Annotated in this window: 61 protein-coding genes and 1 pseudogene (2 of these 62 cut by a window edge); 39 read left to right on the forward strand and 23 right to left on the reverse strand. The window is 40.4% G+C overall.

All coding sequences use genetic code 11. The features are described from left to right. On the reverse strand, window positions 1-459 hold the 5' portion of the coding sequence (gene argF / locus MKI79_RS05700; protein ID WP_241571086.1) for an ornithine carbamoyltransferase. 459 nt of this gene lie to the left of the window's left edge; the window shows 459 of its 918 coding nt (coding positions 1-459); it begins with the start codon at window positions 457-459; its stop codon lies off the left edge, out of view. 188 nt (window positions 460-647) lie between these two features. Beyond that, on the reverse strand, window positions 648-1,268 hold the full coding sequence (locus MKI79_RS05705) for a TetR/AcrR family transcriptional regulator (protein ID WP_241571087.1): 621 nt from the start codon (window positions 1,266-1,268) through the stop codon (window positions 648-650). Window positions 1,269-1,543: 275 nt separating this feature from the next. Between MKI79_RS05705 and prpB the strand changes: the two genes are divergently transcribed. The 10 genes from prpB to MKI79_RS05755 all read left to right on the forward strand — a co-directional run bounded on the left by prpB (window position 1,544) and on the right by MKI79_RS05755 (window position 11,200). Further along, window positions 1,544-2,425: a methylisocitrate lyase gene (prpB, locus tag MKI79_RS05710; RefSeq protein ID WP_241571088.1), complete on the forward strand. Its 882-nt coding sequence runs from the start codon at window positions 1,544-1,546 to the stop codon at window positions 2,423-2,425. 79 nt (window positions 2,426-2,504) lie between these two features. Further along, entirely contained in the window at window positions 2,505-3,632 is a 1,128-nt protein-coding gene (prpC, locus tag MKI79_RS05715) for a bifunctional 2-methylcitrate synthase/citrate synthase (RefSeq protein ID WP_241571089.1), read from the forward strand. Between the two features lie 65 nt (window positions 3,633-3,697). Then, window positions 3,698-4,237: a hypothetical protein gene (locus MKI79_RS05720; RefSeq protein ID WP_241571090.1), complete on the forward strand. Its 540-nt coding sequence runs from the start codon at window positions 3,698-3,700 to the stop codon at window positions 4,235-4,237. 150 nt (window positions 4,238-4,387) lie between these two features. Beyond that, complete coding sequence (serS, locus tag MKI79_RS05725; protein ID WP_241571091.1) at window positions 4,388-5,659, forward strand: serine--tRNA ligase; 1,272 nt, start codon at window positions 4,388-4,390, stop codon at window positions 5,657-5,659. 232 nt (window positions 5,660-5,891) lie between these two features. After that, a complete protein-coding gene (gene cysG, locus MKI79_RS05730; RefSeq protein ID WP_241571092.1) occupies window positions 5,892-7,265 on the forward strand; it encodes a siroheme synthase CysG in 1,374 nt (457 codons plus the stop codon). Between the two features lie 406 nt (window positions 7,266-7,671). Further along, complete coding sequence (locus MKI79_RS05735; protein ID WP_241571093.1) at window positions 7,672-8,151, forward strand: tRNA (cytidine(34)-2'-O)-methyltransferase; 480 nt, start codon at window positions 7,672-7,674, stop codon at window positions 8,149-8,151. Window positions 8,152-8,177: 26 nt separating this feature from the next. Next, window positions 8,178-8,945: a HesA/MoeB/ThiF family protein gene (locus tag MKI79_RS05740; RefSeq protein WP_241571094.1), complete on the forward strand. Its 768-nt coding sequence runs from the start codon at window positions 8,178-8,180 to the stop codon at window positions 8,943-8,945. A gap of 122 nt (window positions 8,946-9,067) precedes the next feature. Next, window positions 9,068-10,372, forward strand: a complete 1,305-nt coding sequence (locus tag MKI79_RS05745; protein WP_241571095.1) for an ABC1 kinase family protein — start codon at window positions 9,068-9,070, stop codon at window positions 10,370-10,372. Between the two features lie 38 nt (window positions 10,373-10,410). Next, on the forward strand, window positions 10,411-10,794 hold the full coding sequence (gene folB / locus MKI79_RS05750) for a dihydroneopterin aldolase (RefSeq protein WP_241571096.1): 384 nt from the start codon (window positions 10,411-10,413) through the stop codon (window positions 10,792-10,794). Then, window positions 10,763-11,200 (forward strand): 2-amino-4-hydroxy-6-hydroxymethyldihydropteridine diphosphokinase, encoded by a 438-nt coding sequence (locus tag MKI79_RS05755; RefSeq protein ID WP_241571097.1) that lies wholly within the window; start codon window positions 10,763-10,765, stop codon window positions 11,198-11,200. The genes folB and MKI79_RS05755 overlap by 32 nt, the downstream gene beginning before the upstream one ends. On the opposite strand, the gene MKI79_RS05760 is transcribed toward MKI79_RS05755, so the two are convergent. The 3 genes from MKI79_RS05760 to map all read right to left on the reverse strand — a co-directional run bounded on the left by MKI79_RS05760 (window position 11,197) and on the right by map (window position 13,959). Continuing rightward, window positions 11,197-11,601 carry an NUDIX hydrolase gene (locus tag MKI79_RS05760; protein ID WP_241571098.1) on the reverse strand — a complete coding sequence of 135 codons (405 nt, stop codon included), beginning with the start codon at window positions 11,599-11,601 and terminating at the stop codon, window positions 11,197-11,199. The genes MKI79_RS05755 and MKI79_RS05760 overlap by 4 nt on opposite strands. A 106-nt stretch (window positions 11,602-11,707) precedes the next feature. Then, window positions 11,708-12,787, reverse strand: a complete 1,080-nt coding sequence (locus tag MKI79_RS05765) for an OmpW/AlkL family protein (protein WP_241571099.1) — start codon at window positions 12,785-12,787, stop codon at window positions 11,708-11,710. Window positions 12,788-13,131: 344 nt separating this feature from the next. Further along, the gene (map, locus tag MKI79_RS05770) at window positions 13,132-13,959 is read right to left on the reverse strand and encodes a type I methionyl aminopeptidase (protein WP_241571100.1); all 828 of its coding nucleotides are present in this window, start codon (window positions 13,957-13,959) and stop codon (window positions 13,132-13,134) included. Window positions 13,960-14,259: 300 nt separating this feature from the next. On the opposite strand from map, the gene rpsB reads away from it, so the two are divergent. From rpsB to ppk1, 6 genes are all read left to right on the forward strand, one after another. Then, complete coding sequence (rpsB, locus tag MKI79_RS05775) at window positions 14,260-15,015, forward strand: 30S ribosomal protein S2 (protein ID WP_241571101.1); 756 nt, start codon at window positions 14,260-14,262, stop codon at window positions 15,013-15,015. A gap of 199 nt (window positions 15,016-15,214) precedes the next feature. Then, window positions 15,215-16,090 (forward strand): translation elongation factor Ts, encoded by an 876-nt coding sequence (tsf, locus tag MKI79_RS05780; RefSeq protein WP_241571102.1) that lies wholly within the window; start codon window positions 15,215-15,217, stop codon window positions 16,088-16,090. A 175-nt stretch (window positions 16,091-16,265) separates the two neighbouring features. Next, on the forward strand, window positions 16,266-16,439 hold the full coding sequence (locus tag MKI79_RS05785; protein WP_241571103.1) for a hypothetical protein: 174 nt from the start codon (window positions 16,266-16,268) through the stop codon (window positions 16,437-16,439). 48 nt (window positions 16,440-16,487) lie between these two features. Then, complete coding sequence (locus MKI79_RS05790; RefSeq protein WP_407651567.1) at window positions 16,488-16,877, forward strand: Mpo1-like protein; 390 nt, start codon at window positions 16,488-16,490, stop codon at window positions 16,875-16,877. Between the two features lie 223 nt (window positions 16,878-17,100). After that, a complete protein-coding gene (gene mtgA, locus MKI79_RS05795) occupies window positions 17,101-17,778 on the forward strand; it encodes a monofunctional biosynthetic peptidoglycan transglycosylase (protein WP_241571104.1) in 678 nt (225 codons plus the stop codon). Window positions 17,779-18,345: 567 nt separating this feature from the next. Further along, a complete protein-coding gene (ppk1, locus tag MKI79_RS05800; RefSeq protein WP_241571105.1) occupies window positions 18,346-20,433 on the forward strand; it encodes a polyphosphate kinase 1 in 2,088 nt (695 codons plus the stop codon). A 90-nt stretch (window positions 20,434-20,523) separates the two neighbouring features. On the opposite strand, the gene MKI79_RS05805 is transcribed toward ppk1, so the two are convergent. Beyond that, window positions 20,524-21,759, reverse strand: a complete 1,236-nt coding sequence (locus tag MKI79_RS05805; protein WP_241571106.1) for a pyridoxal phosphate-dependent aminotransferase — start codon at window positions 21,757-21,759, stop codon at window positions 20,524-20,526. 165 nt (window positions 21,760-21,924) lie between these two features. Here MKI79_RS05805 and msrB point away from each other — a divergent pair, with 165 nt between their 5' ends. After that, on the forward strand, window positions 21,925-22,344 hold the full coding sequence (gene msrB, locus MKI79_RS05810; RefSeq protein WP_241571107.1) for a peptide-methionine (R)-S-oxide reductase MsrB: 420 nt from the start codon (window positions 21,925-21,927) through the stop codon (window positions 22,342-22,344). Then, on the forward strand, window positions 22,341-22,820 hold the full coding sequence (locus tag MKI79_RS05815) for a glutathione peroxidase (RefSeq protein WP_241571108.1): 480 nt from the start codon (window positions 22,341-22,343) through the stop codon (window positions 22,818-22,820). Before msrB ends, MKI79_RS05815 begins: the two co-directional genes overlap by 4 nt. 69 nt (window positions 22,821-22,889) lie before the next feature. On the opposite strand, the gene MKI79_RS05820 is transcribed toward MKI79_RS05815, so the two are convergent. Further along, window positions 22,890-23,894: a hypothetical protein gene (locus MKI79_RS05820; RefSeq protein WP_241571109.1), complete on the reverse strand. Its 1,005-nt coding sequence runs from the start codon at window positions 23,892-23,894 to the stop codon at window positions 22,890-22,892. Window positions 23,895-23,997: 103 nt separating this feature from the next. Beyond that, the gene (locus tag MKI79_RS05825; RefSeq protein WP_241571110.1) at window positions 23,998-24,978 is read right to left on the reverse strand and encodes an alpha/beta fold hydrolase; all 981 of its coding nucleotides are present in this window, start codon (window positions 24,976-24,978) and stop codon (window positions 23,998-24,000) included. Between the two features lie 410 nt (window positions 24,979-25,388). Here MKI79_RS05825 and MKI79_RS05830 point away from each other — a divergent pair, with 410 nt between their 5' ends. From MKI79_RS05830 to MKI79_RS05840, 3 genes are all read left to right on the forward strand, one after another. Further along, on the forward strand, window positions 25,389-26,000 hold the full coding sequence (locus MKI79_RS05830; protein ID WP_241571111.1) for a carbonic anhydrase: 612 nt from the start codon (window positions 25,389-25,391) through the stop codon (window positions 25,998-26,000). A gap of 229 nt (window positions 26,001-26,229) precedes the next feature. Next, window positions 26,230-26,616, forward strand: coding sequence for an SCP2 sterol-binding domain-containing protein (locus MKI79_RS05835; protein ID WP_241571112.1), 387 nt, complete (start codon window positions 26,230-26,232; stop codon window positions 26,614-26,616). A 436-nt stretch (window positions 26,617-27,052) separates the two neighbouring features. After that, window positions 27,053-28,795 carry a hypothetical protein gene (locus MKI79_RS05840; protein WP_241571113.1) on the forward strand — a complete coding sequence of 581 codons (1,743 nt, stop codon included), beginning with the start codon at window positions 27,053-27,055 and terminating at the stop codon, window positions 28,793-28,795. 98 nt (window positions 28,796-28,893) lie between these two features. Here the strand turns inward: MKI79_RS05840 and MKI79_RS05845 are convergent, their stop codons facing one another. From MKI79_RS05845 to MKI79_RS05855, 3 genes are read right to left on the reverse strand one after another with little or no spacing between them, the layout of a single operon-like run. Continuing rightward, window positions 28,894-29,706 carry a thiazole synthase gene (locus MKI79_RS05845; protein ID WP_241571114.1) on the reverse strand — a complete coding sequence of 271 codons (813 nt, stop codon included), beginning with the start codon at window positions 29,704-29,706 and terminating at the stop codon, window positions 28,894-28,896. A 10-nt stretch (window positions 29,707-29,716) separates the two neighbouring features. Beyond that, a complete protein-coding gene (gene thiS, locus MKI79_RS05850; RefSeq protein WP_241571115.1) occupies window positions 29,717-29,914 on the reverse strand; it encodes a sulfur carrier protein ThiS in 198 nt (65 codons plus the stop codon). Window positions 29,915-29,954: 40 nt separating this feature from the next. Continuing rightward, complete coding sequence (locus tag MKI79_RS05855; protein WP_241571116.1) at window positions 29,955-30,317, reverse strand: DUF423 domain-containing protein; 363 nt, start codon at window positions 30,315-30,317, stop codon at window positions 29,955-29,957. 166 nt (window positions 30,318-30,483) lie between these two features. On the opposite strand from MKI79_RS05855, the gene MKI79_RS05860 reads away from it, so the two are divergent. After that, window positions 30,484-30,996 carry a hypothetical protein gene (locus MKI79_RS05860; protein ID WP_241571117.1) on the forward strand — a complete coding sequence of 171 codons (513 nt, stop codon included), beginning with the start codon at window positions 30,484-30,486 and terminating at the stop codon, window positions 30,994-30,996. A 46-nt stretch (window positions 30,997-31,042) separates the two neighbouring features. On the opposite strand, the gene rpoH is transcribed toward MKI79_RS05860, so the two are convergent. The 4 genes from rpoH to MKI79_RS05880 all read right to left on the reverse strand — a co-directional run bounded on the left by rpoH (window position 31,043) and on the right by MKI79_RS05880 (window position 33,724). Beyond that, window positions 31,043-31,912 carry an RNA polymerase sigma factor RpoH gene (gene rpoH / locus MKI79_RS05865; protein WP_241571118.1) on the reverse strand — a complete coding sequence of 290 codons (870 nt, stop codon included), beginning with the start codon at window positions 31,910-31,912 and terminating at the stop codon, window positions 31,043-31,045. Between the two features lie 131 nt (window positions 31,913-32,043). Then, window positions 32,044-32,337: a sulfurtransferase TusA family protein gene (locus MKI79_RS05870; RefSeq protein WP_241571119.1), complete on the reverse strand. Its 294-nt coding sequence runs from the start codon at window positions 32,335-32,337 to the stop codon at window positions 32,044-32,046. After that, a complete protein-coding gene (locus MKI79_RS05875) occupies window positions 32,334-33,056 on the reverse strand; it encodes a UDP-2,3-diacylglucosamine diphosphatase (protein ID WP_241571120.1) in 723 nt (240 codons plus the stop codon). Before MKI79_RS05875 ends, MKI79_RS05870 begins: the two co-directional genes overlap by 4 nt. A gap of 158 nt (window positions 33,057-33,214) precedes the next feature. After that, window positions 33,215-33,724, reverse strand: coding sequence for a peptidylprolyl isomerase (locus tag MKI79_RS05880; RefSeq protein WP_241571121.1), 510 nt, complete (start codon window positions 33,722-33,724; stop codon window positions 33,215-33,217). 191 nt (window positions 33,725-33,915) lie between these two features. Here MKI79_RS05880 and MKI79_RS05885 point away from each other — a divergent pair, with 191 nt between their 5' ends. Further along, complete coding sequence (locus MKI79_RS05885) at window positions 33,916-35,640, forward strand: glutamine--tRNA ligase/YqeY domain fusion protein (RefSeq protein WP_241571122.1); 1,725 nt, start codon at window positions 33,916-33,918, stop codon at window positions 35,638-35,640. 112 nt (window positions 35,641-35,752) lie between these two features. Here MKI79_RS05885 and MKI79_RS05890 read toward each other — a convergent pair whose 3' ends face one another. Together MKI79_RS05890 and MKI79_RS05895 are read right to left on the reverse strand one after the other, a co-directional pair. Then, the gene (locus MKI79_RS05890) at window positions 35,753-36,568 is read right to left on the reverse strand and encodes an RES family NAD+ phosphorylase (RefSeq protein ID WP_241571123.1); all 816 of its coding nucleotides are present in this window, start codon (window positions 36,566-36,568) and stop codon (window positions 35,753-35,755) included. After that, complete coding sequence (locus MKI79_RS05895; RefSeq protein WP_241571124.1) at window positions 36,565-36,936, reverse strand: XRE family transcriptional regulator; 372 nt, start codon at window positions 36,934-36,936, stop codon at window positions 36,565-36,567. The genes MKI79_RS05890 and MKI79_RS05895 overlap by 4 nt, the downstream gene beginning before the upstream one ends. A gap of 220 nt (window positions 36,937-37,156) precedes the next feature. On the opposite strand from MKI79_RS05895, the gene MKI79_RS05900 reads away from it, so the two are divergent. Together MKI79_RS05900 and MKI79_RS05905 are read left to right on the forward strand one after the other, a co-directional pair. Then, window positions 37,157-37,774 carry a DUF4112 domain-containing protein gene (locus tag MKI79_RS05900; RefSeq protein ID WP_241571125.1) on the forward strand — a complete coding sequence of 206 codons (618 nt, stop codon included), beginning with the start codon at window positions 37,157-37,159 and terminating at the stop codon, window positions 37,772-37,774. A gap of 83 nt (window positions 37,775-37,857) precedes the next feature. Next, window positions 37,858-38,238 (forward strand): VOC family protein, encoded by a 381-nt coding sequence (locus MKI79_RS05905; protein ID WP_241571126.1) that lies wholly within the window; start codon window positions 37,858-37,860, stop codon window positions 38,236-38,238. Window positions 38,239-38,310: 72 nt separating this feature from the next. Here MKI79_RS05905 and htpX read toward each other — a convergent pair whose 3' ends face one another. Both htpX and MKI79_RS05915 read right to left on the reverse strand, forming a co-directional pair. Next, window positions 38,311-39,210: a protease HtpX gene (gene htpX, locus MKI79_RS05910; RefSeq protein WP_241571127.1), complete on the reverse strand. Its 900-nt coding sequence runs from the start codon at window positions 39,208-39,210 to the stop codon at window positions 38,311-38,313. A gap of 206 nt (window positions 39,211-39,416) precedes the next feature. After that, window positions 39,417-40,256, reverse strand: coding sequence for a lytic transglycosylase domain-containing protein (locus tag MKI79_RS05915; RefSeq protein WP_241571128.1), 840 nt, complete (start codon window positions 40,254-40,256; stop codon window positions 39,417-39,419). A gap of 779 nt (window positions 40,257-41,035) precedes the next feature. On the opposite strand from MKI79_RS05915, the gene ttcA reads away from it, so the two are divergent. The 3 genes from ttcA (at window position 41,036) to proB (ending at window position 44,725) form a co-directional block, all read left to right on the forward strand. Further along, entirely contained in the window at window positions 41,036-42,058 is a 1,023-nt protein-coding gene (ttcA, locus tag MKI79_RS05920) for a tRNA 2-thiocytidine(32) synthetase TtcA (protein ID WP_407651578.1), read from the forward strand. Between the two features lie 185 nt (window positions 42,059-42,243). Beyond that, a complete protein-coding gene (gene cgtA / locus MKI79_RS05925) occupies window positions 42,244-43,455 on the forward strand; it encodes an Obg family GTPase CgtA (RefSeq protein ID WP_241571129.1) in 1,212 nt (403 codons plus the stop codon). Between the two features lie 136 nt (window positions 43,456-43,591). Continuing rightward, entirely contained in the window at window positions 43,592-44,725 is a 1,134-nt protein-coding gene (gene proB, locus MKI79_RS05930; protein WP_241571130.1) for a glutamate 5-kinase, read from the forward strand. Between the two features lie 81 nt (window positions 44,726-44,806). Here the strand turns inward: proB and MKI79_RS05935 are convergent. The 3 genes and pseudogenes from MKI79_RS05935 to MKI79_RS05945 form a co-directional block, all read right to left on the reverse strand. Beyond that, window positions 44,807-45,677, reverse strand: a pseudogene (locus MKI79_RS05935) (alpha/beta hydrolase family protein). A 203-nt stretch (window positions 45,678-45,880) separates the two neighbouring features. Then, window positions 45,881-46,429, reverse strand: a complete 549-nt coding sequence (locus tag MKI79_RS05940) for a DUF2058 domain-containing protein (RefSeq protein WP_241571131.1) — start codon at window positions 46,427-46,429, stop codon at window positions 45,881-45,883. Window positions 46,430-46,478: 49 nt separating this feature from the next. Next, a complete protein-coding gene (locus MKI79_RS05945) occupies window positions 46,479-47,147 on the reverse strand; it encodes a YoaK family protein (protein ID WP_241571171.1) in 669 nt (222 codons plus the stop codon). Between the two features lie 201 nt (window positions 47,148-47,348). Between MKI79_RS05945 and MKI79_RS05950 the strand changes: the two genes are divergently transcribed. After that, a complete protein-coding gene (locus MKI79_RS05950) occupies window positions 47,349-48,098 on the forward strand; it encodes a hypothetical protein (RefSeq protein ID WP_241571132.1) in 750 nt (249 codons plus the stop codon). Between the two features lie 47 nt (window positions 48,099-48,145). Continuing rightward, window positions 48,146-49,168: a 2-hydroxyacid dehydrogenase gene (locus MKI79_RS05955; protein WP_241571133.1), complete on the forward strand. Its 1,023-nt coding sequence runs from the start codon at window positions 48,146-48,148 to the stop codon at window positions 49,166-49,168. A 72-nt stretch (window positions 49,169-49,240) separates the two neighbouring features. Here MKI79_RS05955 and MKI79_RS05960 read toward each other — a convergent pair whose 3' ends face one another. Then, window positions 49,241-50,083 carry a DUF2797 domain-containing protein gene (locus tag MKI79_RS05960; protein WP_241571172.1) on the reverse strand — a complete coding sequence of 281 codons (843 nt, stop codon included), beginning with the start codon at window positions 50,081-50,083 and terminating at the stop codon, window positions 49,241-49,243. A 28-nt stretch (window positions 50,084-50,111) separates the two neighbouring features. Here MKI79_RS05960 and MKI79_RS05965 point away from each other — a divergent pair, with 28 nt between their 5' ends. The 9 genes from MKI79_RS05965 to MKI79_RS06005 form a co-directional block, all read left to right on the forward strand. Then, window positions 50,112-50,594 carry a DUF6231 family protein gene (locus tag MKI79_RS05965; protein WP_241571134.1) on the forward strand — a complete coding sequence of 161 codons (483 nt, stop codon included), beginning with the start codon at window positions 50,112-50,114 and terminating at the stop codon, window positions 50,592-50,594. Window positions 50,595-51,001: 407 nt separating this feature from the next. Further along, the gene (locus MKI79_RS05970; RefSeq protein WP_241571135.1) at window positions 51,002-51,574 is read left to right on the forward strand and encodes a TMEM165/GDT1 family protein; all 573 of its coding nucleotides are present in this window, start codon (window positions 51,002-51,004) and stop codon (window positions 51,572-51,574) included. A gap of 250 nt (window positions 51,575-51,824) precedes the next feature. After that, window positions 51,825-53,078, forward strand: a complete 1,254-nt coding sequence (gene glyA / locus MKI79_RS05975) for a serine hydroxymethyltransferase (RefSeq protein ID WP_092614261.1) — start codon at window positions 51,825-51,827, stop codon at window positions 53,076-53,078. Window positions 53,079-53,312: 234 nt separating this feature from the next. After that, window positions 53,313-53,924, forward strand: a complete 612-nt coding sequence (locus MKI79_RS05980; RefSeq protein WP_241571136.1) for a nitroreductase family protein — start codon at window positions 53,313-53,315, stop codon at window positions 53,922-53,924. Between the two features lie 197 nt (window positions 53,925-54,121). Further along, entirely contained in the window at window positions 54,122-55,225 is a 1,104-nt protein-coding gene (locus MKI79_RS05985) for an NAD(P)H-dependent glycerol-3-phosphate dehydrogenase (RefSeq protein WP_241571137.1), read from the forward strand. A 112-nt stretch (window positions 55,226-55,337) separates the two neighbouring features. After that, window positions 55,338-55,796 (forward strand): phosphohistidine phosphatase SixA, encoded by a 459-nt coding sequence (sixA, locus tag MKI79_RS05990; protein ID WP_241571138.1) that lies wholly within the window; start codon window positions 55,338-55,340, stop codon window positions 55,794-55,796. Window positions 55,797-55,857: 61 nt separating this feature from the next. After that, window positions 55,858-57,024, forward strand: a complete 1,167-nt coding sequence (gspL, locus tag MKI79_RS05995; protein WP_241571139.1) for a type II secretion system protein GspL — start codon at window positions 55,858-55,860, stop codon at window positions 57,022-57,024. Window positions 57,025-57,041: 17 nt separating this feature from the next. Next, window positions 57,042-57,527, forward strand: coding sequence for a type II secretion system protein GspM (gene gspM / locus MKI79_RS06000; RefSeq protein WP_241571140.1), 486 nt, complete (start codon window positions 57,042-57,044; stop codon window positions 57,525-57,527). Window positions 57,528-57,663: 136 nt separating this feature from the next. After that, on the forward strand, window positions 57,664-57,671 hold the beginning of the coding sequence (locus MKI79_RS06005; RefSeq protein ID WP_241571141.1) for a 6-pyruvoyl trahydropterin synthase family protein. The gene runs 589 nt beyond the window's last position; 8 of the gene's 597 nt are visible here — the first part of the coding sequence; its start codon is at window positions 57,664-57,666; its stop codon lies beyond the right edge, outside the window.

A 57,671-nucleotide genomic window follows, 5' to 3' on the forward strand; every position in this document is an offset into this window, starting at 1 on the left:
CGTTTTACCTTCGATATCGCCACGATGTTCAAAATACGTCTGCATATCGGCAAGTAGCTGACAAGGGTGGTGATCATCGGTTAGACCATTGATGATCGGAACAGATGAATATTCTGCAAACTTTTCTACAATGTCATGTCCAAAAGTACGAATCATGATGATGTCGAGCATACGTGAAATCACACGTGCTGAATCTTCAATCGGCTCACCACGACCAAGTTGTGTATCTCTCGGCGACAAGAAGATTGCATCTCCACCAAACTGACACATTCCTGCTTCAAATGAAATGCGAGTACGTGTACTCGACTTCTCAAAAATCATACCTAAAACTTTGCCGACAAAGGGTTGATAAGCTTCTGATTTTCGGTGAAGTTGTTTGAGTTCAGTTGCCCGAGCGAGCAGTTGTTTGAATTCAAAAGGAGTGAGGTCACGCAGGGTGAGAAAATGCCGTAGCGCCATAGGTTGGTCCACAAAATAACTGTAACAAACCAGTGAGTTGGTGAGTTATGAATGAAAAAAATAATCTTCTAGTGTACAGCTGTTTATTTTGTCAATGCAAACAAAAAATTAATAAATATATTTCAACAAATGTATTACAAAAAAGAATACTAAACGATTGAGCTTGGCTAATTAATTTCTAAAGCTGATTAAATCGCATGACCACGAATAAATCGCTCAACGAAGTAGTCGATCCGCTCATTATCCATAATGTCTATCGGTAAACCTACCATTGCTCGCCAATGCAAATCTTGAAAAAATCCAAAAAAATAAATTGATGATTCAGTTGGGCGTTTGCAGTCAATGAAGCCAAGTTGATCCATTTTTTCTAAATATTTGGCGAGTGTCGAATATGCACGCTTTGGACCTTGATCATAAAGTTCAACCTCAAGCTCTTGGTTTTCCGAAGAAATATTCATCAATAATCGATCAAATGCCATGCTTTTTTTATCAGTAAAAATCGCATAAAGATCGTGTAATAATTTCGTGAGGTTTACACGAATATCATCACTTTCATGTTGGCAAGCCAGTTCGATCTGGTGAATAAATTGATCGCTACGATCACGACAAATTGCCAAAAATAAACCTTGTTTACTGCCAAAATACTTATAAATTGTTGCCTTAGAACCACCAGCTTGTTCAACGATTTGGTCAAGGCTGACTTGGTCATAGCCATATTGAATAAAAAGCTCAGTTGCCACGTCGAACAAAACAGTACAACGATCGACTGCACGCTGGGTATTCGGCGGATTGACAAGTTTTGTTTTCATACAGGCGTTACTAGGCGAAAAAAGGGCGTCATATAAATTGCGACTATATTATAGCATGATTTCTCTTTTGCTTAGTATGACGCTTGAACGGATGGAATGAATTGAGGGAGCTTAAAAGTGATAGAAGTTTTGAGCTTATGTATGGGTTCGATGCAAATTGGCATAAAAATTAACACTTTGGTCTAAAATTAGAATAATTACTCGAAAATGCCATAGCTTTATTTGATTTTATTTCTATACTGCTAGGGCAAAATGATTTTAGTGGAAAGGAATTTATGTCACAGAATTCAGCTGGAGCACGTTTTCGTGCGGCATTGTTAGAAGAAAAGCCTTTACAAATCATGGGTACAGTCAATGCCTATGCTGCCATGATGGCAACTCAAGTGGGCTATCGTGCCATCTATCTCTCAGGCGCAGGTGTTGCCAATTATTCATACGGTATGCCTGATCTCGGTATGACCAGTCTTGATAATGTTCTTGAAGATGTCCGTCGTATTACCAGTCGAGTGGATACACCGCTTCTAGTGGATATTGATACAGGTTGGGGTGGTGCATTTAATATCTCTCGTACCATCAAACAGATGATTTCAGCAGGTGCTGCAGCGGTACACTTGGAAGATCAAGCGGCTCAAAAACGTTGTGGTCATCGTCCGAATAAGGAAATCGTGAGCCTTGAGGAAATGGTTGATCGTGTCAAAGCTGCCGCTGATGCCAAAACTGATCCTGATTTTGTTTTGATGGCACGTACAGATGCCTTGCAAAAAGAAGGGCTACAAGGTGTCATTGATCGTGCTTGTGCATATGTAGAAGCAGGAGCAGATGCGATCTTTGCCGAAGCGATGACTGACATTACCATGTATAAAACTGTTTGCGATGCTGTAGGTGTCCCTGTACTTGCCAATATTACCGAGTTTGGTTCAACGCCATATTACACTGTAGAAGAATTGGGTGAGCAGGGTATTTCGATGGTGCTCTATCCACTCTCTGCGACACGTGCAATGCAAAAAGCAGCGTTACAGGTGATGCGTTCGGTACGTGAGCACGGTACGCAAGTAAATGTTTTGGACATCATGCAAGAGCGTAAGGAGTTGTATGAATTTTTGAATTATCATGAGTTTGAACAGACTCTGGATAAACTGTTTCAAGAGAGTAAGTAAACAGTCATCTCGTTTAAATCAAGGGCGATGAGTAAAAGCCCTTAAAATCATCAATAGAAAAATTGAATTGGAGTAAAACATGGCAGAAGGAAAGGTCTTATCAGGCGCAGGACTACGTGGTCAAGTTGCAGGAAAAACTGCGCTTTCAACTGTAGGTAAAAGTGGTGCGGGACTGACCTATCGTGGTTATGATGTGCAAGACTTGGCAGAACATTGTCAGTTTGAAGAAGTGGCATATTTGATTCTATACGGTGAGCTACCGACGCAAGCACAGCTTGATGCTTATAAAGCAAAACTAAAAGGTTTACGCAGTCTGCCACAAGCGCTGAAAGAAGTGTTAGAACGCATTCCTGCCGATGCACACCCAATGGATGTGATGCGTACTGGTTGTTCGATGCTTGGCAATCTTGAAACGGAAACCTCGTTTGATCAGCAACACGATGCGACCGACCGTTTACTGGCTGTATTTCCGTCGATCATTACTTATTGGTATCGCTTTAGCCATGATGGTGTGCGTATTGATGAAAATACCGATGATGATTCTATCGGTGCGCATTTTTTACATTTGCTTCATGGTAAAAAACCGAATGAACTACATGAGCAAGTGATGAATGTATCGTTGATTCTCTATGCAGAGCATGAGTTTAATGCCTCGACATTTACTGCACGTGTTTGTGCATCGACTTTATCAGACATGCACTCGTGTATTACTGGTGCGATTGGTTCACTTCGTGGTCCACTACATGGTGGCGCCAATGAAGCAGCGATGGACATGATTGAAAACTGGAAATCTGCCGACGAAGCTGAACGTGAAATGATGGGCATGCTTGAGCGCAAAGAAAAGATCATGGGCTTTGGTCATGCGATCTACAAAGATAGCGACCCACGTAATGCGATCATCAAGATTTGGTCGGAAAAGCTTGCCAATGATGTCGGCGATACCGTGCTCTATCCTGTATCTGTACGCTGTGAAGAAGTCATGTGGCGTGAGAAGAAACTGTTCTGTAATGCAGACTTCTTCCATGCGTCGGCGTATCACTTTATGGGTATTGCGACCAAACTGTTTACGCCAATCTTTATGATGAGCCGACTTACAGGTTGGGCTGCACATGTGATGGAGCAACGTGCAGACAATCGTATCATTCGGCCAAGTGCGGAATATACTGGCTATGATTTGCGCAAAGTGGTGCCGATTGCTGAGCGATAACAAATATATTATATTGAAAAGGAAATGTTACATCATTTCCTTTTTTAATTTGATTGATTATAAAAATGGACAGAGATTTAGATTATATAAAGCTTTTACTTAACGATTTCTTTAATGACAAGCTAATGGTTGAAAAGTTTGAACTTATTCAAAAAAATCATGTTACTGGGTGGGAGATTTGGCTTCAAATAGAATTTGCCCACTTTTTAGCAAAACATTCCAGTTCTCCTGAATGGTATAGAGAGGAAAGTTACGAATACGATAAAAGGAAGGAAAAAATAAAATTGAAATTAAGACCAGATTTTTTGGTCAGGAAAAAAGGTTGGAGAATCAATGAATATATGGCTTTAGAGTTTAAACAAAATGTTCAACCACGAGCATGTTTAAACAATATGATTACTGATTTGAATAAATACTCGAAAATTCGTGGTTCAAATAATGATTTGCGAAGCGTGTGGACAGTTGGTGTTTTTAAAACAGATGATATTGATTCAACTCAAGATCACTTTGAGAAGTATTTTTCGGAAAAGGATTCAGAATTTAATATTAGTGATTTAACGATTTCAAAAATAGCTAATACAGAATATTGGTTTGCACTTCTTTAAGTGAAAGAAACATTAACGATACCCACTCAAATCTGATTTGGTGGGTTAGATTTGAGTTAAATTACAGCCCTAGATATCCTCACCACTGTATTTTTTACCTCACAGCGCTTACACTATGCGCATTCAATTTTTTATCTACTTTAGCACCTCATGATTGATCCAAAACTTTTAAGAAATGATATCGATGCTGTAAACACAGCATTGGCAAAACGTGGCGTACAGCTTGACGCAGCCGAGTGGGCGGCACTGGAAACTCGTCGTAAAGACATCCAATCCAAGGCAGAAAGTCTACAAGCTGAGCGTAATGCAGGTGCCAAACAAGTTGGTCAAATCAAACGTGAAGGTGGCGATGCTTCGGAAATCATGGCTCGTATGCAAGCCATTGGTGATGAGATCAAAGCAGCAGAAACCGCTTTGGCGGAGCTACAAGATGAGATTGCACAAAAGTCTTTAAATATTCCAAACTTACCTGATGAATCTGTACCTGTAGGTAAAGACGAAAATGACAATGTGGAAATTCTAAAATGGGGTACGCCACGTACATTTGACTTTGAGATCAAAGACCATACCGATCTTGGTGAATGGATGGGTGGTTTGGAGTTTGAAACGGCGACCAAATTGTCAGGTTCACGCTTTAGCGTACTCAAAGGCCCTTTGGCTCGCCTACAACGTGCCTTGACGCAATTTATGCTCGATACGCATACCTTGAATAATGGCTACACGGAAGCCTATGTGCCGTATTTGGTAAATGCCGATAGCTTGCGTGGTACAGGTCAGTTACCGAAGTTTGAAGAAGATTTATTCAAACTACAAGGTGAAAAAGAATATTATCTGATTCCAACCGCTGAAGTGCCAGTGACCAATTTCGTGCGTGATGAGATCATTGATGCCGATCGCTTACCACTGAAATATGCAGCGCATACGCCATGTTTCCGTAGTGAAGCAGGTTCATACGGTCGTGATACTCGTGGTCTGATTCGTCAACATCAGTTCGACAAAGTGGAAATGGTTCAAATCGTCAAGCCTGAAACTTCAATGCAGGCTTTAGAAGAGCTCACTGCACATGCCGAAGGGATTTTACAGGCGTTAGAATTGCCATATCGCAAGATTCTGTTGTGTGGTGGCGATATGGGCTTTGGTGCGACCAAGACTTATGACTTGGAAGTGTGGGTACCTAGCCAAGATACATATCGTGAAATTTCTTCATGCTCAAATATGGGCGATTTCCAAGCTCGTCGTATGATGGCTCGCTATCGTGTCGATCAAAAGAAAACTGAATTGGTACATACTTTAAATGGTTCAGGACTTGCAGTGGGTCGTACCTTGCTTGCGGTGATGGAAAATTATCAACGTGCCGATGGTTCGATTGAGATTCCAAAAGTGTTACAACCTTATATGGGCGGTTTAACCTTTATTGACTAATGACTTGAAGATTTTTTGACACTGCTTCGTTAAGAAAAAATCATTTAGTTCGACTAAACCTCATTTTTCTTGCCTCGCATTGCCTAAAAAATCTTGTAGTCATCATCGTTGAGCAAGTATTGATTTTAAAATGCTGAATTGATTTAAAATTATTCAATAAAATGGCTGTGCATCGAAAGTGTGCACAGTTTTTGCATTAGTCCGATCAGATTAATATTTATTGAGGCGAATTGTGGATATTTTTCCAATTTCTCTAAGGTTGCAACAGCAACGCTGTCTGATCGTTGGCGGTGGACAGATTGCCCTGCGTAAAGCGACACTTTTGCACAAAGCAGGAGCGATTATTGATGTAGTTGCGCCTGAAATTGATTCGCAACTGCTTGAAGTGGTGCAAAACAGTGCAGGGCAACATCTGCAAGCACTATTTGATGCACAACATTTGGACACAACCTATCGTTTAGTGATTGCAGCAACTGATGATGCTGAGGTCAATCGTACCGTATTTGAGCAATGCGAAGCACGTAATATCCTTGTCAATAGCGTGGATGATATTCCAAACTGTCGATTCATGGTGCCTGCAATTATTGACCGCTCACCGCTGCTCATTTCTGTTGCATCGAATGGTGCATCGCCAGTGCTTTCTCGTCAAATTCGTACCCAACTGGAAACCTCAATCCCACACGGTATGGGAAAATTGGCAGCATTCTCAGGGGATTGGCGTCAGCGAGTTAAAGCCAAAATTCAAAATCCTGATGAACGCCGAATCTTTTGGGAAAATCTCTACGCAAGCCCTTTAAAAGAACAAGTCTTTAATGACAATCTCGATGTCGCACATGATTTAATTCAACAAGCCTTATCAGAATGGACTGCACCAAAAGGGGAAGTGTATTTGGTTGGTGCAGGACCAGGTGATCCTGAACTTTTAACTTTAAAAGCATTGCGATTGATGCAACAAGCCGATGTGGTGGTCTATGACCGTTTGGTGTCGAAGCCAATTTTAGAATTATGCCGTCGTGATGCGAGCAAGATTTATGTGGGGAAAGCACGTTCAGATCATAGCGTTCCGCAAGATGGCATTAATGCCTTATTGGTGGAACTTGCTCAACAAGGCAAACGTGTCTGCCGTCTAAAAGGTGGTGATCCGTTTATCTTTGGGCGTGGTGGTGAGGAGATTCAAGAGCTTTTTGCTGCCAATGTCACTTTCCAAGTTGTGCCAGGGATTACTGCTGCCTCGGGTTGTTCGGCTTATGCAGGGATTCCGCTAACGCATCGTGACTATGCGCAAAGCGTGCGTTTCTTGACTGGGCATCTTAAAGAAGGTGCTCCTGAACTACCATGGAATGAGCTGATTTATGAAAATCAAACGCTTGTTTTATATATGGGTTTGGTTGGATTAGAACGGATTTGTCAGGAGCTGATCGCACATGGTCAGCGTGACAGTATGCCAGTGGCATTGGTGTCCAAAGGGACGACACCAGAGCAGAAAGTCGTGGTCGGCACACTTGCAGATATTGCTTCGAAAGTGGCTGAGCATGAAATTGTTGCACCGACTTTGACGATTATTGGTGAAGTAGTCAATCTGCGGGAACAATTGCAGTGGCAATGATTTAAATTGCAAGGTTAAGCTGAATTGCATTTTTGGCAAGTTCTTGCAGTGTATGTGTATATTTCTGGATTAACCTTCGGTTCGACCTACTTTTCTTTCGGGAAAAGTAGGCAAAACCATTTGTCAGTCGCAAACTCGGTCACATACTAATATTTATCAAATTCCATGAAGAACGTTATTTTACTAATATTGTCCTATCCTCGAACAATGCGACTGACGCTTCCACGAATCAGATAGATTTTTAACCCATCTCATGTCTAATTGGGTTATATTTAACTCAATTAGAGATTCAAATAATTCCTGTTTGGCTTGGAATGTTTTCCTTTGCGTTAATACTGTGCAAAGTTGAACCTAAAAATCATGTACAATAGCCCTCGTTTTTAGTCTGACAACGTTGAGTGTTTGCGTGATTCACGTTATTTTATTTGAGCCTGAAATTCCTGCCAATACAGGCAATATCATTCGACTGTGTGCCAATACAGGTGCGCAGTTGCATTTAATCAAACCGCTTGGTTTTGAGCTGGATGATAAAAAACTCAAGCGAGCAGGTTTGGATTATCACGAATGGGCGAGAATGAAAATTTGGGATGATTTTCAAAGTTGTCTTGCTGAATTAAAAACACTGGATATTGATGAGAGTGTAATATTTCCGCTCACCACCAAAGGTTTTTCCACACCGCATATCGTGAATTTGAATCGTCCTGTGGCGCTACTGATGGGACCTGAAACACGTGGATTACCTGAAAGTGTTCGATTGTTATTTCCGCAAGAAAACTGGATTCGTTTACCGATGGCAGAGAATTCTCGTAGTTTAAATTTATCCAACGCCACTGCGGTGATTGTCTATGAGGCATGGCGTCAACAAGGCTTTGCCAATTTAGCTTAAATTTTTTCAGATTTTCAAAATTTTTTATGAATGAATCAGCTCAAGCGCAACTCAAAGATGAGGAGTTACATCTCTATAGTCGGCATATTTTGCTCGATAACTGGGATATCGACGCGCAACAAAATTTAAAAAATAGTCATGTGTTGATTATCGGTGCAGGTGGTCTTGGCTGTACATCCAGCGAAATGCTTGTTCGTGCGGGCGTAGGCAAAATTACCATTATTGATTTTGATAAGATTGAGTTGAGTAATATTCAGCGTCAGATTGCTTTTGATCCGTATCAGATCGGTCAACAGAAAGTGGAAGTATTAACTCAACATTTAAAAAGTATCAATCCACTGGTCGAAGTGACAGCGATAAATGAAAAGTTTGATCTTGATCTAGCGTCTAAACTTATAGATCATTTTGATTTGGTTTTAGATGGTTGTGATAATTTTGCAACTCGATATGCGGTCAATCAATTTTGCGTCGCAAGAAAAATTCCACTCTTGACTGCGGCTGCTCTTGGTTTGGAAGGGCAGTTGATGATGTTAAAATCAGAGCCATGCTACCACTGTGTATTTCCTCAGTCATCGAATGAAAATTCTGATGAGCGACGTTGTGCCAATTCAGGGGTATTAACGACGACTCCTGCGGTCATGGCGAGTTTACAAGCACATCAAGCCTTATTGTATTTGGGCTTAGGACGTGCTCCACTTTTGAATAAATTATTGTTGTGGGATGGCACTAATATGCAACAGCGCATCGTGAAATTCAGTGCTGATGCTAGCTGTGTAGTTTGCGGAAAAGTCTAAGAACAATAATCAACAATTTTGCGCATATTGTCTGACTTTTTAGTAATATTTAAATCGCCAAATTTGCTACAATCGCCACAATACAGTTGTATATTCCATTTTAAAGCGTTTTGAGATCAGTGATGAGTCAAAGAAAAAAACAATTATTATCAGGGTTGCGTTCTGTTGCGAGAATGGGCGAAACCGCTATTGTTGCAGCGAAAGCAGGTATTAAGTTTGCTACTGAGCAACCGAATCAAGCGCAATTGATGCGTGAAACTTTTGAAGAGCTTGGCTCAACTTACGTCAAGCTTGGTCAGTTTATTGCCAGTACGCCATCATTATTCCCTCGTGAATATGTGGAAGAATTTCAAAAATGTCTAGATCAAACACCTGCTTTGCCATTTAGCTATATTCAGCAAGTCCTTGCTGAGGAGTTTGCAGGGCAAGATTTAAACGATATTTTCCAAAGTATTGAAGAAAAACCTCTCGCATCTGCATCTATCGCTCAAGTCCACGCTGCCGTGCTGAAAACTGGCGAAGATGTGGTGATCAAAGTACAAAAGCCGAATGTGGAAACCATTCTTTATACCGATCTAGGTGTGGTGCATTTCGCAGCAAAAATGTTTGAACGTGTCGTTCCGAAAGTCAAATTTGCGTCCTTATCCGACATCGTTAATGAAATCCGTGTACGCATGGTGCGTGAAGTGGATTTCATTGAAGAGGCGCAAAATCTTGAAGATTTTAAGCAATATCTACAAGTGAGCCAAAATACCATTGCCACTGCACCGAAAGTCTATCATCAACATTCGACTCGTCGTGTTTTGACGATGGAGCGTCTATATGGCGTGCCGCTTACCGATCTTGACGTGGTGAAGAAATACGCCAAAGACCCAAGCCAAGTATTAATTGGTGCGATGAATACGTGGTTTGGTAGTCTGATGATGTGTCCAAGTTTCCATGCCGATCTGCATGCGGGCAATCTGATGTTGCTCCGTGATGGGCGAATTGGTTTTATTGATTTTGGAATTGTGGGGCAGTTGCAACCTGAAGTGTGGTCGGCGTGTATGAAGTTTATGGATGCACTGCAACAGACTGACTATGACAACATGGCGAAGTACATGTTGCAAATGGGCATGACCGATCAAAACATTGATACCAAAGTTTTGTCTGAGGATTTACAGCGGCTATTTAGTGGCGTGTTATTGTCTGATCCGCAAGAATTGCTCAGTACCAAACCTGCCGATCTCAACGATATTATGCTCGACATCGTTGGCGTCGGTGAGCGTCACGGCATTCGATTCCCACGTGATTTTGCCTTATTATTCAAGCAAATGCTGTATTTCGATCGCTTTATGCGAGTGCTTACGCCATATACCGATATTTATGCAGACAACCGCTTGCAGATGTTGCACGACATTGAACCTGAATCAAAATTGATGCATTAAGCATTTGATGCAATAAATTAATGAAAGAGGGGTAAAGCATGACCGATCTCATTGTTATTGAAGGGTTAAAAGTCGATACGGTGATCGGTTGCTTTACATGGGAGAGGCAAATCCTGCAACCACTATTATTGGATTTGAAAATCTCATGTGATCTTGATCGAGCGTGTCGAAGCGATGCGCTTGAAGATACTCTGAACTATGCGCAAATTTGTGAAATCTGCGAGCAAGTTATTGTGGATGCCAAACCGAAATTGATCGAGCACGTTGCGGATTTAGTGATCGTGGCATTGATGCAACAGTTTGAAGCCATTGAAAAAATTAACATTACCGTGCGCAAGCCTGCTATCATTCCCACTGCACAATCCGTCGGAATCCAAATCGAGCGTCAACGTGACTATTTACGCCATCGCCATAGCGACTAATCTAGAAAAAGCTAAACATTTACAACTTTGCCTAGACACGCTCAAAACGTGGGGCAGTTGGAAAGTGTCTTCGATTTATGAAATTCCATGTCGTGATCAGGTTGGGGCAGATTATTGGAATGCAGCCTGTTTACTTGAATCTAGTATGACGGTTGAACAAGTTGTAACTTCATTAAAACAGCTTGAACAAGATGCAGGTCGGAAGCGTCCATCGCATAGCATCTCACTAGATGTCGATTTGATTGCGTGGGGAGATACTTTTCAGAGTATGCATTTTAATCCCAAAAAATTGCCACTTGCTGATGATGTGGTGATTCCGTTAGCTGATATTTGGCAGGATGAACGATTGAAGCAAATCACGCATGATTTTATGCGCATTAATCTCGCACAAATGAACTCAAATTAAAACGCTCTGCTGATTACCGTACCATCAAATTTTAAGCAATCGAGCACACGGATTCGTTGTACTTCACTTAATTCATCTAAATCAAACCACGCATATTCACTATGTTCTTCGCTAAGTTGAATGGTTTGTTTGTCTTTGATTTGACAACGAAAAATGCAGGCATGCGAATTGACCACATGATGAAAATACACACCGCTTAGATATAGCATTTCCACCTCACAACCGAGTTCTTCTAAGCATTCCCGATAGAGTGCATCATGAATGGTTTCATTAGGGTCAAGACCGCCACCTGGTAATCCCCAGGCTTTTTCGCCATAAGTTGCCTTGAGGAGTAAGACTTGCTGTTGATCGTTGAGGATAACGGCATGTGAACCCATTCGGTATAGATCGTGATAGCCCATTTTCTGTTATTAGGTCGAATATCTCAGAAAGAGAATTTTACCTTAGATTTTGCAAATTATAGAAAAAAAGCACTCTGAAGAATGCTTTGATTAACGATGCAGAAAGTTAGAATCGCATACCAATACCTGCATAGGCGAGTAGAGGATTAATTTCAATGTCGCTGGTCGATTTGATCAGTTGTCCATATTCCTCATCAGATACGGTGATCGTAGACTCTGTAGTCAGATGTGCATAGCTGACAGAACCAACCGCAAACCACTTGTCATTAAAGTCATAAGTAAAGCCGATCGTGGCTACAGGAGCGATGGCATCTTCAGATTCAAGTGATACTTTTGGATTGGCAGTACTTTCTTTTTTATCCAATGACGCACCTGCTTGACCTGCCTTAATGTTGGCGATCATATGACCTGCGTCAATCAAGTCTTTTTCAGTTTGGTCATTTAGCTCAAGTTCATTGAAATACGCATACATCAAACCTAAGCCAACATATGGGCGAAATTTATTGACGCCAGTTTTGCCAAAGTGATATTGAAACTCAAATGCAGGTGTCCATGCACGTGCAGAGGCAACAGGACCATATGCTTCAAGATCAGTGATGAGAATATCGTTCTTCATGTCGATAGACTCAAGTGGCAAACCAAGTAGCTCTGGTGTTGCTTTGGCAGAAAATGGTGCGTAAATTTTACCTTTACCGTTGATGTCAACTTTCGGTGGTACGCCCGCTTTCATTTCGAAAGAGATATTATCGGTAAAGAAGTAGTTACTCATAATACCGAGTGTTGTGACATCTTCTGCTTCTAAGCCTGTATTTGGATTATCCCATTGCTCAAGCCCATAGATTTCAGCAGAGCCACTTAATGCAGCGGGTAATGTATCGATGTTTAGACCATCTAAGAGGTCAATAATTGCGGTTGTTGAATTCGAATCCATGTTTGGATCTAAATTGTTTTTTACTGCTTCAATGGAAATATCACCAACCTTAGCAGCTTCACCATCTTTGACAGCAGTGTTAACTCGGATAGGCTGTGCTTTGCCCTGAGGCATAACATGAAGCGCACCAACAGATACGGAGAAGCGTTTAAAGCCATCACCATCATGCATACTAAATAAAGGAGAATCCGCCTGTGCAATCACTGGGAGGCACATCAAACTGCTCGTGGCGATAGTTAATAAGGTCTTTTGCATTCAAAACTCCGTTTTTGCAAGTTGTTATTCATTTTGTAGGGCATATTATTTGTTCAAACTTGCAATTACACTGTCATCAAATCGCAAAGAATGTTAAACCTCAGGTCACAAAGTATAGGAGTTTTATTGCTGAAAATGACGAGTAATGTATTTTTGTAACTCAATGATATTTCTATTAAAAATAAAATGTAAAAACGTAGTAATCGCTAAGTATTTGATAATACGATTTTTTATGAAAAATTTGTTTTTATAAAAGTAAAAAGGTCATGCTGACATGACCTTTTTGACTGAATGACTTTGGCAGTTACGCCAATGTATTGATTACATTGCAAACTGCATCAAGATTAACCATGAAAACGTGACAAATCTTCTTCAGGGCGGGCAGTTAATACTTCCAGTCCTGTTTCGGTGACTAAGATCGTATGTTCATACTGAGCAGACAATTTATGATCTTTCGTGACTACTGTCCATTTATCACCCAAAGTCTTGGTTTGCCAAACACCTGCGTTGACCATCGGCTCAATGGTAAAAGTCATGCCTGCTTCTAAGCGCATACCAGTGCCTTTTTGACCATAATGAAGCACTTGCGGATCATCATGAAACACAGTGCCGATGCCATGACCACAATATTCACGGACGACGCTAAAGCGTTGGCTTTCTACATACTTTTGAATGGCATAGCCAATATCACCGACAAATGAACCTGCACGAACCGTTTCCATGCCGATATACATTGCTTCTTGTGCGACTTTGCATAGACGATCAGCCAAGATAGTCGTTTCACCGCCGACCACATACATCATATTGGTATCGCCGTGATAGCCGTCTTTAATCACGGTGACATCAATATTGAGAATGTCGCCTTTTTTCAAGACTTTATTATCTGCTGGAATACCGTGGCAGACCACGTGATTGACTGAAGTACAAATACTGTGCTGAAAAGCTGGACGACCATGACCACCACCGTAACCTAAACACGCAGGAATGGCATTTTGCACATTGACAATATAGTCATGACAGCGAGTATCAAGTTCGAGTGTGGTTACACCGGGTACGATGTATGGTTTGATCATATCCAGTACTTCTGCCGCCAGTCGTCCCGCAATGCGCATTTTTTCGATGGCCTCAGGGGATTTAATTAGGCGACTTGGAGCAGATTGATAACTATTCATGATCTATAAAAACTTTTGGTAATTTAAACAAGTCTATGGTATAAAGAGCGCCTTATTTTATCAAATGGTTTTTCGTGTGTTTTTAGGACAAAACATTTTGTTTTGATTTAAATCTCAGGCAAATCTTATTTATTGTTAAAATGATGAATTAAAAATCCGCACATATGTCGACACATTACTCTGGGTGCTTTAATTAAATCAATGTCTTAGAAGGATAAATTCCAATCTAAAACATCAAGATTGAACAAGGTGGAGAATGCGGACATATGGAGGCCTAACCCAAACTTTAAGGTAAAGAAAATGGCAGATTATAACGTAAGTATGCGTGACCTTCTTCAAGCTGGTGCGCACTTCGGTCACCAAACACGTTTTTGGAATCCAAAAATGCGTAATTACATTTTTGGTGCACGCAACAAAATTCACATTATCAATCTTGATAAAACTGTTCCAGCATTGAACGATGCGTTGAATATGGTGAACGGTCTTGCTAGCAAAAAGAATAAAGTTCTTTTCGTTGGTACAAAGCGTGCAGCGTCTAACATCATCCGCGAACAAGCTCAACGCGCAGGTCAACCATACGTTGATCACCGTTGGTTAGGTGGTATGTTGACGAACTGGAAAACTTTACGTCAATCAATCAACCGCTTGAAAGATCTTCAAACTCAATCTGAAGATGGTACTTTTGCGAAATTGACTAAGCGTGAAGCGCTAGAGCGTACTCGTGAAATGGACAAGCTTGAGCGTTCACTTGGTGGCGTAAAGAACATGGGCGGTTTGCCTGATGCGATTTTTGTAATCGACGTTGACCACGAAGCGATCGCAATCAAAGAAGCGAACAACTTGGGTATTCCTGTAATCGGTATCGTTGATACAAACTCTAATCCAGATGGCGTTGATTACATCATTCCTGGTAACGACGATGCGATCCGTGCAGTAACTTTGTATGCTTCTGCAATGGCGAATGCAATCTTGGCGGGTAAAGAGTACGCTCAAACTCAGTCAAATGCACAAGCTAAAAATGAAGCGGCTGCAGAAGACGCATCTCAAGAAGCGTAATTGCTTTTGCGCTTAGTCTAAAAGGCTTTTTGCCGTTGTGATGTCATTTTAATGTTGTAACTTAAATTTTTCATTATAGTGACATGCAAACAAGACAGACTAAGCGCACAAAAGAAACGACTCCTGAAGTCGTTTTTTACTAATCGCTTTTTATTAAAAGATTTTGTTTTAAATCAATCATCCGAATTAGGAGAATGACATGACTGCAATTACTGCAAGCATGGTAAAAGAATTACGTGACCGTACTGGTCTAGCAATGATGGAATGCAAAAAAGCATTGGAAGAAGCGAGTGGCGACATCGAGCTAGCGATTGATAACCTTCGTAAATCTGGTCAAGCAAAAGCTGCTAAAAAAGCAGGCAACATTGCTGCTGACGGTGCGATCACGATCGTACAAGAAGGCAATAAAGCACTTCTTTTAGAAGTAAACTGCCAAACTGATTTCGTTGCTAAAGACGAAAACTTCAGTAACTTCTCAAATAAAGTTGCAAATGCTGCACTTGCTGCTGGCGAAACTGATGCTGCTAAAATCGCAGAACTTAAACTTGAAGATGGTACAACTGTTGAAGAAACACGTATCGCTTTGGTTCAAAAAATCGGTGAAAACATCCAAGTACGTCGTGCAAAAATCGTTGAAGGCGACAACTTGGCTGTATACAAGCACGGTTTGAAAATCGGTGTAGTAGTATCTTACACAGGTGATGCGGACACAGGTAAAGGCTTGGCGATGCACGTTGCTGCATTCAACCCAGTTGCAGTATCTGCTGAAGACGTTCCTGCTGACCTTGTTGCAAAAGAGAAAGAAATTGCAGAAGCGAAGGCTCAAGAGTCTGGCAAACCTGCAAACATCATTGAAAAAATGGTTTCTGGTTCAGTAGAAAAATACTTGAACGAAGTATCTCTTGATCGTCAAATGTATGTGATCGACAACGACAAGAAAGTTGCTGATGTATTGAAAGCGACTGGTACGACTGTTGCACAATTCGTTCGTTTCGAAGTAGGCGAAGGGATTGAGAAAAAAGCTGAAATGAGCTTTGCAGAAGAAGTTGCTGCTGCTCAAGCTGCTGCTAAATAAGCAGACTGCTTTTAAAAATGGAAAGATTGCCGAAATAAACTTCTAAAAATATTTTCATTTTGACCCAAAGGACTGAACATTGATCATGTTTAGTCCTTTTTATTTCTAATCAAACTATGTTAGCGTAGTTGTTAGCATAATATCCATGAGCTAAATCATTACAGGTGTTATAGTGATGAAGAAGAAAGTAGCAATCAAACTGCCATTCCCAATGCCATCGCAAAGCGATGACCAACAAGCACTCGATGCGCAAGATACACATAGCCATGTGCGTCCGAAACCTGAACAATATGCGGATCGGACATGGATGCCGCCACGTGGTACACGTCGTTCAATGGGTAAACGCTAATTTGATGTTTGCAGTGTGATTGAGTACGGATTTTAAGGAGAAAATCAGATGAATATGAAACAGGATTTCAGTGCATACCAAGCACCTGAGCATACTGAAAAACTACAAATGCCGATCAAAGATTATCAGCAGTTTTATCGTTTTTATCTCACAGAACATCATGACCTGAATTGTCGCCGTTTACATTTTCTCGGTAGTAGTTTAGGTCTTTTAGCGTTTTGTAAAGCGATTAAAACACGTCAGAAGCGTTATGTCGCTTTAGGTTTTTTTGCGGGATATGCTTGCGCTTGGGTAGGTCATTTTGTTTTTGAAAAAAATAAGCCTGCGTCATTTAAGCAACCGCTATATAGCTTCGTATCAGATTGGCGGATGTATTATCACATTGCGACAGGTCAGATTAGTTTGACTGATCAAGCGAAGGATAAGTTTCCGCACTAAAATTATTGACGATGATTTCTGATAGTGATTTTAGACATGATTTTAGAGATTATTTTCTAAATTTTAAATCTGTAAAAATGAGAACTAGACAGCCATGTGTGCCTAAATTTGCCAAATGGCTGTTTTTATGTCATGAATTTTGGTTAGAATGTTTGAGCCTGCAAAATGTGTGGGCTTATTTTTTGATAATTGATTCACTTTGAAGTGCTAGATTTAGATTGATATGAAAAAATTTATTCTTCGTTTATTACTGTTTTTTGTTTGTGCGGTGCTGTTGGTACAAATTTGGATTTTCACCAGTTTGGCGTATTGGCGTTTTTTCCCAGTGGAATCAACCATGTTTATGCGCACCTACTATCTCACGACACCGAATGCCAAGGTCGTGCATGAATGGAAAGATAGCGAAGATATTAGCGATAACTTCAAACGGGCCGTGATCACCGCAGAAGACGGTCGTTTCCTTGATCATCATGGTTTTGATTGGGAAGGCATTGAGGATGCACTGAAGAAAAATGAGAAAAAGGATGAAGTCGTTGCGGGTGGATCGACAATCTCTCAGCAACTTGCGAAGAATTTATTTTTATTTAATCAACGCTCTTATGTACGCAAAGGTCAAGAAGCCGTTGCAACATGGATGATGGAGCGTATGTGGTCGAAAGCGCGTATTTTGGAAGTCTATGTGAATTCGGTTGAATTTGGTGAAGGGATTTACGGTATCGAAGCAGCAACGCAACATTATTATGGAAAAAGTGCTAAAAGCTTAACCAAAGATCAAGCGGCGCATCTTGCATCAATGCTTCCAAATCCACGCTATTACCAAGATCATGATCCTGATGGCAAATTTAAGGCACGTAAGCGAATGATTTTACGCTATATGCAATATAGTCACTTGCCGAATTAATTCATCTTTATAAATTCAAATTGAATAATTATGTTTAGAGTAAAGAACTATCTGATTTATCTTATATTGGATATTTTGTTGTGTAGTGTCTTTGCTTATCTTTTTTACTTAAAGGATTCAGAAATAAATATTGTCATTCTGATGCTATGTTGTATTTTTGGCATCATTTTTATGCCTGTGGTCATTCGAAGATTACCTATTTTTAGCAAATACTATGTGATCAGAAAGCCAAATATTGTGTATGCACATCGAAAATTAAATCATGCTGAGGAAAGAGCTGCGCCTGTAATGTGTGCATTGTTAACAGCATGTGTATTGGCACTATTCTTTTACTTGATTCAATATTCACATGATTTTCTGGTTTATTGCTTTATTGGTGGTATCGCCGCAGGATTTATTAGTTTTTATTACGAGCCCTAAATTTTAATGTTTTGCATCATTTCACGTAGATAAAACATCTCTATTGATCCAAATAGTTAAATATTTCTACGATTTTTACCGAATTGTCATAATTCTGTCGCATAATAAAGAAAACACTCTCATTGATAAATTTAAGGCAGTCTTTCAATGAACCAAGTAGCATCGAATCCATCAACAGAAGCGACCAATAACTATACCTTTCATGATCGTTATATCAATCGTGAACTTTCAATTTTAGACTTCCATCTGCGGGTTCTTGAGCAAGCAGTCAATCCTGCGCATCCGCTACTTGATCGATTAACTTTTCTGTTGATCTTCTCGAGTAATATGGATGAGTTTTTTGAAATCCGTGTCGCAGGTGTACTTGAGCAACTCTACTTAGGTAATGAAAGCCATAGCCCAGATGGGCTTACGCCTCGTGAAGTGCTTGATCGTATTTCCGAAACTGCTCATGCTGCGATTGATCGTCAATATCGTATATTGAATGAGGAAATTTTACCAAAACTGCGTGAAGAAAATATTTGTTTTCTCAAGCGTGATGAGCTGACCGATGAACAGTTAGTGTGGTTAAAGAAATATTTCCAAGAGCAGGTTGCACCTGTATTAACGCCGATTAGCCTTGATCCTGCGCACCCATTTCCTCGGTTAGTGAATAAAAGTCTAAACTTTATCGTTACATTAGAGGGTAAGGATGCTTTTGGTCGTCAGATCGAGCTTGCGGTTGTGCCTGCGCCTCGTTCGTTACCTCGTGTGGTACGTTTACCTGATGAGCTAACTGGTGGGCATGAGCATCATGTGATGTTGTCCGCAATTATTCATGAGCATGTGTCTGATCTTTTCCCAGGGATGACTGCGACAGGATGCTATCAGTTCCGTGTGACGCGTAATGCGGATTTGGCACTCAATGAAGATGTTGAAGATTTGGCGATTGCCTTAAAAGGTGAGCTCAGCTCACGTCGCTTTGGTCGTGCTGTACGTCTAGAAGTCACTGAAAACTGCCCACAACATATTTATGAATATTTACTCGAAGAATTTCATCTAGAAGAATCTGATTTGTATAAGGTCAATGGACCGGTCAACTTAACTCGTTTGATCTCAAATTTTAAACGCCCACACTTGCGTTACAGTGCGCACACGCCAGTGATTCCGAAGATACTGAAAAAGTCTGAAAGTATTTTTTCAGCGATGAAAAAGCAAGACATTTTGCTCCATCATCCCTATGAATCTTTTGCACCAGTAATCAACTTACTTCGTGAAGCAGCTCGTGATCCAAAAGTGTTAGCGATCAAACAGACTTTGTATCGTAGCGGTCCAAACTCTGAAATCGTACAAGTGCTTGCTGAAGCTGCTCGTAATGGCAAAGAAGTCACCGCTGTCATTGAGCTACGTGCACGTTTTGATGAAGAGTCCAATATTGCCGTAGCGAATATTTTACAAGAAGCTGGGGCAGTGGTGGTGTATGGTATTGTTGGCTATAAAACTCATGCCAAAATGATCTTAATTGTCCGTCGTGAAGACAATCAACTAATGCGTTATGTCCATCTTGGTACAGGTAACTATCATGCAGGGAATGCACGGATTTATACTGATTATGGTTTGTTGACCACCAATAAAGAGCTTTCGGAAGATGTGCATCGTGTATTCCAAGAGCTGACAGGTATGGGCAAAACAGTGAAGTTGAAAAAACTGTTACATGCACCATTTACCCTACATCAGCAACTGATGAACTTTATTGACCATGAAATTGCCAATGCTATTGCAGGTAAAAAAGCACGTATCATCGTCAAAGTGAATGCGATTACAGAACAGCAATTGATTGATAAATTGTATGAAGCGTCACAAGCAGGCGTGAAGATTGATTTGATCGTACGCTCGATTTGCTGTCTTCGTCCACAGCTCAGAGGTTTATCAGAAAATATTCATGTGCGTTCGATCGTTGGACGTTTCTTAGAACATACTCGTGTGTATTATTTTGAAAATGATGGGAATCCACGAGTGTACTGTTCAAGTGCGGACTGGATGGATCGGAATCTATTTAGCCGTGTCGAGGCATGTTTCCCAGTTGAAGACCCTGTACTTCGTAAACGTATCATTGAGCAAGGTTTAGAGAATTATCTCAAAGACAATCAACAAGCTTGGGAGCTTCAGCCTGATGGTCAATGGCTAAGTATTTCACCGAAAGAAGGTGAAGAGGTTTATATTTCACAACAAGTATTGTTAGAGCATTTTCAATAAGCTGTACATTTAAAATCCATAAAAATAGAGGCATTAATTTTGAATTATGCCTCTATTTTTTGTTTCAGTTTTTTTATTTCAGCGTCAAATCTAAGCTCTTAATGCCGCAAAGAATCGACCAATACGACTGACCGCTTCACGTAACTCAGTCGGCGCAGGTAAGAACACCACACGGAAGTGATCAGGTGTCGGCCAGTTAAATCCTGTGCCTTGTACCAATAATACTTTCTCTGCACGAAGAAGGTTAAGCATGAGTTCCTCATCATCTTCGATTGGATAAATATTCGGATCAAGTTTCGGGAAACAGTACATTGCACCTTCAGGCTTAACACAGCTTACACCTGGGATTTCATTGAGCATTTCCCATGCAATATTGCGCTGTTCGTACAAGCGACCGCCTGGACGGATCAAGTCATTAATCGACTGATAACCACCGAGCGCAGTTTGAATCGCATATTGCGCTTGGACATTGGCACACAAACGCATTGAAGCAAGCATGTCTAAGCCTTCGATAAAATCTTTTGCTTTAGATTTATCACCAGAGATTGCCATCCAACCCGCACGGAAACCTGCAATACGATAAGACTTTGATAAACCATTAAATGAAATGCACAGCAAATCTTTAGCGATTGATGCAACCGATACATGCTCAATACCGTCATAGATGATCTTGTCGTAGATTTCATCAGCAAACAAAATCAAATCGTGCTTACGTGCCAATGCCACGATCTGTTCTAAGATATGACGTGGATAGACTGAACCTGTTGGGTTGTTTGGATTAATAATCACAATACCACGTGTATTGGCTGTGATTTTCGATTCCATATCGGCAATATCAGGATACCAACTATTTTCTTCATCACATTTGTAATGAATCGCTGTGCCGCCTGATAGATTCACCGCAGCGGTCCATAGTGGATAATCAGGCATTGGGATGAGCATTTCATCGCCATCATTGAGCAAACCTTGCATCGACATCACGATGAGCTCAGACACACCATTACCGATATACACATCGTTGACGTGTAAATCTAAAATGCCTTTTTGCTGATAATACTGACACACGGCTTTACGTGCAGGGAAGATTCCTTTTGAATCAGAATAGCCAATCGCATTCGGTAGATTGAGCGCCACATCATTGATGATCTCTTGCGGTGCTTCAAAACCAAATGGCGCAGGATTGCCAATATTCAACTTGATAATACGGTGACCTTGTTCCTCCATCTCATTGGCGGCTCGTAACACAGGTCCGCGAATATCGTAGCAAACATGCTCCAATTTAGCTGATTTTTTAATTTCCCGTGTATAACGACTTTGAGTGGACATGACCTTTTCCAGTAATTTCCAATGAATGAATGTAAGGCGAAAGCAAAACATCGTTAAAAGTTTTACTCATTTTCATATATTTACACTAGCAATTTTTATTTCAGTAGCGTAAATATAAGATGTGCAATCATGACATTTTCAACACAAGAATGAAAGGAGCGGACAATGGGAAAAGTCAATAAAACAGACCGCGAGTGGCAACGTGAGTTGAGTCCAGAAGAGTTTCGCATCACTCGTCAGAAAGGTACGGAACCTGCATTTACAGGACAATACTGGAATAGCAAAGCAGATGGCGTGTACAAATGCCGTTGCTGCGGTACGCCATTATTCTCTTCAGAAACCAAATATGATTCAGGTTCTGGTTGGCCAAGTTTTTATCGTCCGATCGATCAAAGTAATATCGAAGAACATAATGATCAAAGTCATGGTATGACACGTACGGAGTTGACTTGCCATAATTGTGATGCACATCTTGGGCATGTCTTTGAAGATGGACCACAACCTACAGGTTTGCGCTACTGCATCAACTCTGCGTCTTTAAAATTACAAACACAACAAAATGTCGATGAGGACAATTATCCATGAGTCATATTTATCAATTTGAAGCGGAGCTCTTAGAGGGTGGGACGCAAAGCCTATCTGAATATGAAGGTAAAGTAATTTTGATCGTCAATACAGCGAGTAAATGTGGATTTACACCGCAATTTCACGGTTTAGAAAATGTCTATGAAAAGTATAAAGATCAAGGTTTAGTGGTACTTGGCTTTCCCTGCAATCAATTTGGTGGACAGGATCCGGGTAGTAATGAAGAAATTGGCGAGTTCTGTCAGCGTAATTATGGCGTAAGCTTTCCAATGTTTGCAAAGGTTGATGTGAAAGGGCCTGAATCACATGCGATCTTCCGTTATCTCACACGTGAAACCAAAGGCTTTATTAATCGCAATATTAAATGGAATTTTACCAAGTTTCTCATTGGTCGTGATGGTCAAATCCTTGGGCGTTATGCACCGACTACTAAGCCTGAAAGCCTAGAGGCGGATATCGAAAAAGCTTTGGCTTAAATGATGAATATTTAGAATGACTTGAATAAGACCAAAGCAGTGCTTTGGTCTTAACGTATTGTGTACGGTTTAATCATGCAAAATAGCATTCACTTCATCAGACGCATAAAATTGCATCAGATAAAAACGAATACGATCGGATAAATATCCATCATTCACCAACTTTTCAATAATCGGTAAGCACAAATCCGCAAGCTCTGAACGCAGTAAATCCTGATCAACATTGATGTCGGCAAGCACTTTGGCAAATGTATCGTTCTGATGGATGTCAATCCAGTGTGCAACACCCGCAGAAACCTGTTCTTGTAAGTATTCTGTTTGGCGAAGGTGATCCCAGATTTTATGTCCGAGTCCGACAGTATGTGGTAAATCTTCAATCAAAATATAGTTTTTTACAGCACTTAAAGGCGCAACTTTGATGCTATGCCAAAATTTTGCTTGTAGGTGATAAACCTTATCATCATCGAGATATTGGTTGATTAATCGTTCGCTCAAGCTACTAATTTTTGGGAAATTCTTATGTAGATAATTACGTAGATTGTCATCGAGTGAGTTGTCAGAAGCACGCTCCAATACAGATTTTCCAACTTTCATCAAAGAACCCATGCCCGGGACTTTTTTAGTCAGCATGGCATTGTCCATAAAGTCTTTGATACTTTGTTGCACAATATTGGTCATCAGCTCGACATAGGCTGAATTATTCACCAGTTGTTTAATGAGTGTTTTGCGATGCTCCGTTTTTGATGCGATATATTGTGCGATTTCATCAATGGTATTGACGTCGAGTACCGCTTCAATTTTTGTACTTACATTGTCAGGATGATCAAGGGCGAGGGCGATATGCTGTTCAATCAATGTGATAAGACTTGTTGAAGCTTTGGTATTGAGAATCTGCTGTTGTAACAGCGCATACACTTGCGGATGTCGCCAAAGATCGCCAACTTTTTGCTGGGTGAGCCATTCAAAAAATCCCATAAACTCATCAATAATCGTTTGTTTTTGACCTAGTTGTACTTCAATAAATTTGATTTGTGCATCGAGTAAGGCTTGGGCTTTGGGATTGATCGTAGACATATATTCTCAAACGCTCACTGAAAAAGTTGGCACTGTAAGGAAAAGTACAAGAAGAAAAGACTAAAAGAAAAGCCCATCTAAAATGAGCTTTTTCGAATTCGGTTTAAGGTGCAGTTTGCGTGTTTTGCTTTTTCTTTGCAAGCTGAACTTTATTTAAAAACTTGAGATAATCCTGTGCAACTACTTGATCAAGCTCAAGAAGTGGCATATGTCCAACATCTTTATAGATAATTGGTTTTTCGGCATTTTTAAGTAAGGATTGTAATTCTTGAGCGACCTCTTTATTGACGATGCGATCTTGATCCCCCCAAAGAATTAATACAGGTGAATCAATAATACGACCTGCCATCACAAAGCTGTCAGGTGTAAAAGCTTTTTGAATCATGACAATTTGATCAATCACATGTTGCGTTTGTGATGAGTTTTTGATCATTAAAGCTTCTTGTTCCTTCAAAATTTCTTTAGGAATAAATGGAGGGTTTGCCATCGCAAGCTTTAACAACTGATCAAAGTCACCCGATTGATCAACAATGAGAGATTTTAGTTGCGTAGGATCTTTAAGATAAACTGTATTCGCTGTTTTATAGACACCTGCTGCATTCATCAACAATAAGCTATCAATCTTGTGAGAGTACTGCGCACTATAAAGATAAGCAATTGCGCCACCGAGAGAATGTCCTGCAACGTGAATGGAATCATTAATACCTAATGCTTCGGTGAAGCGTTTTAATTTTTCAGTGAGATTGGGTACAGAAGAATCAAAATCTTTTGGAACTTTGGTGTCACCATGAAATGGCAAGTCTGGAATGATGACGTGGTAGTACGGCGTCAAATAGTGTACAACACGATTCCAATTGTCACGTGTGCCAGATAGTCCATGAATCAAAAGAACCGTGGGTTTGCTCGCATCACCGCCTTCACTATAATGCCATTCAATTTCAGCCACTTGTTTTTTCTGACTTTTTAGTCCTGCCCAAGTGCGCTCTTGTTCAAGAATTGAGCTAAATGTGGTATTGATTTGATCATTGGATTTGGCATGTACCGTGCTCAAAGCAGTACCAAAACACATTAAGGTACTGAGCATAAAAATAGATAGAGTAGAACGAATTGGTTTTGTGGTGAGGCGATTTCTAAAATTGCCTAGTCTAATGTTAGCTGGTTTAATGTTAGCTAGTTGAATTTTAGTGCGTTTAATATTGCATTGTTTGTTATGACGTATCTTCGAAATCATTAGGCTATTCCTTAGCAAAATATTCAATTCACTATAATTGAAAATGAGCAGTTTTGTAATTTGCCAAAATTCAATATACTTGGGCAGAATCATCAAAAAGCCATGATATAAGAAGTATTACAGAGAATTTTATTAAATCACTCAATTTGAAAAGAGCATTTATTTCTCGAATAAGTCTTTTGAAAAATAACAAATTTAATCAATGACAACTTTCACTTAGCCTTTTAAAATAAGACACAAATCGAGTGAGGATAGTTTTTGCAATGATCAGTGCACAAGAAGCCCTGCAACGCTTAAAAGATGGCAATCAAAATTTCGTTGAAGGTAAAGTTCAATACAAAAAGCTATCCCATCAACAACGTGCAGATCTTGCAGATGAGCAACATCCTTTTGCTATTATTTTAGGTTGTTCAGACTCACGTGTTCCTGCGGAAATCGTATTTGATCAAGGACTTGGTGATCTGTTCGTGATTCGAGTTGCGGGCAATATTGTTGCGCCTTCACAAGTTGGTAGTGTTGAATTTGCAGCGGAAAGCTTTGGTTGCCCATTAGTTGTTGTGCTCGGGCATAGTCATTGCGGTGCCATCAAATCAACCATTCATACTTTATTGAATCCCAATACGACACATTCTAGCAATCTGATGTCGATCGTCAATCGAGTGCGACCTGCGGTGGAAATGTTGTTTCAAACCGATTTAAAAAATGACGTAGATAAACTCTCTCAACATGCAGTCAAAGCAAATGTATTTGCTTCGGTTAATCAGCTACGTCATGGTTCGGCAGTATTGGAAAACCTCACTCAACAAGGAAAATTGGTGATTGTAGGTGCTGAATACTCATTGGAAAAAGGTGTGGTTGAGTTCTTTGATTACTAATGAAGATAAAGGTAGTTTGGAAAATTCCATATAAATTTTCTAAAATTGCTACACAATGTAATCAATTGACCGAAAAAATGAATCCAAAGTTATAATTTGGCTATGGTAATCCGTGCTTGTCGTGTTATAACAAGTGCGGACAGATCAACTTGTATCGACTTACGCAAACATCGTGGGCGATCTACAGGATTGATAAAAGTGATTCAACAAGGAAAAACGAGGAATACACATGCCTGCTTTTTTATCTGAAGATTGGTTTAATACTGTAGAGCAACTGACTGCTGAAGCAGGAGATTTAAACTTGCCACCGGCACTACAAAGCCTTGCGCTTAACTTAGTTGTTGGCAATGCAGATGGTTCAAATACTGAGCTTGCTTTGGACGGCGGTAAGATTCAAAAAGGTCTTGCTGACAGTGCGAAAACGACTTTAAACATGGATGCGGATACACTACGTAAAGTATTCCTTGAGTTCGATATGAATGCAGCAATGCAAGCGTTCATGACTGGACAGATCAAAGTGCAGGGCGATATGAGCCAATTGATGGCATTACAAACTGCTCAGCCAAGTGCAGAACAAAAAGCATTGTTCAAAAAAGTATTAGAAAATACCAACTAATATTGCCGAATAACAATGAGAAGCCATGTAAGATCACTGATTTTACATGGTTTTTTTATAGTTAAAGTTGAGTAGGGTTTGTTGACATTTCAACCATGCATTGCGTTATAGGCTAAAATCACATAAACAAGGCATGAAACGTAGGGAATGGTTACTCCCTTGCCAAGTTTCATAACGAAGTTTATGGCAATTTTAGCCATAACCTTTCAGGACAAGGATGCTTTTTGACGCTACGTCGTTATGAATGAATCATTTAGAATGACTAAATTTCTTCATTCCTGGCTAGTATCGCCTAAAAAGCATCCATTGTCGCAAGCATCTGTGAAATGCCAACAGACCCTAAAATACGAAGTCATAGATTAACTGAAAAATAGACAATTTATGTAATATAATGATAACATCATCACACAAAATTAATCTTGTGTGAGGTGGTGTCATGTCACAGTATATTCCGTATTTGCTACGTATGGATTTATTGCAAATCGATCCTCTTTTGGACGTTGACTGGCGTACTCGTTTAGAAACTATTTTTACAAAAATTGATGATGAACATCTCAAAGATGAGATAGATCGTCAGATTTTACAGACCAAAAGTATTACTTGGTCCGCTCAGAATAATCATTTTGATTCAAAACCTGCGATCAGCTTAGATAAGCTGAAATACACCATGGAAGATGATGTCAGGATATTAAATATTCTAGATCATATTATTGAATCGCTTGGCTTTATTGAAGAAAATAACAACGCAATCTTCTTTGCTGAATATGTGGAAAATATTGTTCGACAAATTAATGCGATTGACTCAGAAGATGATATCAGTCTCGGCGATAAGCTTTATCAAGTGAAGAAAAGCTTTTTGTATCAAATCGCTGAAATGGTTAAAGATAAAAATTTTGAGATTCCCAAAAATACACGTGGTATGACGCAAGAAGAACTCAAAGTCTATATTTTAGAAGTGTATATCAAACATGAGCTCTTAGATTATTGGTTCAAGCGCATGAGTAGCTATGAAATCAGTAATGAAGACAATATGTACTTCAAATATATTATTCGTAAAGAAGCAACCATTCGTAAATTTTCTGTGGTAAAAACCAGTAAATATTATTTCCTCGTTGCTCCTGGGCGTAGCTTTGATGAGAATAATTTCTCAATTCGTCGCTATTTGCTTGAGCAGACTGTTGAGTATAGCCCGAAAGTTTATATCTATGCCTTGGCATTGCCTTTGGTTGCTTCTGATGAGATGAATGATATTAAGAAGTTTAAATTCTTGATCTCAAATATGGTGACAGTGGAATATAACTTAAATCAATCTGTGGTCGATTTTGTCGCAAATACTCAAACAGCGTTTAACAATCAAATCATGCCGATGTTTACCCAACCGATCGAGTTTAAAGATAGCAATATTGATCTGATCGTAGGGAATCATCTGTCGAATATTGAGAGTCTGATCCATTCGATCATATTGAAACCGTTAAAAGAGGCGATGAATAGCTTTATTACACATCAAGATGAATATGATTATGTGTATCACACGATCAAGCATATGTTCCAAGACATGATTAACAGTTTTGATGTGTTTAAACAGCAACCACTTTTATTCTTAAATACACAGGTACAAGTATTCGGCTATAAGATTATTTCTTATATGAAAATGCTTGAGCGCCGTCGTAGTGATTTGTTTGTCAATATCAGCGCCAATGATTTAAGAATGATTGGTGATGTTGCTAAACAGCCATTAGATTTGTTGTTTGAAAGTTTTGATAATAAAATGAGTTGGTTTCGTGGATTGCAACTCGAACTCAAAGAGATTGAGCGTAATCAAGGTGCACCAAATAAGAAAAGTGCTTTGGCAGGATTCTTCTCTGGCCGAAATCAAAGTTTAAAACGCTATCAAGAGATTTATCATGAAATGATGGTGATTAAAAAATCTGCTTTTCATGATCTGATGAATATTCCAAAGCAATATAAAAACTATTGTGTAACGATCGTTGAGAATAAGAAATCATTTTCGCTTGAAGGTGATAATGTATTCTTAGCTTTTAATCAGGGTGAAACGGGTATTGATAAGTTACCGATCATGTTTAAAGTCCAAAAAGACTTGTCGGATTTTAACCTTGAAACCGTGTATAGCCGTTTGAAACGTAGTGTTTTGGAAGCTCAGCCTCGTTTGCCGAATTAATTTAAATATACATTGTAATGTCAAAAAACTGCGCTGGAATACACCGCAGTTTTTTATTTTTGCCTTTTAGATTATCGCTTTAAATGATCACAGAGTGATTATTTAAAGAAATAACCTGTTTCAGGTGAGCTGGCATTGGCGAAGCGTTTACGTGGCATACGACCAGCGAGAAATGCTTCACGTCCTGCTTCGACAGCTTTTCTCATGGCACTTGCCATCAAGATCGGTTGCTGTGCTTGAGCAATTGCGGTATTCATCAGCACGCCGTCACAGCCAAGCTCCATGGCTATTGCCGCATCACTGGCTGTACCAACACCTGCATCGACTAAGACAGGTACTTTTGCATTTTCAATAATGATCGACAATGTATGGGGATTCAAAATCCCTAATCCTGAACCAATCAAGCTGCCTAAAGGCATGATGGCAACACAGCCCATTGCTTCAAGCTCTTGTGCCACAATTGGGTCGTCTGAGGTATAGACCATGACATCGAAGCCATCATCAATCAGCACTTGAGCGGCTTTTATGGTTTCAACTACATTGGGATAAAGAGTTTCTTGATTGCCCAAGACTTCCAATTTCACTAAGTTGTGTCCATCGAGTAGTTCACGGGCAAGCTGACAGGTGCGAATGGCACTTTGCGCATCAAAACAGCCTGCGGTATTGGGCAAAATGGTGTATTTCTCAGGTGGAATCACGGACAGTAGATTCGGTTGGCTTGGATCTTGTCCGATATTGACACGACGGATTGCGACAGTGACGATTTCAGCACCACTGGCTTCAATCGCTAAACCTGTTTCGGTTAAATCTTTATATTTGCCTGTGCCGACCAATAGACGTGAATGAAACTCACGTTGTCCAATTTTAAAAGATGAATCACTTGAATGTCCGTACGTTATGTCGTGTTGCATAATATTGCCTTTAACCTCCGCCTACGGCTTGAATAATCTCAATCTTATCATTGTTTTGGATCATGGTTTCCAGCAAACGGCTCTTTGGCACGATCTGTTCGTTCACTTCTACAGCAAAGCGTTTGCCATCAAGTTGTAATGACTGCACCAATTCAAATAAAGTGCTGAATTCTATATTTTGCGCTTCGCCATTTAAAAAAATATTCATGGGTAAATCAATCTTCAATTTTAAAATTAATATGCTCAAATTAATGCTGTTTAAAAGCTTGCCAAGCCAATGTCAACCAGCCAAGAATCATCAATAATCCACCAATCGGCGTAATCGCACCCAAAATACGTGGCATACCCAAACTCATGATGTATAACGAACCACAGAAAAAAATGATCCCGATCTGAATCAATAGAAAAGGTGCTTTGATCGAAAATGAGGGGAGCACTTTAGCCATGATGCCAAGGAGCAACAAACCCAGAGCATGGTAGAAAAAGTACTCAGTCGCCGTATGCCACCATGTCAGCTGTTGTGCATTGGCGATCTTTTGCAAGCCATGTGCACCAAACGCACCGAGCATCACGGCTAAGGCTAAGTTAAGGGCAGCGATACCAATCCACATAGTCGTTCCAAGCAAAGTGCTTAAATGAGTGCGAGTAGTATAGAGGATTGTTATTTATATGCCTATGTACGAATTGCATTTATAGATCAATCTTTATTCCACTTTGCATTTACTTATATTATATTTGAGAAATAAATTAGCCATGTAAATTATTGGAGAATAAGCGATGAAAGGACTTTTGCTCAGTGCCACGTTAATTTTATTTAGCCCTACAGTATTTGCTGAAATTAAGCATTTGCAACCACATGAAAGGCAACAATGCAGTAAGTCAAAAGAGGATGCTGTGAATTGCTTGAATAAGCTAATAGATCTAAATGCGGGCAATGAGCAAACGTATATTTCTGCACTATACGACACACTTGCGATTAAAAGTTATACAAATGAGGCTTGTAAAACTGAAATCAAATTTTCAAGGTCTAGTTTTACACCAGATGTTATTGATTGGGACAAAGTATCTTTGAGGGAACTTGTCGAGCAGAAAAAAAGTACATATCACTTAAAAGAAGTCAATATTCATGAAGTCGATTCGAGTGGGAAGATAATTGGACGAAAAAAGATAAAAACGACTACTGACGAGTTAGCTGATTTTATGATCGAATTAATGTTTGAACTGACATTACTGTGTGATTCAAGTAATTCAAAATTCAATAAATTATTTTTGCCCCAAGCGACAAACTAAATTTGTAAGTTTGAGGAATAGGGCAAAGTTTTAGCAAACCGTTTATTTACCCCGCAGACATTGCGGTTTTGATTTTTTCCATCGCATTTTTTTCAAGCTGACGGATACGCTCCGCAGATACGTTATATTCCGCTGCTAGCTCATGCAATGTCGATTTATTATCATCCAACCAACGACGTTGCAAGATACTGCGTGAACGGTCATCGAGCTGTTCCATCGCATCATGTAGGGCATTGTTACTTTGCTCTTCCCAGTCTTCTTCTTCGACAAGACGAGCAGGGTCATAACGATTGTCCTCAAGATACAATGCAGGCGCAGTGTAATGACTTTCATCGTCATCATCATTTTGCGCTTCGAATGCTGCATCATAAGCCGTCAGACGACCTTCCATTTCCAGTACTTGCTCAGGCGTCACATTGAGATCATTGGCGATCGCTTGCGCTTCTGCAAGTGTGAGCTTTTTACTAGACTTTTTTAGACTACGCAGATTAAAGAACAGTTTACGCTGTGCTTTAGTCGTTGCGACTTTGACGATACGCCAGTTACGGATCACATATTCGTGGATTTCCGCTTTAATCCAATGCACAGCAAACGACACTAAACGTACGCCCATCGTCGGGTCAAAGCGTTTGACTGCTTTCATCAAGCCGAGATTGCCTTCTTGAATCAGGTCGCCTTGTGGCAAGCCATAGCCTGCATAGCTACGTGCAATATGAATCACAAAACGAAGATGCGACATCACCAATAGCTTGGCAGCATCAAGGTCTTGATCATAATAATAACGGTCGGCAAGTTCTTTTTCTTGCTCCGCAGTGAGAATCGGTATTTGATTGACCGTACTAATATACGCACCGAGATTTACACCAGGTGCAGTCAATGACAGGGGCATCAATTGGTTGCTACTGTCAGTGGCCATGTAAGCTCCTTGATAGGGATGAAATTCCCAAAACCATATAATAATTAAACCTTAAGCACATGTAAGTAGGATTACGTGTAAATGTGTAAGTAATTAATGCGATATGGTGTGCATTGTAAAATTTAAAAGGGTTATTTTTCAATATAATAGTGAAATTCATCATCAACGATCATTTGCTGGACAATTTTCAATTGTTGTATCTGACAAAAATGCGCCAAATCTTGTTGGCTATTCGGATCAGTCGCTTTGATTAAAATCATTATTTTTGAGTTTGAATTTTCACTAGACGATAGATTTTTATCAATGGTTTTCAATAATCGCTTGAGCATCAGAATAGGCATCGGGCAAGGCTGATTGCGTGCATCAACGGTATAATCGGGTGTGAGATTCAAAGCGTTTTGCCCTGTATCAGTTTCCATATTCATTCAAACTGCCAATCAAAAAATGAAAAGTCTTGCGCTGATTTTAACAATAAAATCTTGGCTGTGCCTGTATCTTCTCGCCAATCGCCAAGCACAATACGTTGTTTGATATTTTCTAAACTGTGAATCGCAGGGCGATGGGTGTGACCATGTATCAATAAATCAACATTTTGAATTTGTTTAACGACTTCAGCTTGATTGACATCGACAGGTTGGTAATGTGCATTCTGCTGGCGGTTTTGGCTTTTTTGGCGGGCATAATCCGCAAGACGACGTTTCAGATAAAATGGAAAAAGTTTTAAAAAACCAAGTAAGATAGGATTGCGAATAATGCGTTTAAAGCGTTGATATTCCACATCATCGGTGCAGAGTGCATCGCCATGTTCGAGGCGGACGGTTAAGCCTTGCCATTGATAGATATATGGTTCTTGCAGTAATTTTCCACCAAAACGATCTAAGAAGCGTTGCCCAAGTACAAAGTCACGATTGCCACAGAGGAAATAGACTTGATTTCCAGTTGCAGTAAACTCACGGAGCTGCTTGATCATTGGTAATAGCCAATCGCTTGGATCACGATCGGAAAGCCAGACATTAAACCAATCTCCGAGAATATACAGTTCGGTCGATTCAGATTGATAATGTGCTAATAACGATAAAAACCCTCGAATTAATCGAGGGTGATCATCAGATAAGTGCAGATCAGCAATGAATAATTGTTGCATGATAATTTCAGCCAAGCCTCTTTATGATTAAAAATAGAAACCCTCCCTAACCCTCCCTTAAAAAGGAGGGAACTCCTCCATGAGGAACACTGTTCCGCAAGAGGGAAGATTGGGTGGGGATTAATATGTCATCTCATATTAGAGTTAGGAGGGATTATTTATTCAGCAATAATTTTTGCAGATTCGATCACCACATTTTCAAGTGGTACGTCTTGATGATAGCCACGGCTACCAGTGCGCACTTTTTTGATCTCAGCGACAACGTCTAGACCTTCAACCACTTTACCAAATACTGCATAACCCCAACCTTGTGCAGTTTTGCCAGTGTGGTTTAAGAAGCTGTTGCTTTTTACATTAATAAAGAATTGAGCAGAAGCAGAGTGTGGTGCTTGGGTACGTGCCATTGCAATCGTACCTTCGTCATTGCTTAGACCATTGTCCGCTTCATTTTCGATCGAATCACGCGTCGATTTTTCTTTGAAGTTTTCATCAAAACCACCACCTTGAATCATAAAGCCATCAATGACACGGTGGAAAATCACACCATCATAAAAGCCTTCACGTACATACTGTAAAAAGTTCTCAGCAGTCACTGGTGCTTTCTCGGTATTGAGTTCAAGTACGATACGACCTTTGTTGGTGTTAAGTTCAACTTGAGGAAAACTCATTTATTCATCTCCTGATCATGGATTTTCAAAAAAGCCATGTGTTTTTGGTTGTGAGAAGGATAAGCAAACTGTAAACTTCATAGCAAGTAAAAAATACAAAATTTCACGGTTTTAAATTGATATTTCTAATCAATTTGTCGAAAATTTGTATGAAAATTTATTTCTTCCACCAATTTTAGTGATGTATGACTATGAGTTCAAATGATCTTGTTCAAAATGTGCCAAATACTTCTTCCGCAAATCAAAATTTTGCAGCAGATCAACAGGCACAGCAACAGCAAGCAGGTTTGGACTTTATCCGTCAAATCGTAACAGATGATGTCAAAGCAGGACGCACTGATTGCGTGGTGACTCGTTTTCCACCTGAGCCAAATGGTTATCTACACATCGGTCACGTCAAAGCGATTTGCCTAAACTTTAGTATCGCCGAAGAATTTGGTGGGAAATGTAATCTACGTTTCGATGACACCAATCCAGATGCAGAAGAACAAGAATTTGTTGATGGCATTCAATCAGATATTGAATGGTTGGGCTTTCATTGGGACGGACAGCCTCGTTATGCATCGAGCTATTTTGATCAGCTTTATCTCTGGGCTGTAAAATTGATCAAACAAGGCGATGCCTATGTTGATCTGCAAACACCAGAAGAAATCAAGCTGAATCGTGGTAGCTTCGTCGAAGTGGGTAAAAACTCACCGTATCGTGATGCTACGGTTGAAGAAAACCTCAGTCGTTTTGAACAAATGAAAAATGACGTAATGGGTGAGGGCAAAGCGGTACTCCGTGCCAAGATCGACATGACAAGCCCGAATGTGCATCTGCGTGATCCAATTCTCTACCGTGTACTTGATAATGAACATCATCAAACTGGCGCACATTGGAAAATCTATCCAATGTACGACTATGCACATCCTTTGTCTGATGCGATCGAAGGCGTGACGCATTCTTTATGTACGCTTGAATTCGTCGATCATCGTCCGTTTTACGATTGGATTGTTGAAAAAGTCCATTCGGAAGCTGTGCCACGTCAGTATGAATCTTCTCGTTTAAATGTGTCATATACCATTACCTCAAAGCGCAAATTGCGTCGCTTAGTCGAAGGTAATTTTGTAAAGGGATGGGATGACCCACGTATGCCGACGGTGGTGGGTATGCGTCGTCGTGGATTTACCGCAGATGGTTTGCGTGACTTTTGTAAACGTGTTGGCGTATCAAAAACAGATGGTATCGTCGATGTCGCAATGCTTGAATTCTGCATTCGTCAATCACTGGAAAATACCGCATCCCGTGCTATGGCAGTGCTCAATCCGCTGAAAGTGACTTTAACAAATTTGCCTGAATCGATGATTTTAACGCAAAAACGTCATCCAAATGTCGATATGGGCGAACGTGACATTCCACTCACCGATGTGATTTACATTGATCGTAAAGATTTCGAAGAAGTCCCACCTAAAGGATTTAAACGCTTAATTCCTGATGGTGAAGTACGTTTGCGTCATGCTTATGTGATCAAATGTGATGAAGTGGTGCAAGATGCAAATGGCGAAGTGATTGAACTGAAATGTTCAGTTGATGTCGATACTTTGGGTAAAAATCCTGAAGGACGCAAAGTCAAAGGCGTGATTCACTGGGTGTCTGCGGAAAAAGGTGTCCCTGCGGAAGTACGTATTTATGATCGTTTATTTAGCTCGGAAGACCCTGAAGAAGGCGAAGATTTCTTAGACAATCTGAATCCTGATTCATTGCAAATCGTCCAAGCTGTGATTGAGCCATCGTTGGCACAAGCGAGTCCTGAAGATCGCTTCCAGTTTGAACGTGAAGGCTATTTTGTCGCAGATCGCTATGATCATACAGCGGAAAAACCTGTGTTTAACCGTATTTTGGATTTGCGAGATAGTTTTAAACCTGAGAAATGAAAAAATGATTAAGTATCATTTTTTCATTTCGCAAGGCGAGCAGCTCTTTTGCAAGTTAAATACAATCGAAGATCATAATCCAAAAATGCTTTGGTTTCGACCAAAGCATTTTTTATGCAGGCATCGGCAAAACGCCATCTAATAAAAACTGATCCAATGGAAACCGAATCAATTCTGAGCTCTCCACCGCTTTAAAAATAATCTCATCCACAGACATATCACAAAACCATTGTTGGCGTTCTTTGGGTTGATTGGTACAAAATGAATCGGCGGTAAATAACCCGACACAAATGCCTTTTCTAATGTTGAGTTTTTTATCCTGACTTTTTTCTTGATTTTGAGTTGTGCGAGCAGAACAATATTCAAAGACTTCGACTTGTTGACTACGCATCACCGTGCCTAAAGTCTGCGCAAAACTGTAATTCGATGGATGCCGAAGTACATCATAATATTGATGAAATGGCGCAGATTGTAGTTTCACGCCTTTTTGCGTTTTATAATCCACCGAAAATAAAGTGTGTACCGAACGCATGATTGGTTTTGGTGGTGGTGCTTGCATCGAGTGCCAAAAAATAAAACGATAATACGCCGACTCCACCAAAGTCACTTCGACACTACATCCACCATAAAAAATACTCGGCTCAAAAGTCCGCCCAAAGCGTGAGCCCCATTTTAAAGGTGGATAACGAAAAGGGGATTTTAGCAGATAATGCAGATGCGCCATATTTTCAGGATAGGGCGGTTTGACTGCATCGAGCATCTCTTCTAAAAGGGCTTGTTCCTCTAAGGTATCGAGCAACTGTCGTGTAGCGATTTGCTCTTGGCTTTCAACGAGGCGATACAGCGTTCCGTGAATCGGTCGAATCACCTTTTCCCAATCAATGGATTTCCATTGATCAGGGTCTTGACCAGTTAATGCTGAGGTCATATTTTGCCTCGAAGCCCATCAATGAAATTCAACACAGATACCAAGCCTTGAATACTTTCCATTTGCACAATTGGTACACCGCCAGTGACTCGATTCGGTGAATTGAGGAAATGACGCATCCATTCTTCATCGCCGTTAGTGAGCGCATACAAGGCACGTGATACACGAATTAATAATAGTGCTAACTCGCCTTGCTTTGTACTTGGCTCAAGCTCAGGTTTGCTTTTTAAACGGCTAATCGCAGTACGATGTACCCCGAGAATGGCAGCAAGCTGAGATTGTTTTAGCCCAAGTTGATCGGCAGCATTGAGCACGGCTTTGGCTAAGACGACTTTTTGTTCTACAGATTGTTTCACTAAAGCAGTCATAAAATCACCTACGCATGACGATAAATGTTGTTTATGCACAGATTATAGTTCAAATGTGTGTATTTCACAAATTCGTATGTTCTAAATTGTGTTGAATTCGACATTAGTTTTTGTTATATCAAATATTGAGATTTGACCACTGACTCAAATAACTTTACTTGAAAGTAGATATGTTTTTCGGCTAACGTGCGTTATAGATAGAAAATTTTAGAGAACCCTCGTGACTGAAAATAATCAACAATTTAATCAGCAACTTGAACCTCAAAACTCAGGAAAAAAGCTGACGCGACAGCAAGCCATCACTGTTGAGCGTGATTTGGCAAAGTTCGCCAATACCATGGACAGCTTGGTACGTATTCCATTCAGTAAGCAGGGTGTTGGTGCAGATGCAGCGTTAAGCACTGTGCCATTTGCAGGAGATATTGTCGGTTTTATTTTGACTTTATATGCGTTCCGAAAGGCTAAACAAGTCGGTGTACCAAATCATAAATTACGAGGTGTGGTTCAGCTTGCAATCGTCGATATGATTGTTGGTTTTGTACCGATCGTTGGGACTTTATTTGATATTTTTATTCGCCCAAGTCGTAAAGCTTTAGACATCGTGCATCAACATATTCGTGATGAATATCAGGTCAATAGCGATATTCACGTGGTGCATCCATTTCTACATGAGTCTTTGGAGAAGAAACAACAGACTTCTGTATTTTGGCGCAATCCTGTGGTGAGTTGGATTTGGCTACGTATCCCAGATATTCTCGGTATTTTATTTATCATTGCATTTATTGGGTTGATGTTTGTAGGTGGGCGTTGGATTATGCAAATGATTCAAGGTGCATAACTCATTTGAATTATTTTAGTCATCAATTTTAAAGCACTAATTTTAAAGCATTAATTTTAAAAGATTGTGGGAAAACATCGGTCATGACAAATTATATCGCTGCAAATTTACCTGCGATCGACTTTGCACAAACCATCGCATTTTACCAACAGCTTGGTTTTGCAGTGCATTTTCAATCTGATCAATGGCTGATTCTGCAAAATGATCAATCCGTTGATGGTACTTTGGAAATTGAATTCTTTCCTTATCCAAACTTAGATTCAAAACAATCCTATTTTAGTGCTTCGGTGTGGGTACAAGACTTAGATACTTTAAACACTTTATATACGTCGTGGTCTACATTGGATTGGTCAAATTTTGCAGATCCTACACGGATTACAGAAATAGAGCAGATGGGACAGTTACACATTTTTAACGTGATAGATGTCAATGGCAGTTTACTGCGCTGTATGTCTTTATCGTGAATTATAGTTAAAAATTATCAGCCAATAAAAAAACGCCTCATCAGAGGCGTTTTTCACAAGATGAATTGTGCATTATTGAATTTGTAGCTTTTGCAAAGCTTCAACACGTTTTTCAATGCTTGGATGCGAATGAAACAATGCAGCAAAGCTAAAGCCTTGTTGTTGTCCTTCGGCAATGGCAAGCGCCTGCATTTCTTTCGGCATTTGATCAGGCAAGTTTTGTTCATCACGTAGACGAAGTAAAGCGTTGATCATGTTTTGTTTACCTGCAAGACGTGCACCTGCTTCATCAGCACGGTATTCACGATAGCGAGAGAACCACATCACGATCGCAGAAGCTAAGATACCAAATACGATGTCTAATACGATAGTAATGGCAAAATAGCTAAGTCCTGGTGCTTCACCGTCTTCACGACCAAATACAGCACGATCAACAAAGTCACCAACGATACGTGCAAAGAACATCACAAAAGCGTTCACTACACCTTGAATGAGCGATAAAGTCACCATATCGCCATTGGCAACGTGACCGATCTCATGTGCAAGTACGGCGCGGACTTCATCCGCAGACATACGCTCAAGTAGCCCAGAAGATACCGCAACTAAGGCATCATTCTTATTCCAACCTGTTGCAAAGGCATTCGACTGTGTTGAATAGAAGATACCTACTTCAGGCATTTTAATCCCTGAACGCTGCGCCAACTCGGCAACGGTGCTAAGTAACCATTGTTCTGCTTGGTTGCTTGGAGATTCAATGATTTGTGTACCAGTGGTTTTTTTGGCAATCCACTTCGACATAAATAGAGACACAAAAGAGCCTGCCATACCAAATACAAGACAGAACACTAAAAGATTCGTAAGATTTAAACCGCCCGCACCGTGATAGCTACCAACGCCTAATAACGATAAAATTAGACCAGCGACAACGAGTACCGCGAGGTTGGTAAGCAAAAACAAACCAATCCGCATCATGGACTTTTTCCTCAAAATAATAATAGATAATGTGCGACTGAAAAATTCACGTCACATCAGTGATTGAATATATCACTAAAATGTTATGGGGCAATTAAAAATGATTTCAAGCGGTGTAACTAAACATAACACAATAATATTTTGCCATTTATCGCTATAGAAGTAGTTATTGTGGCAAATATTTAAGTATAACGGTTGCTTAATCTTTAATCGCTAATGGTGATGCTTGATGAGCTGTAAGCGTTCTCATTGGCAAAAGTACGGCGAGAAGAGCGATCAGTGAAGTTACCATCACTGAGTGCAATGATTTCGCGGCGTGGCAGGTCTGTCGAGCTTGGTGTATAGTTTTTCGAAGTAGCGACAACTTTGACTGCATTGTCAGTGTTGCTACTATTTAAGCTTAAACCTGATGAATATAGGTTTTGATAACGACTCATGACACGACGAACATAATCTTGCGTTTCGCGAAATGGTGGAATACCACTGTATTTATCAACATTGCCTTCGCCCGCATTGTATGCAGCAAGTACTAATGAGGTGTCACCTTTAAAACGCTTTAACAGCCAACTGAGATATTTCACACCACCGTAGATGTTCTGTGTTGGATCATAGGCATTGGATACATTAAAGCGTCTTGCAGTTGCAGGCATGAGTTGCATCAAACCTTGCGCACCGACAGGTGAGCGAGCATTGACATTAAAGCTCGACTCGGTGTGCATGATGGCTTTAATCAAGCCTTCTGATACGCCATATTGCTGTGCGGCGCTGCGAATAATCGCATCGTACGCATCTTTTGATTTGCTAAAACTTGGTAAAACAGAAGACTCTGAACTTCCCCAATTGTTGTAAGCATGCACATTGGTATCTTTGTAATAAGTGACTTTTTCTTGACGGTAGCCAGTAGTGCTAACTTTTTTATTGGTGAGTAATGCAGAACCCGAGGTATCACGATAGACGTACAAATTCCCTGCTTGAGTAATACTCGGCAGTAGACTTGCTAGGCAACTTGTTATCAAAAGAACTCGTGTGCTCGTGATCCATCGCATATTGTTATCTTCAACTTTTTGCTATAACGCTTATCTTTATCGTACTTATATCCTGAATTGTAACTATTTCGAATCATAAAATTATATTTCGACCAATCACAACAATGAAGCGATTTTACTGGCTAATCGACATTCTAGTTACACAAAGGAATATAAATATCATAACCCCAAAGCAGTGTAGCAAAAAAATAGCAAAAGGTAATACATATTAACAAAGTCATTTTTAATTGGTTAAAAAATATACACATCATGTTGATCTTCGAAATGTTGGAAAACTATTTAAGAAAAATTTAAAAAAAAACACTTGCAAAGGGTAACTTATTGATAATAAATAAATAAAATAGATGGTTAAAAAATAAACAATTTAGAGCAATCCCTTAAATTTGCTCACTCAACAGATGTCAAGTCGTTAGATATCCATAAAGTTATCCACAGATTTTGGGGAAAACGTGAAAAACGGTTACACATCAAGCGATTTGACGAAATAAGAACAATTTTTATTCAGATTACACTGTAATGACAGCTTGATGAATTTCTCAATAATTGATGTCAGTGAGGACACATTTTTGCGCAAAATTGTTCAAAAATTTTCAGTTGAAAATTCCTAGCTTCCAACTTCTTTAGTTTTTTCTTCTTTTCTTGGAATTTCGTGTGCGAAGTCTTGGGTATTGGCTTGTAAATACGTTAGAATAGCCGACTTTGTTTAAAAAATTACGGATTTTCTCGTGTCTAGTAACGCATCTCAAGACGCTGTGTTAAATATTTTTAGCCCAGAGCAAATGACTCCATCGCCAACTTCATCGGATGCTGTGTTTAAAACAGTCGATGCGATGCAAACGACTTTGTCTGATGATGCGCAAGACGAGCAGGATGATGATTTTGATGCAGATGATTTTCAAGATGAGAATTTTCAAGAAGACGATTTTCAAGGTTTTCAACCTGATTTACCGACCAGCGCAGCCTATTACAAATTATTAAAAAAATTACGCCGTCAGGTGGGTCATGCCATTCGTGATTTCAATATGATTGAAGATGGCGACAAGGTCATGGTCTGTATTTCTGGTGGGAAAGACAGCTACACCTTATTGGATATTATGTTGCAGTTTAAACGTATTGCACCGATCAACTTCGATGTGGTGGCAGTCAACTTAGATCAAAAACAGCCTAACTTCCCAGAAGACGTTTTGCCAAAGTATTTAGAAGAAAATAAGATTCCCTATTATATTTTGGAAAAAGATACTTACAGCATTACTAAACGCTTAACCCCTGAGGGTAAAACTTACTGTGCAGTGTGTTCACGTTTACGTCGTGGTTCGTTGTATGGTTTTGCGCAAGAGATTGGCGCAACCAAAGTGGCGCTCGGTCATCATCGTGATGATATTTTGGCGACTTTTTTCTTAAATCTGTTTCATGGTGGAAGTCTAAAGGCGATGCCTCCAAAGCTTTTGTCTACGGACAAGAAAAATATCCTGATTCGTCCGCTTGCTTATGTGGAAGAAAAAGACATTATCAAATATGCAGAAATGCGTCAGTTCCCAATTATTCCATGTAATCTCTGTGGTTCGCAGGAAAATCTACAGCGTGCCATTATCAATGACATGCTTCGAGATTGGGATAAGGCGCATCCAAAACGCTTGCACAGTATTTTTGGTGCACTGCAAAATGTGTCGCCGTCACAGCTCGCTGATCGTGAATTGTTTGATTTTGAAGTCTTAGATTCTCAACGTGAGTTTGATCTCAAAGATCCTGAAGAGATGAAGAATCGTTTGGATGTGGTGAATTTAAGTCTGTCTGCGGACTAAGTATTTTAGGCTGATTTAAAGATTGGACTAAAAATTGAACTTTAGTTAGACCGATTTTATTTTTATGTGATTGTTTTTTAACATCACTTTTGGTTTTTTATTTATTTAATATTGGCTCTGTCACAGGTTACGCTAGTCAATCTGTGGCATAATAAGCCGTTTTATTCATGTCGAGGTTGGTGCGCATGCGCTTTGTAGATGAAGCAGTCATTACAGTAGAAGCAGGTGATGGCGGTAATGGTGTTGCCAGTTTTCGCCGTGAAAAATTTGTACCTTTTGGTGGTCCAGATGGTGGTGATGGTGGTCGTGGCGGCAGTGTCTATCTGCAAGCCGATGATGACACCAGTACTTTAGTCGATTTCCGCTATACACGTCGTTTTCGTGCTGAGCGTGGCAAGAATGGCTCTGGTGCAAACTGTTCAGGTCGTGGTGGTGAAGATGTGATCTTAAAAGTCCCTGTTGGCACGACCATTGTCGATATGGACAGTGGCGATATCATTGGTGACTTAGTTGCAGATGGTCAGCGTGTCATGGTTGCCTCTGGTGGTGACGGCGGTTTGGGTAATACTCATTTTAAATCATCGACTAACCGTGCACCTCGCCAATGTACACACGGTCAAAAAGGTGAGTCACGTGAAGTACGCCTTGAACTCAAAGTATTGGCGGATGTTGGTTTGCTAGGTATGCCAAACGCAGGGAAATCAACTTTTATTCGTTCGGTGAGTGCGGCGAAACCTAAAGTTGCAGATTATCCATTTACCACGATGGTGCCGAATCTTGGCGTGGTCGATGTGGATCGTCACCGTTCATTCGTGATGGCTGATATTCCTGGATTGATCGAAGGTGCAGCGGATGGTGCAGGGCTTGGGATTCGATTCCTCAAGCATTTGGCACGTACTCGAATTTTATTACACATCGTTGATGTACAGCCGATCGATGGCTCAGATCCTGTGCATAATGCTCGTGCGATTTTGGCTGAGCTTGAGAAATTTTCACCGACTTTGGCGCAGTTGCCAATCGTTTTGGTGTTAAACAAACTTGATCAACTTGCTGAAGATACCCGTGATGAGTGGTGTCAGCACATTCTCAAAGAATTGCAGTGGGAAGGCGCAGTATTCCAAACCTCTGGACTGTTGGATCAAGGCACAAAGGAAGTGGTATATCACTTGATGGGGCAGATCGAAGAGCAAAAAATGCTTGAGAATGATGACCCTGAATATGCAGCAGAAGCCAAAGCATTCCGTGAACAGTTAGAAGAAGAAACGCGTGAGCAAACGCTCGCTGCCAAAGAAGCCTATCGTGCCAAACGTAAGGCACAACGTGAAGGCAATGAAGTGGATGAGGATGACGAGGACGAAGATGACGGCGATATGGAAGTAGTCTATGTCCGTGATTAATCGACGCTGTATCAAGATGAGCTAAGGCATCATCAAGCTTTTGTCGTCATCAAATAAATTACGTACAAATAAAGTTAGGCTGAATAAGCAGTTTAGACAGGTTTTGGAGTAAGAGAAGGAAGTAAGTTAAATCATCATGATTGAAGTATTCGAAGATAAGCGTGTATTAACAGACTGCAATCGTATTGTCGTTAAAATTGGTTCAGCACTCCTCACTGCGAATGGTGAGGGGCTTGATCTTGAAGCGATTTCACATTGGGCAGAACAACTGGCACAGTTGCATTTTCAAGGGCATGAAATTTTATTGGTGTCCTCAGGTGCCGTTGCAGAAGGTATGGTGCGCATGCAGTTGCCTGCACGACCAACCGATCTACCAGGTTTGCAAGCGTGTGCTGCGATTGGTCAAATGGGCTTGGTACAGGCTTGGTCGAGTGTGTTTGAAGAGCATAGTATTCGCTCTGCACAGATTTTGATTACGCATGATGACTTGGCAGACCGCCGTCGTTATCTTAACTCATGTGATGCCTTACAAAATCTTGTAGATTGGCGTGTGATTCCTGTGATTAATGAGAATGATACCGTTGCGACCAATGAAATCCGTTTCGGTGATAATGATACGCTTGCAGCGATGGTTGCGGCGCAAGTCCAAGCTGATGCGTTGATCATTTTGACCGATCAAAATGGGATGTATGATGCCGATCCTCGAAGCAACCCTAATGCCAAACTGATGCATACTGTGCGTGCACTCGATGAAGAGCTGTTCGAGATGGCAGGTGGTGGCGGTGTGCTTGGACGTGGTGGAATGGTCACCAAAGTTCGTGCTGCACGTTTGGCAGCCAAGTCTGGTTGCCCAACCATCATTGCCAATGGTGACAGTGAAAATGTCTTGCATCGTCTAATGAAAGGTGAAGTACTTGGGACATTATTTACCTCAGATAATGACCGTATCACAGCGCATCAACAATGGCTTGCAGCGCATCTGCAAATGGCAGGTCGTCTGATTTTGGATGATGGCGCAGTCAAAGCGATTAAAGAAGAAAAGCGTAGTTTATTGCCTGTTGGTGTACAGGAGGTAGAGGGACACTTTGATCGTGGTGACGTGGTTGAGTGTGTTGATTTGCAAGGCATTCGTATTGCAGTTGGACGGGTAAACTTTAGCTCTCGTTCGGCATCGCTGATCAAAGGCTTAACTTCTGATAAAGTAGTACAAGTGCTTGGTCAAGTACGCTCGCTGGAAATGATCCATCGTAATCATATGGCGATTTATTGATTTAATTTTTTAAAATCAGATCGTTAAATAAAAAAGCTGAAATTAAATATTTCAGCTTTTTTATTAGAAATTACAAATTCCTCAAGCCGCTTTAAGCTGATCAGCGATCACTGTCCAAAGTTGTTGATGTGATGGCTTAAACATTTCCATATGCCCGATACTGCGTAAACCATATGCTTTCGGTGCTAAAGTCACGATTTGAGAAGGGCTATTTGGAAAGGTGCGTAATAAATCTTTGACATTATGCAACGTGGCAATCTCATCATCTGTGGCATGGATCGCAGTGATTGGACTATGAATCTCTGCATGGAAATCCTCAAAGACAGTTTTTCCAATCGCATTGATGGCATAACCACCTTTAGAGCAATATTCACACCATTCTTGACCTACACCTTTTGGTAGGTTTTCACCCATTCCAACTGCTTTTGCAGACGCATAACCTTTAAATAAGGTTGAAACAGGAAAAACGATTTTTAACATAATAGGCGCCAAGTATTTAGATTTTCCATTTAAACCTTTCAGGCTTCCAGATGATCCTGCAATGGCGACGACATTTTTTACTTTGGCATGATTCGGTGCAAGTCCAAGTAACTGACCGCCTGCACTGTGACCAATCAGATGGATTTGCGCAGAATTGGTTTTATCAGTAAGGAAGTCAATTGCAGACACCAAATCCAATTTTCCCCATTGATGAATAAAGGCTTTTCGATTTGGAAACTGGCTCATACAGCGAGTCGCCAATACCACGAAAGTCAAACGTCATGACATCGTAGCCTTGCTCAGTCAACCATTTAGCAAAGGCTTGATAGAAACCTTGCTTAATCCCAGTCGCTGAACCAATAAGTATTGGTAATTGTGTTGAGTCTTGTTGTTTTGGAGCATGCTGTTTTGGGAAGAAGCGACCTTGCAATACATAACCGTCAGCGCAAGTAAATTGGACTTTTTCGAACATGGGTCTATCCGTACATCAGTTTGAATGATTTATTTTTAGCATAGGCAATTTTGCTTCGAAATAAATATACATAACTTTGCAGTCACTATTTATTTAAAACTGTCTTTAGGGTGCAGGGTATCTCAGAAAATCGTGTGGCTAATGTCTTGGATCATCACATTGGATGGCTACATCCGACCACCACATCAAATCATCGCAACAGATCACCACATCAGATCATCAGGAATCACATAGTCTGCATATGGATCTTCTTCATCGGTAGTTTGATCTTGTTGCTGTTGTTGTAGTCCGATGATGTAACCCGTCATTTTCGCTTCGATGCGTTCCGCCAATGCTTGTGGGATCAGTGCATACTGAGTCGGTTGTGGTGTGGTGATTTTGGCAACGACTAGGCTTCCAGAAACGATGGCGTTATACACTTGCTGATTGACATAGATTTTTTTGATCTTCGTTTCGTCAATGAATTGATAGCCAATTTCACCATCGATTTCTTTGATTTGATATTGCTTAATCATTTGGATGATATTTGCCATCAAGCTTTTTTGCTCAAGCTGTTGTTGCTTTTCTTGGTTTAAGGCGTGGTCTTTGGCTTGCTTATCTGACTTTGCTTTGGCAAGTTCAGCTTGTAGTTGTTGCTGGTCATTTTGACCTGTTTTTTTGGCATGTTGATTTTGCTTATTGGTCTTTTTGGCTTGTTTTGCATCGACTAAACCTGCTTTGAGTAGTTGAGCTTGTAAGGCATTTTTGACCATGAAAATCTCCAAATTGATTGTAAAAAATGACTAAATGCCATTTATATATTTAAGCTGAATTTTGCTTCCAATAGTGTAGCCAATAAATCAGGCTAAGCACAGCAGAACACAGTGCAGGAATCAAAAAAGCATGATAATTGAAATAATGAAAGCTGATCGTTGCAATCAAACCGCCAAATAAAAAGCCTAGTAATATCGCTAAATGTAAAATCACACGACGTTTTTCCACCTGTAAGCCACGCAAAAAGTAGCCCAGTGCTAAGCCCAAATCGGTCAAAATACCAGAGAGGTGCGTGGTGCGAATAATTGCACCTTGATAATGGCTGACCATCGCATTTTGCATACCCATCGCCACCGTCGCCCAAAGCAGTGCATAACGTGGAAAGTACGGCGTAAATAGCCAACATAGCACAATAAAAATCGCCACGAGAACCAACGGAATACCATAACGCTGACTCAAGCTAAATTGTGCATTGCCAAGAATATAACCACTATAAAATGCACCAAGTACAAAACTGATCAGCACGGAAACTAAGAAAAAAACCTGTGAAAAATCATGTTGCCAAAGATGAATAGCAAGCAAGCTGATATTGCCTGTCATATGTGAAATAGACTGATGCAATACCATGAGCAAGCCAAGCACATTGACCATACCTGCATTGCACGCAAGTATGAACATGGCAAACTGGATCCAACGTGGTAAATGCTGTAATGGCATCATGACTAGCCAAAATGAAATAATGAAAATGATTGTAGCGCATTCATCTATACGATTGCATTTAGAATAAAGTCTTATATTTCATTATCTAACCATTAGAAATGTCATTGATAGATCATTACGACAATCAAGAAATTTACTGCTACAATGCAATAGATTCCAAATTTCCATTTTAATTTCTGAATTTCGATCTTTTCAACTATGTCTGCACGTGCGCAATTGATTCTGAAGCAACTTGGCATTTCATCTTGGGTGGGACGAGCGTCTGCGACTGATATTATTGCCAATCAAATGCTATGGCGTGATCAGAGCGATGATCAGGGTGTTGAAAATAAAAAGCTATCTTTCACTGATCAGACGATTCGTATTGATGTAGAAAAAAAGAATTCAGAAAAAAGTTTAGAGCAAAAACAAGAAGCAAACCATAATCAAATTACAGCGCAAGTTATTGTAGAAGATTCAGAACATAAGCACGCTTTTGTTAAAGAAGAAATTACCGATACTGAAAATGATCAAAACCAAATACTTCATGAGATCAAGCCGATCGACGCTGAAGCAGTGCAGGCAACGATTCATTTTGATTATCAAGTGTTGATTCATGAGTCATTTTTGATCTTTGCGCACGCAGAAAATTCTGCACAACATCGACTGCTACAAAATATCCAAAAAGCCTGTCTGATTCGTCAGTCTGCGCTTCATCTTTCATGGCCTTTAAATATTGCAAGTTGGCAATTGGGTGATGCGCATCTTCAAGATTATTTGCGAGGTTTTCTGCAAAGCTATGCTGTGCCTAATATTCTGATTTTAGGGGAGATTGATTTTGAATTTCCTCAATTCAATCAACAATCCATCAAGCTTGAGCAACATGCAACACTTGCTGAAATGTTAGAAAATGGCGATGCAAAGCGTAAACTATGGCGTTCGATACAAAGTCTAATGGGTACAGAATAATTGCTGTGTTATTTTAAAAATCATTTTAAAAAAAATCTCATTCCACAATGACTGATCTTCATATTGCACCTGAGCTCACCACTGAAACTGAACATTTATCACAAAAAAATCATGAGAAGAAAAAAGTCGTGATCTTTAGTCAGGTTTTTCCTGAATTTGAAGAAAAGCTCAGACAAGACTTCGACGTCATCAAAATCAATCCAAAACTCGGCGATGTAAATCAACAAATCCGTGAAGCGGTAACTAATGCACACGGCATGATCGGCGCAGGGCGATTACTCGGAAAAGAGCAACTCAAAACCGCACAGCATCTTGAGATCGTATCCAGTGTTAGTGTTGGCTATGACAACTACGATGTGGATTATTTGAAATCACGACAGATTCAGCTAGCACATACGCCACACGTGTTGACCGAAACCACAGCAGATACAGCTTTTGCATTATTGATGAGTGCGGCTCGGCGCATTCCCGAGCTTGATCAATGGACAAGACAAGGGCAGTGGCAACATACCGTGTCGGCAGGTCAGTTTGGTATGGATATTCACGGCAAGACATTGGGAATCATTGGTTTAGGACATATCGGTTCGGCGATCGCTCGACGTGGTTATTACGGCTTTAACATGAATATTAAATATCATGGTCGCCGTGAAAAGCTCGAAACCGCACAGCAGTTTCAAGCAGAATATTTAAGCCTTGAAGAATTATTGACGAGTTCTGACTTTATCGTTGTTGCGGTCGATCTCAATGCACAGACTAAGCATTTACTTGGTCAAGCTGAATTTGCCTTGATGAAATCCACTTCGGTTTTGGTCAATATCTCTCGTGGTGCGGTGATTGATGAAGAAGCACTCATTGAAGCCTTACAAAATCAACAAATCTTTGGCGCAGGGCTTGATGTCTTTGCTCAAGAGCCTTTACAAAGTTCAAAATTATTTGAATTAAATAATGTGGTGGTGACACCGCATATCGGTTCTGCAACCGAAGCAACACGATATGCGATGAATAAATTGGCGTATGAAAATCTTGTTTTAGCGTTAAATGGTCAGAAACCGAAGTATAGCGTGGTCTGATCTTTTCAAATGAGTCACTAAAACATATATCATTCTAAGGCAAAAAAACACTACAATGATATTTCAATGCAATTACATCCGCAGGACAATTTCATAACCTGTATATTTACGAATATTAATTACACCAGTATCCATAATTAGATATTGCCCTTTAATGCCTTGAAGTGTTCCTTCGATGACTGGAGTTTTGTCTAAATTGTGACTGGTGATTTTTTGGGGATATTGCTGTACTGGATATTGAAACTCAAGTGGCTGATCGTCTAAAAAGACCAATTCTTCTTCGCTATATTCATTACTTAGATTTGCCAGTTCCATATGGAATTGATCGAGAATCTGCTCTTTTTCCTCGACCAAATCCACAGGATCAGCTTCACCTTTGAGCAAGGCACGCCAGTTGGTTTTATCTGCGATCATTTCAGCAAATAAAATTTCCACTTGACCAGATAGACGACGAGAACCCACACGTAGAATCGGTAAAGCCTGTGTTGCACCTTGGTCTAGCCAGCGTGTCGGCATATTGACCTGACGAGTGATGCCAACTTTTAATGCGCTAGAATTTGCCAAATAAACAATATGTGGCTGAAAGCACACTAGCTGAGCAAAACTTTCTTCACGACAGGTACCGAGATGGTAATGACAGGTTTCAGGTTTCAAGATACACATGTCGCATTCTGCTTTGGTTTTAAAGCATTTGAAACAGTGACCTTGCGAATATGACTTTGGTGTGGCATTGCCACAAGAAACGCAGAAAATTCGACCAGTCCATTCGAGTTGGAGCTTTTCTCCAATACATTGCATCAAATCGGTATTGAATTGATCCAAAACAAACTTATACTCGACATGGCTAGGAAGAGTGGCGTTTGATGCAGGATTAATTCTCGCCTGCATTTTATGGCAAATGCCTTGATATTCCATTGCTGTGCTCGACATTGAAGGATTTTTTATGCCAGATCAAGATATTATTGCCTTATTACTTCAGCTCTTAGCAGAAGAAAAGCAAATTGATCAAGCGATTGCGATCGACATCCAACCACAGTCAAACTGGGATGGACAGTGGCAATATTGTAGCTTAAATGACGTGGCAAGTCTGCCGTTTGATCAGCGTTATGATTTGGCAATTGTGAATCTCATTAAACAACAAGCCTTTGAAAAAAAACATGAAAAACTAGAAATAACGAATACCATTATTGATAATGCAGTGGTGAGAATGCGTGATTTGTTTGCCAAGAAAATCATCGTGTTTGCTTCTTTGGAGCGTACTAAACAATTGCGTGCATTAGGTTTTAATCAATTGTCAGAAATCGTACCAGATGACAGTCCAGTACAAATTTGGCAATTTAACATTCTCACGTATAAGCACGTACCAGATTGGTTTAATTCAAAGTTTTGGGCGAATCCTGAAAACTGGGATAAATTCCGTTGGTGATTTTGATCATTTTGCACTTATGACAATCTAAATTTTCAATCGACATCATCGGTTTAAATTGCTATGATGGAGCTTCCTTTGGGGAGTAGCCTCACAGGTGCAAATTTTCGATTTTTTTTAAATGTTAATCATTTGCATACTGTGGTAAGCGTCAACATACTTGTGATTTCAAAGTTTAGTTTATATATCCCATATTTATAAATGGCTTTGATTGTGGTTCACATGGCGTTTATATCTTTTCCATACACTTTGAGTAAGTGTAGCTTCGGTGAAAGACTGGCAAGACCATTGACACTATTTTTGCAAGCGATGTTCGTGGTGATTTTTTACTCGCCAATTTGAACTAGCCAATAGGTCGGCAAAAAATAGTTGTCCAATGACGTCTTCGCCGACCTGAAGTGCAATATATGGAAGCCTTTCTTTTATCTACATCTTTAGTTGCTTTGGCAGAAATGGGGGATAAAACCCAACTGCTCACTTTGCTACTTGCTGCACGTTATCGCAAACCGCTCCCAATCGCTTTGGCTATTCTTTTCGCAACACTTCTCAATCATGCTGTCGCAGCACTCATCGGCAATTGGCTACTCCAAGTGATTTCTGCGGATGTGCTGCAGTGGATTTTGGCAGGAACATTTATTGCTATGGGGATTTGGGTATTGATCCCAGATAAGCTCGATCAAGGCGCAAACTATCTTGATCGATGGCAAAAATACGGCGTGTTTCTTGCGACATTTATTTTATTTTTCTTGGCGGAAATTGGCGATAAAACGCAAATCGCCACAGTCGCTCTAGCAGCACAATTTCAAAGTGTTTTGTTGGTCACACTGGGGACGACATTCGGTATGTTGATTGCCAATATTCCGATGATTTTTATTGGTCAAAAGCTCGCTGATCATCTACCGATGTTATGGATTCAACGGGTTGCTGCGATGCTCTTTATCGTGTTTGGTGCAGTGATTGTCTTTAGAGCGCTAATGTAAATTTTGTTGAAGCCTGTTGTTGAAGAATTTTCTTGAATCCACTGAATAAATTTCACTGTGATTTATATCAATATCAGTCTTTTTCATGGCGCACTTCATGCTACAATGTGCGCCAAATTTTTATATTTTTACTGTAGTTGATTTTAATTGTCATTGTTTTTGATCACTATCGCTTTTGATCAGCGGTGATGTTGACTACGGTAATGAACTCGAAGCCGAAACATTTTTCGAACACATAGGAAACTTGCCCATGTTTGCCAATATCTCGATTGCTGAATTTGATCCAGAATTAGCGAAAGCGATTACCGCTGAAGACCAACGTCAAGAAGCGCATATCGAATTGATCGCATCTGAAAACTATACTTCTCCAGCCGTGATGGAAGCACAGGGTACCAAGCTGACTAATAAATATGCAGAAGGCTACCCAGGTAAGCGTTACTACGGCGGTTGTGAAAATGTCGATGTGATCGAGCAATTGGCGATTGATCGTGCGAAAGCATTATTTGGCGCAGACTATGCAAACGTGCAACCACACGCAGGTTCACAAGCAAACTCTGCAGTATATCTCGCACTTTTAAATGCAGGCGATACAGTTTTGGGTATGAGCTTGGCGCATGGTGGTCACTTGACACATGGTGCAAAAGTGAGCTTCTCGGGTAAAACTTATAATGCAGTTCAGTATGGCTTAAACCCTGAAACTGGTGAAGTGGATTATGACGAGGTTGAGCGTTTGGCACTTGAGCATAAGCCAAAAATGATCGTTGCAGGTTTCTCAGCCTATAGCCGTATCATGGACTGGAATCGTTTCCGTGAGATCGCGGATAAAGTGGGTGCATATTTATTTGTTGATATGGCACACGTTGCGGGCTTAGTTGCTGCGGGTGTCTATCCAAACCCAGTGCAAATCGCTGACGTTACCACAACGACAACACATAAAACCCTTCGTGGTCCACGTTCAGGTTTGATCTTGGCTAAAGCTAACGAAGAAATTGAGAAAAAATTACAATCTGCAGTATTCCCAGGCAATCAAGGTGGTCCGTTGATGCACGCAATCGCTGCCAAAGCGATTTGTTTCAAAGAAGCGATGTCTGATGAGTTTAAAACTTATCAGCAACAAGTAGTAAAAAATGCGCAAGCAATGGCTGAAGTATTGATTTCACGTGGTTTCGACATCGTATCTGGCGGTACGGACAATCACTTGTTCCTATTGTCTTTGATCAAACAAGATGTGACGGGTAAAGAAGTTGATGCTTGGCTTGGCGATGCGCACATCACAGTCAATAAAAACGCTGTACCAAACGATCCGCGTTCTCCATTTGTCACTTCAGGTATTCGTATCGGTACACCTGCGGTAACGACTCGTGGCTTCGGTGAGCAAGAAGTGCGTGACTTGGCAGGTTGGATTGCTGATGTGATCGACAGCAAAGGTGACGAAGCAGTAATTGCAGAGGTACGTGGCAAAGTTGCAGCGGTTTGTGCAAAATTCCCAGTGTATGCAAACTAAATTCAGCATCACAATGTGAGTCTATTGATATTCACATGCTGATTTTAAAACGCCGAAACATCGGTGAAGCAAAGAAACGGTTAAGTAAGATGCTTAGCCGTTTTTTTATGTGTTGCACTTCGTTATTGAATCCGCCGTCTTAAATTCACCCTAGATTCAGTGTGTTGAAATAGGCAAGAATTCCAATCTATGCTACATTCGTATGATCGCTACGCCATAACAAAGACCTTATTTATGTCATCCGATTTTTCAACGCCATCTTCGCCAAATCACTTCTCCCCAAACCAGCTCTATGACTTTATCAATCGTCGTCAATCCATTGGTTTGCTAGTTGAGCCTGCACCGAATACAGCACAGCTTGAATTGGCTATTGCAGCGGCACTCACTGCACCTGATCATCATCGCTTGCATCCGTGGCGTTTTATCACCATTCAAGGCGAACAGCGAGTTGCCTTTGGTGAATTGTTAGCGAAAAGTTTGGCAGAAGGTGGGGAAATTGATCCTGTGCAATTGGATCGTGTGAAGCAACATTCAATGCGTGCACCGATGATTTTGATCTGTATTGTGCAAGATCAACCACATCTCAAAGTACCACACTATGAACAAGTATTGAGCTGTGGTGCGGCGATTCAAAATCTGTTATTGGTATTACAGTCGCAAGGCTTCTCAAGCATGTGGCGTAGTGGTGCGGCAGCAGAATCTGCGCATTTAAAACGAGCATTAGGATGTGCAGCAAGTGATGAAATCGCTGGTTTGGTCTATATCGGTACAGCAAGCAAAGAAATTGCACCTAGAGAGTCTTTAAGTGTTACTGACTTTGTGAGTGATTGGAAATTAAGTAATTAGGCTCAAAGTGAATCAATACGCAAAAATAGTGTAAAAACCACGTAAATATTTACATGAATCAATCGCTTTTCTTTGAAAATATTTTTATAGTTGTTTTATATAGTTAGTACTGAATTTAAAAATGATTTGATGGTTAAAGCGATGCAGATTCAAAGGTTTGTCATAGCCATCAAACGATGAATAGATAAGGAAAGTTTGTGACTCAAGCCAATTTTAACGATGTATTAGCGCAATATCAGCAAGATCGTAATAAAGCGAAATCTGAAAGCAAAGATAATAGCAACCTACGCATCACGGTACTTGGTGGTGGTAGTTTTGGCACAGCGATGGCAAATCTTGCCACACGTAATGGTTGTGACACCATCATGTGGATTCGTGACCAAGACGCTGCTAAAGAAATCCAAGAAACAAAAATTAATAAACGCTATTTGCCAGACTTTACACTCGAAGAAAAACTCAAAGTCAGTTCAGACTTAGAAGCTTCGGTGAAAGATCGTGATTTGATTTTGGTGGCGATCCCAAGTCATTCATTCCGCAAAGTGCTCAAGCAAATCGCACCACTCATCACAGCACAAGCCGTTGTATCGTTAACCAAAGGGATTGAAAAAGATAGCTTTTGCTTTATGAGCGATATTATCCGTCAGGAGCTTCCAGAAGTGCCTTATGGTGTATTGTCAGGTCCAAACCTTGCCAAAGAAATTGTACAAGGTATGCCTGCGGGGACTGTGATCGCAAGCCATTCAGAGCAATTACGCAATGCGGTGCAAGGTGCGCTACATAGTGCATTATTCCGTGTCTTTGCTAGTGATGACGTCCACGGCGTTGAGCTTGGCGGTGCATTGAAAAATATCTATGCCGTAGCGATGGGTATGGGTGCAGCGTATAACGTCGGTGAAAATACCAAGAGTATGCTCATCACACGTGCATTGGCAGAGATGAGCCGTTTTGCCGTACGGTTGGGTGCAAATCCATTGACTTTCCTCGGTTTATCAGGTGTAGGTGATTTATTCGCAACTTGTAACAGCCCGCTGAGCCGTAATTATCAAGTCGGTTTTGCACTTGGACAAGGTAAATCTTTGGATCAGGCGGTTGCAGAGCTTGGTCAAACCGCAGAAGGGATTAATACCATTGAGCAAGTCAAAGCGCGCTCAGAAGAACTTGAGGTCTATATGCCGATCACTTGTGCGTTGTATGAAGTGATTTTTAATCATGCACCACCGTTAAGCGTGGCGTTGTCTTTGATGGAAAATGGACATCGCAGTGATGTGGAATTTGTCTTACCGCATCAATCTGATTCTTGATATATCATTTCTAATATTCAAAATATTGCTGTCACTAAAATTTATCAATGATGGTTTAACATTTGAAGGTAGATGGTTGTAATTTCTTTTTAATAATAAATAAGGAAAAATGATGAGATTGATTTTAGTGCGTCACGGCGAAGCTGATCCGAATCGCTCGGGTCTTGATTCAGCACGCCAACTGACCGAGCGGGGACACAGACAAGCAGAGTTGACGGCACAGTATATTGCGGAACAGTTTAAGCCTGATTTATTTGTAGTCAGTCCGTATATCCGAGCACAGCAGACTTTATCTTATATTCAAGCCAAGTTTGACGATGTGCCGACGCAAGTTTATCAAGACATTACTCCTGATGATCCAGCAGCGCCAGCGGTACAGTGGCTTGCAAAACTCACTGAAGAAACGGTGGTCGTGGTCTGTCATATGAATATTATTGCCTATATTGCGGCTTTACTCACCGAGGATAGTCCTGAACCATTCGATTTAGCGGAAGCAAGAGTATATGAACATCCTGCAATTATGATAGGATTGTCGCAAGAGCAATCACGGTTTGTACCACACGTGGAATAACGTGTTGATTTGCTAAATCATTTGGAATAAAACTGAAAATTAAAACGCATTAGGAAAACATATGCTGTATTTGTGGATGCCTGAGGGTCAAGGCAAATGGTTGTGGCAAGTTGATAATCAAGGTTGGCAGTTGGCTGACTCATTAGAACAACTCATTCAAACGGTACAACTGACCTATCAACACAAAGAAGCAGTGGTCTTTTTTCCAAGCAATAGTGCGCAATTTTATAGTCAAGCGATCAGCAAAGCGCAGTACAAACAGCTTGGTGTTACTGGCGTGCAATATTTAATGGAAGAATATTGTATTGAGCCGATTGATCAGCTTGACATTTTCCATGAGTTTCATAAGGATCAATTGAATATCATGGCGATTTCACGACTGACTCGTGAAACTTATCAGCAAAGTTTGGCGCTGATGCCGTGGCAATTCCAAGCCTTATTACCAGATTTTTTGATTGCACCTGAGCCTGAAACCGATCAAGTGAATATCGCTGATGTGTTTCAACATCGTATTTTCCGTTGGGCAAGATTGCGTGGTTGGCATGAACACGATTTGAATGTACTCAGTTTATTGCCTGCGGACAATGTTGCAAAAATCAACCATTATTATCCTGCGGGCAGTGCGGTTAATAATGAGGTGGATCAAGCGATTAGCACTATGTTTGTTGGGCAAGATGTAGAATTTCTGCAAGCAGAATTGCCTGCAATTGATCTTGGCAAATTCCGTCAACATCCATTTAATGCACTCAGTAAAACTAAAAAAACCAAAACTGGATTTAATTATTGGAAAGCTTGTGCTGCATTGCTTGCGATCTGTATCGTTACGCAAATTAGTTATGATACCTTGCGTTGGTGGAAATATAAACAACTTGCCAATCAAACCGCACAACTCGCTGTGGATCAATATAAGCAGTGGTTTCCTAATGAAACCCGAGTCAATGAAAAGAATTTGCGCTCGCAATTCTCTGCAAAAATGAAATTGAACGCCAATGCCGACACGCAAGCTCTGCAACTCATCAGCCGAGTCGGACCGATTTTGCAACAATCCAATATTCGTGCGGAGCAAGTGCAATATCGTAATGATGGTTTGACAATGAATCTGCTTGCACAAAATAGTGATGCTTTAACTCAGCTCACTGATCAATTTAAGCAACAAGGTTTTGCTGTGGAGTTAGGTGCGATTCGTAATCAAGGTAGTCAAGTGATTGGCATGGTCAAAGTGCAATAGGAAAAGGGTAGATAACAATGAAAATGAACCTCAATGCACTCAGCAATCGTTTTGATCAAATCATAGAAACGATTCAAGCGAAACTTGACCAACTCCCACCTCGTGACCGTTTTGCCATTATTATTTTGACGATTTTTTTAACAGTGACGGCGATCGGGCTCATGCTGTGGTTTAGCCATAGTTCGGCAGAAAAGCAACAAAAACGCCTTGTAGAAATGAAAGAAACCATTCACTGGATGCAAAGCAATGCAGTGAAAATGTCGAATCAATCAGGTGAAACCGTGACTGCACGTGACAAGGTGCAACGTGTATCGCAACAACTTGGATTAAGTGTGCAAAGCCAAGAAAGTAATAATCAATTAAAACTGATCGTATCGCATCAGAACTATGCTGTGCTTGCAAATTTCTTGACACAACTTGCACAGCAAGGCGTCACCATTGTCAGCTTAGATATGCAGAAACAGCCAAGTGGCGAGATTCAGCTCTCTACAACTGTACAATAGCACAACGGTGAAATCAGAACGTAGCCTAAGTGCCGAATACGATCAGCGCAATCGCTAAAACTGCGTTTACAACGTGATTGAATGCTTTATACTTTAAGGAACTAATCTTGTTATTGCCAAGTTGAATTGATTTATTATGCTGAT

This window comes from Acinetobacter sedimenti (assembly GCF_022601685.1).
GTDB lineage: Bacteria > Pseudomonadota > Gammaproteobacteria > Pseudomonadales > Moraxellaceae > Acinetobacter > Acinetobacter sedimenti.

Bases quoted from the DNA above. Each gene is read 5' to 3' on its own strand.
- MKI79_RS05705 (WP_241571087.1), bottom strand. From the start codon at position 1,268: ATGAAAACAAAACTTGTCAATCCGCCGAATACCCAGCGTGCAGTCGAT.
- prpB (WP_241571088.1), top strand. From the start codon at position 1,544: ATGTCACAGAATTCAGCTGGAGCACGTTTTCGTGCGGCATTGTTAGAA.
- prpC (WP_241571089.1), top strand. From the start codon at position 2,505: ATGGCAGAAGGAAAGGTCTTATCAGGCGCAGGACTACGTGGTCAAGTT.
- MKI79_RS05720 (WP_241571090.1), top strand. From the start codon at position 3,698: ATGGACAGAGATTTAGATTATATAAAGCTTTTACTTAACGATTTCTTT.
- serS (WP_241571091.1), top strand. From the start codon at position 4,388: ATGATTGATCCAAAACTTTTAAGAAATGATATCGATGCTGTAAACACA.
- MKI79_RS05740 (WP_241571094.1), top strand. From the start codon at position 8,178: ATGAATGAATCAGCTCAAGCGCAACTCAAAGATGAGGAGTTACATCTC.
- MKI79_RS05745 (WP_241571095.1), top strand. From the start codon at position 9,068: ATGAGTCAAAGAAAAAAACAATTATTATCAGGGTTGCGTTCTGTTGCG.
- folB (WP_241571096.1), top strand. From the start codon at position 10,411: ATGACCGATCTCATTGTTATTGAAGGGTTAAAAGTCGATACGGTGATC.
- MKI79_RS05760 (WP_241571098.1), bottom strand. From the start codon at position 11,601: ATGGGCTATCACGATCTATACCGAATGGGTTCACATGCCGTTATCCTC.
- MKI79_RS05765 (WP_241571099.1), bottom strand. From the start codon at position 12,787: ATGCAAAAGACCTTATTAACTATCGCCACGAGCAGTTTGATGTGCCTC.
- map (WP_241571100.1), bottom strand. From the start codon at position 13,959: ATGAATAGTTATCAATCTGCTCCAAGTCGCCTAATTAAATCCCCTGAG.
- rpsB (WP_241571101.1), top strand. From the start codon at position 14,260: ATGGCAGATTATAACGTAAGTATGCGTGACCTTCTTCAAGCTGGTGCG.
- tsf (WP_241571102.1), top strand. From the start codon at position 15,215: ATGACTGCAATTACTGCAAGCATGGTAAAAGAATTACGTGACCGTACT.
- MKI79_RS05785 (WP_241571103.1), top strand. From the start codon at position 16,266: ATGAAGAAGAAAGTAGCAATCAAACTGCCATTCCCAATGCCATCGCAA.
- MKI79_RS05790 (WP_407651567.1), top strand. From the start codon at position 16,488: ATGAATATGAAACAGGATTTCAGTGCATACCAAGCACCTGAGCATACT.
- mtgA (WP_241571104.1), top strand. From the start codon at position 17,101: ATGAAAAAATTTATTCTTCGTTTATTACTGTTTTTTGTTTGTGCGGTG.
- ppk1 (WP_241571105.1), top strand. From the start codon at position 18,346: ATGAACCAAGTAGCATCGAATCCATCAACAGAAGCGACCAATAACTAT.
- MKI79_RS05805 (WP_241571106.1), bottom strand. From the start codon at position 21,759: ATGTCCACTCAAAGTCGTTATACACGGGAAATTAAAAAATCAGCTAAA.
- msrB (WP_241571107.1), top strand. From the start codon at position 21,925: ATGGGAAAAGTCAATAAAACAGACCGCGAGTGGCAACGTGAGTTGAGT.
- MKI79_RS05815 (WP_241571108.1), top strand. From the start codon at position 22,341: ATGAGTCATATTTATCAATTTGAAGCGGAGCTCTTAGAGGGTGGGACG.
- MKI79_RS05820 (WP_241571109.1), bottom strand. From the start codon at position 23,894: ATGTCTACGATCAATCCCAAAGCCCAAGCCTTACTCGATGCACAAATC.
- MKI79_RS05825 (WP_241571110.1), bottom strand. From the start codon at position 24,978: ATGCTCAGTACCTTAATGTGTTTTGGTACTGCTTTGAGCACGGTACAT.
- MKI79_RS05830 (WP_241571111.1), top strand. From the start codon at position 25,389: ATGATCAGTGCACAAGAAGCCCTGCAACGCTTAAAAGATGGCAATCAA.
- MKI79_RS05835 (WP_241571112.1), top strand. From the start codon at position 26,230: ATGCCTGCTTTTTTATCTGAAGATTGGTTTAATACTGTAGAGCAACTG.
- MKI79_RS05840 (WP_241571113.1), top strand. From the start codon at position 27,053: ATGTCACAGTATATTCCGTATTTGCTACGTATGGATTTATTGCAAATC.
- MKI79_RS05845 (WP_241571114.1), bottom strand. From the start codon at position 29,706: ATGCAACACGACATAACGTACGGACATTCAAGTGATTCATCTTTTAAA.
- thiS (WP_241571115.1), bottom strand. From the start codon at position 29,914: ATGAATATTTTTTTAAATGGCGAAGCGCAAAATATAGAATTCAGCACT.
- MKI79_RS05855 (WP_241571116.1), bottom strand. From the start codon at position 30,317: ATGTGGATTGGTATCGCTGCCCTTAACTTAGCCTTAGCCGTGATGCTC.
- MKI79_RS05860 (WP_241571117.1), top strand. From the start codon at position 30,484: ATGAAAGGACTTTTGCTCAGTGCCACGTTAATTTTATTTAGCCCTACA.
- rpoH (WP_241571118.1), bottom strand. From the start codon at position 31,912: ATGGCCACTGACAGTAGCAACCAATTGATGCCCCTGTCATTGACTGCA.
- MKI79_RS05870 (WP_241571119.1), bottom strand. From the start codon at position 32,337: ATGAATATGGAAACTGATACAGGGCAAAACGCTTTGAATCTCACACCC.
- MKI79_RS05875 (WP_241571120.1), bottom strand. From the start codon at position 33,056: ATGCAACAATTATTCATTGCTGATCTGCACTTATCTGATGATCACCCT.
- MKI79_RS05880 (WP_241571121.1), bottom strand. From the start codon at position 33,724: ATGAGTTTTCCTCAAGTTGAACTTAACACCAACAAAGGTCGTATCGTA.
- MKI79_RS05885 (WP_241571122.1), top strand. From the start codon at position 33,916: ATGAGTTCAAATGATCTTGTTCAAAATGTGCCAAATACTTCTTCCGCA.
- MKI79_RS05890 (WP_241571123.1), bottom strand. From the start codon at position 36,568: ATGACCTCAGCATTAACTGGTCAAGACCCTGATCAATGGAAATCCATT.
- MKI79_RS05895 (WP_241571124.1), bottom strand. From the start codon at position 36,936: ATGACTGCTTTAGTGAAACAATCTGTAGAACAAAAAGTCGTCTTAGCC.
- MKI79_RS05905 (WP_241571126.1), top strand. From the start codon at position 37,858: ATGACAAATTATATCGCTGCAAATTTACCTGCGATCGACTTTGCACAA.
- htpX (WP_241571127.1), bottom strand. From the start codon at position 39,210: ATGATGCGGATTGGTTTGTTTTTGCTTACCAACCTCGCGGTACTCGTT.
- MKI79_RS05915 (WP_241571128.1), bottom strand. From the start codon at position 40,256: ATGCGATGGATCACGAGCACACGAGTTCTTTTGATAACAAGTTGCCTA.
- ttcA (WP_407651578.1), top strand. From the start codon at position 41,036: ATGACTCCATCGCCAACTTCATCGGATGCTGTGTTTAAAACAGTCGAT.
- cgtA (WP_241571129.1), top strand. From the start codon at position 42,244: ATGCGCTTTGTAGATGAAGCAGTCATTACAGTAGAAGCAGGTGATGGC.
- proB (WP_241571130.1), top strand. From the start codon at position 43,592: ATGATTGAAGTATTCGAAGATAAGCGTGTATTAACAGACTGCAATCGT.
- MKI79_RS05940 (WP_241571131.1), bottom strand. From the start codon at position 46,429: ATGGTCAAAAATGCCTTACAAGCTCAACTACTCAAAGCAGGTTTAGTC.
- MKI79_RS05945 (WP_241571171.1), bottom strand. From the start codon at position 47,147: ATGCCATTACAGCATTTACCACGTTGGATCCAGTTTGCCATGTTCATA.
- MKI79_RS05950 (WP_241571132.1), top strand. From the start codon at position 47,349: ATGTCTGCACGTGCGCAATTGATTCTGAAGCAACTTGGCATTTCATCT.
- MKI79_RS05955 (WP_241571133.1), top strand. From the start codon at position 48,146: ATGACTGATCTTCATATTGCACCTGAGCTCACCACTGAAACTGAACAT.
- MKI79_RS05960 (WP_241571172.1), bottom strand. From the start codon at position 50,083: ATGGAATATCAAGGCATTTGCCATAAAATGCAGGCGAGAATTAATCCT.
- MKI79_RS05965 (WP_241571134.1), top strand. From the start codon at position 50,112: ATGCCAGATCAAGATATTATTGCCTTATTACTTCAGCTCTTAGCAGAA.
- MKI79_RS05970 (WP_241571135.1), top strand. From the start codon at position 51,002: ATGGAAGCCTTTCTTTTATCTACATCTTTAGTTGCTTTGGCAGAAATG.
- glyA (WP_092614261.1), top strand. From the start codon at position 51,825: ATGTTTGCCAATATCTCGATTGCTGAATTTGATCCAGAATTAGCGAAA.
- MKI79_RS05980 (WP_241571136.1), top strand. From the start codon at position 53,313: ATGTCATCCGATTTTTCAACGCCATCTTCGCCAAATCACTTCTCCCCA.
- sixA (WP_241571138.1), top strand. From the start codon at position 55,338: ATGAGATTGATTTTAGTGCGTCACGGCGAAGCTGATCCGAATCGCTCG.
- gspL (WP_241571139.1), top strand. From the start codon at position 55,858: ATGCTGTATTTGTGGATGCCTGAGGGTCAAGGCAAATGGTTGTGGCAA.
- gspM (WP_241571140.1), top strand. From the start codon at position 57,042: ATGAAAATGAACCTCAATGCACTCAGCAATCGTTTTGATCAAATCATA.